We start from the raw sequence: 57671 nt of genomic DNA on the forward strand, positions 1-57671 counted from the left end.
GGGGCCGACTGCGGGTGCGGCGGCGCGGACTGCGGGGCCTGGAACGGCGGCGACGGCTGGCCGTACTGGCCGGGGAACTGCGCCGGCGGGTAACCGCCCGGCTGGCCGGCCTGCGGGTAACCGCCCGGCTGGCCGGGAGCGGGCCATCCGCCCTGCTGCTGACCGCCGGGCTGACCGGGAGCCGGCCAACCGCCCTGCTGCTGCGGCCAACCCGGCTGCGGCTGGCCGTAGACGCCCGGCTGCGGCTTCGGCTTGGGGACGTAGTAGAACGCCCGCCAGATGGTGAACACCACCCAGGCGGCCACCGCGAAGATCACCAGCCAGGCGAACCGGGCGAGAAGGCCGAGCAACGCGTCGAGGATCTCGGTCTCGGCGAGGCGGCCCACCGTCCAGATCAGCATGGTGAGCGTGCCGAGCAGCGCGCTGACCGCGTACTCACCAAGCGCCACCTGCGTGATCAGCTTCGCCTTCGGCAGGACCGGCGCGACGTGGGTGGCCAGCAGGACGGCCAGCAGCGGCAGCACCACCGCCTCCACCCCGATGAACGAGGAGAACTGGTCGCCCGCCCGGTCGGTGAAGTCGCGGTAGTCGTTCGGGGTGAGCAGCCGGAGCAGCCCCACGAAGAGGAACACGGCGTTGGCGCCGAGCAGGGCGAGCGCACCCAGTTCGCGCAGTGGCTTGGTCAGCTGGCGGGCCTGCGTCGCGTCGGCGGACGCGGGCTCGGCGGGGCTGGTCACGAGCTCCCCCTCGGGGCAATAACGGACAGGGCGCACGTGAGCCTAGTCTCCCACGCCACCGGCGGACCGGAGGCGTCTCGTACGCGAGGATGGTCGACATGCGCATCGTGGTTCTGGCCGGCGGCATTGGCGGCGCCCGGTTCCTGCTCGGCGTCCGGGCGTACGCCCGCGAGGTCGGCGCCGAGGTGACCGCCGTTGTCAACGTCGGCGACGACCTGTGGCTGCACGGGTTGAAGATCTGTCCCGACCTGGACAGCGTCATGTACACGCTCGGCGGCGGCGCCGACCCCGAACGGGGCTGGGGCCGGGTCGGCGAGAGCTGGACGGTCAAGGAGGAGTTGGCCGCGTACGGGGCGGAGCCGACCTGGTTCGGCCTCGGCGACAAGGACATCGCCACCCACCTGGTACGCAGCACCATGCTCAACGGCGGCTACCCGCTGAGCGCGGTCACCGAGGCGCTGTCGACGCGGTGGCAGCCCGGCGTACGCCTGCTGCCCGCGACCGACGACCGGCTGGAGACCCACGCGGTCGTCGGCGACGGTGACGAGGGTCAGCGGGCGATCCACTTCCAGGAGTGGTGGGTGCGGTACCGGGCCGACATCCCCACCCACCGGTTCGTCTTCGTCGGTGCGGAGACGGCGCAGCCGGCGCCGGGGGTGCGGGAGGCGATCGGCGCGGCCGACCTGGTGTTGATCGCGCCGAGCAACCCGGTGGTGAGCATCGCGCCGGTGCTTGCCGTACCGGGGATGCGCGAGGCGGTGACCGACGGCCCGGCGCCGGTGGTGGGTGTCTCGCCGATCATCGGCGGCGCTCCGGTCCGGGGAATGGCTGACCGCTGTCTCGCCGTGCTCGGTGTTGAGTGCAGCGCGGCCGGTGTGGGCCGGCTCTACGGCCCTCGGGCTGCGGGTGGGCTGCTGGACGGCTGGCTGGTGGCCGAGGAGGACGCCGACGCGGTGGTACCGGAGGTGACGGTCCGCGCGATGCCGCTGCGGATGACCGACGAGGCGGCGACGGCGGCGATGGTCCGCGCCGCGGTGGAGTTGACGTGAGGCTGGAGATCCTGCCGGTGCTGGGCATCGGCCACGTGACCGAGGGTGACGACCTGGCGGCGGTGATCGCCACCGCCGCGCCGTGGCTGCGCGACGGCGACGTGCTGGTGGTGACCAGCAAGATCGTCTCCAAGGCGGAGGGACGGCTGGTGGACGTCCCGGCGGACGGGCCGGAGCGGCTCGCCGCGCGCGAGGAGGTGCTGGCCGGCGAGACCGCCCGGGTGGTGGCCAGCCGCGGGCCGACCCGGATCGTGCAGACCCACCACGGCTTCGTGATGGCCTCCGCCGGGATCGACGCGTCGAACGTCGACAAGACCCGGCTGGTGCTGTTGCCGGTGGATCCGGACGCGTCGGCGCGGGAGCTGCGCGCCGCGCTGCGGGAGCGGTACGACCTGGACGTCGCCGTGATCATCAGCGACACGATGGGCCGGCCCTGGCGCAACGGGCTTACCGACGTGGCGCTCGGGGTGGCCGGGATGCCGGCGATCCGCGACCATCGGGGCGAGGTGGACCCGTACGGCAACGAGCTGCAGCTGACCCAGATGGCGGTGGTGGACGAGCTGGCGGGCGCCGGCGAGTTGATCAAGGGCAAGTGTGACCAGGTCCCCGTGGCCGTGGTACGCGGCTACCTCGCGGCGACCCGCGCGGACGACTCCGACGGCGCGCGGACGCTCATCCGTGATGCCGCGCAGGACCTGTTCTCGCTGGGCACCGCCGAGGCGCGGGCGGCCGGGCTGGCCGAGGCCGCGACCCTCGCCGAGGCGATCGACCCCGAGCCGGTCGACCCGGCCGCGGTGCGACGGGCGCTCGACGCGGTCGCCGAGGTGGTGACCCCCGGCACGGTCTTCACCCTCATCGACGAGGCGGAGGTACGCGCCGGCCTGGTCGCCGAGGTGCCGGGCTGGCCGGCCGACGCCAGCGCGCTGGTGCTCGGCACCGCGCCGGCGCCCGTCGACCCGATGGACCTGGTCCGCTTCGGCGCCGACCTGCACCGGCTGCGCGTCGCACTGGCCGCCGAGGGTGTCCGGTCGACGCTGCTGCCTCCGCCGGCCGGCAGCCCGGCCAGCGCCGCGCTCGCCCTGTGACCGCGCGGCCGGGCCGGACTCACGCGTCCAGGACGGCCCGGCCCAGCGGGGTCAGCGTGTGCAGCACTGTGTTGCGGTCGCGGTGACTGACGAGCAGGCCGGCGTTGCGCAGCACTGTGGCGTGCTGGCTGGCCGCCGCCGGTGAGATGTTGAGCCGGCGGGCCACCTCGCCCGTGGTGCAGCCGTCGTGGCTGGCCTCCAGCACCGCCGCCCTGGTCCGGCCGAGCAGTGCGGCCAGCGAGTCGCGGCCGGCGCTCGACGTGGCCAATGCGTCCCCGTCGGTCGCGGCGAGCCCGCCCAGCCGGTCCACCGGATAGACCAGCACCGGCGGCAGCGCCGGGTCGAGCAGGGCGACCGGGGTGCCCGCGCAGAAGAACGACGGCACCAACAGCAGCCCTCGACCGTCCAGGTGCAGCTCCCGGCTGTGCGGGTAGTCGCGCACCTCGAGCACCCCGCTGTCCCAGCGCATGCGCGGGCGGAGGCTGGCCAACAGCCCTTCGACGCCGCCGTCGAGCAGGGCCCGTGCGCGGCGGGTGCGGTCCGCCGCCACCGCCGACTGGATCCGACTCCAGTACGGGTCGATCGCCAGTGACCGGTACTGCTCCATGGAATCCGCGAGGTGGCGCAGCGTCGCCACGTCGCCGCGGGCCAGCGCGGCGGCCGAGGACGGCAGCTGGTTCTCGGCGGCCAGCAGGGTCACATCCCGCTGGAGCAGCGGGGTCGGCGTGCTGCGCACCGCTTCCAGCCCTGCCGCGAAACCCTCCACGCTGGCGTACGGGGTCAGGAAGTCGGGGAAGTAGCCGCGCGGCGGGTTCAGGGCGAAGAGCAGTCGGAGCTGATCGGAGGCGACGTCCTGGCGCAGCCCGCGGGTCACGGTGCGCCGCCAGGTCGACGTCAACGGATCGCGGTTGCGGCCCTGCAACACGTGCAGGCTGAGGACCAGCTCCCAGACCGGGTCAGCCGCCGGCGCCACCCGGGTCCGGAGAATGTCCTCGCCGGAAAAGTGGATCTTCAGCATGGAGCGCTCCCGTGTCGCCGGCAGAGGGATGCCGAGCGACCGTTCGACTCTACCCGGCCGGCAGTTATCTCCATCTTTAAGCCTGAACTGAAAAACCTCGACGCCTCCCCGGCCAGTTAGGCATGCTTCCAGTGCCCGAGCACGGCACCGACACGTCACGGACGTGACCGGCGCCGGGGCACCGGGGACCGGGGAGGGACCGGTGATCGGGCGGCACCACGAGGGTCTGCGGCCCTTGCTCCGCAGAGGTGCCGTCCGGTCATCCCGTCGACGCGGTGCGTCGGCCCCGCTCAGCCGACCCAGAGCGCGACCCGATGGTCCTCGTCCGTGACGTAGAACGGCCGCCCGTCCAGCTCGGCCAGGCCCTCGACGTGGTGAAACGGCCCCAGGTCGGCCACCTCTTCGCCGACGAGCCGGCACGCGTCGCCCGTGCGCCCCGCCGGGAACCGGAACCGCACGTGCCGGGACGTGACCGCGCCCCCGCCCGGATGGTCGTCGAGCAGCACCGACCCCTTGCCCAGCGCGTCGATCGAACCGATCACGGCCGCGTACCCGCCGTCCGGCGTCGGCGCGATCGCCCGGAAGCCGGTCAGCTCGCCCGGCGGAGTCACCCCGGTCACCGCGTACGCCCCCAGCGCTTGGGGCCACACCGGGTCCGCGGCGAACATGCCCGGCACGCCGGACACCTCCACCAGGACCGGCTCGCCGGCCTCGGTGACCGGAAAACGCAACCCGAGCAGCACCGTGCCGGCCGGCGTGAAGGCCGCGGCCTCCACGTTCAACGGGAGGTCGTCCGGCGTCAGGCGCGTCACCCAACTCTTCGCCCGACTGGTCCCCCGCGCCAGGGTCTCCACGATGAACCGGTCGCGCACCCGCTTGCCCGGCGGCAGCAGGGTCAGCGGCGACGCGGCGAGGGCGTCGTTCACCGCGCGGTGCAGCCGGAACCGGTTGCGCACCACGTGCACCGGCAGCGTGCCGGCCGCCGCGTCGTCCTCGCGGAACCGGGCCACGAACGCCCGACGGGGGCGCAGCGGGCCCGCCTTCGAGCCGAAGTGGGAGCCGAAGACGTACACCCAGCCGTCGTGGTGGGCGAGCGCCTCACCGTCCTCGGTCCGGCCGTTCTCGACCCCGGCGTCCGCCGTGACGTGCCGGGCCGTCCACTCACCGTCGTCCAACTCCAGCAGCAGGGCCAGGCAGCGCTCCACCGGGCCCTCGTCCAGCACCGTCCAGAAACCGCGCCGAGCACCGTACGACCGCAGCAGCGCGGACGAGCGCACCGGCAGCAGATCGCTGGCCTCGTTGCCGGCCACCACGAATTCGACGAGTCGCAGGGTCACCGCGCCAGCGTACGGAGAGCGCGCTCGTACAGTGACGGGGTGCCTGACACCGCGCTCACCGGACCCGCCGTCGATCCCACCGATCCCGCGTCGTACGCGACGCTGCACGCCGACGCCGTCGCCCTGCTGGAGGGCTGGCAGCCGACCAGCCCGGCGGCGGCCGACGCGCGGGACCGGACCCTCGCGCTGCTCGCCGCCGGGCCGGTGGCGATGAGCCGGCAGCACCGCCCCGGCCACGTCACCGCGAGCGCGCTGGTGCTCGACCCGACCGGCGCACGGGTGCTGCTCTGCCTGCACGCCAAGTTCGGCCGCTGGGTGCAGCTCGGCGGGCACTGCGAGCCGGTGGACCGGACGCTTGTCGGGGCCGCGCTGCGCGAGGCCACCGAGGAGTCCGGCATCGACGGCCTGCGCATCGATCCGGTGCCGATCGACATCGACGTGCACGAGGTGCTCTGCCAGGGTGGGTCGCGCCACTACGACGTCCGGTTCGCGGTGGTCGCCCCGCCCGGCGCCGTCGAGCAGGTCAGCGACGAGGCCGAGGAACTGGGGTGGTTCCCGCCCGATCGGCTGCCCGAGCCGCTGGCCGGCGGGACGGCGCAACTCATCGAGCCGGCCCTCGCGGCGCTGGGCAGGTGGTGACACCCCATCGTGCCCGCGCACGAGTACGCCGGCGACAGCGGCTTGCACCGCAATCGCCGGCGCTACGAGGTCACCCGCCGGGGTCGAGGGTCAGACGTAGCCCTCTTCGCCCCGCTCCTTCAGCTCGTCGACGAGGAGCTTGACGTCCTGGGCCCGGTCACGCGGGCAGACCAGCACCGCGTCCGGTGTGTCCACCACGATCAGATCGCGTACGCCGAGCACCGCCACCAACCGGCCCGACTGCGGCACCACCACCAGGTTGGCGGTGTCCCGCAGGAGCACGCCCGGCTTGGCGTCGGTGCCGAGCACCACGTTGCCCGCGTCGTCGGCGGGCAGCACCTCACCCAGCGTGTGGAAGTCACCCACGTCGTTCCAGCCGAAATCGCCAGGCACGGTGGCGACCCGACCCGCGGTGGCCGCGCCCTCCATCACCGCGTAGTCGACGGAGATCTTCGGCAGCGTCGGCCACACCGTCCCGAGCACGTCGTCCTGCTCCGGGGTGCCCCAGGCGGTGGCGATCGCGGTGACCCCCGCGTGCAGCGCCGGCTGCTGGCGGGCCAACTCGGCGAGGAACACGTCCACCCGCCAGACGAACATGCTCGCGTTCCACAGGTGCCGGCCCGAGCGGACGTACGCCTCGGCGACCTCGGCGGCCGGCTTCTCCTTGAACTCGGCCACCTGACGCCACGGCGTGCCCTCGGCCTCGTCGCCGGTCTCCAGGTAGCCGTAGCCGGTCTCCGGCCGGGTCGGGGTGATCCCGACCGTCATCAGCATGCCCTGCTCGGCCCCCCGGACCGCCTCCTGGACCGTGCGCACCCAGCTGTCCGGGTCGCGGATCAGGTGGTCGGCCGCGAAGCTCCCCATGACCGCGTCCGGGTCACGCTGCGCGATCACCGCCGCGGCCAGCGCGATCGCCGCGCAGGAATCCCGGGGGGACGGCTCGACCAGGATGTTCTCCTCCGGCAGCCCGGTCAGTTGCCGGGCGACCGCCGCGACGTGCGCGGCGCCGGTGACCACGAGGGTCCGATCCGGTGTGGTCAGCGGCGCGAGCCGCTCCACGGTCGCCTGGAGCAGCGAGGCGCTGGTACCGGTCAGCGGGTGGAGGAACTTGGGGTGGCCGGCGCGGGACAACGGCCACAACCTTGTGCCGCTGCCACCTGCCGGGATGACCGCATAAAGCATCCGCACATCATGCCCGACGTATGCGCCCGCAGTGGCACGGGTCACCACGAGAGGCCCGAACGGTCACGACCGGGCGCGACTCCAGGCGGCGATGTGCACCTCGGCGCTGGATTCCCAGGTGAACTCCTTGGCCCGGTCGAAGCCGGCCTTCGCCAGCGACAGCCGGCGCTGCTCGTCGTCGAGCAGGGCGGCCAGGTCGGTGGCGATCTGGCCCGGGTCCTCCGAGGTGTACGCGACGGCGTCGCCACCCACCTCCGGCAGCGACAGCCGGGGGGTGGTCAGCACCGGGGCGGCGCACGCCATCGCCTCCAGGATCGGCAGGCCGAACCCCTCGCCGTACGACGGGTAGGCGGCCACCAGCGCGCCACCGAGGAAGCCGGGCAGGTCGGCGTAGCGCAGGTAGCCGGGGCGCAGCAGCCGCAGGTGCGACGGGACCTCGGCCACCGCCCGGTCGATGTCGTCGTCGTGCCCCTGCCCACCGGCGATCACCAGGGCCGGCGGGTCGACCCGGTCGGCCACCGCACGGGCCCAGCCACGGATCAGGTTGGGCACGTTCTTGCGCGGCTCCTTGGCGCCGAGGAAGGCCACGTACGTGCTGTTGCCCAGCCCCAGCCGGGCACGCACGCGGGCCTTCTCCTCCTCGCCGGGCGCGTGGAAGGCGTCGTGGTCGACGCCGTGGTAGGCCACGTCGATGCGGGTCGGGTCGGCGTCAAGCAGCCGGATCAGCTCGTCGCGGGTCGCCTTGCTGGGCACGATCACCCGGTTGGCGCGACGCATCGAGGTCTTGATGGCGCTGCGGAAGAACGTGCGGCGGGACTTGTCGTAGTGCTCCGGCTCGGTGAAGAACGTCGCGTCGTGCACGGTGACCGTGACGGGACACCCGGCCCGCAGCGGGCAGGTGTAGAAGGGCGAGTGCAGCACGTGCGCGCCGACCTGCTGGGCGAGCAGCGGCAGGCCGGTCTGCTCCCAGGCGAGCCGGGCCGGGCGGTGCGCCACGGCGGCCGGAGCGGGGATGATCTCCGCGCCGGGCAGCATCCGGGTGTAACGCTCCAGGTCGGTGCGGAGGCTCACCACAGCCAACTCCACCCCCGACCCGCACACCTTGCCGAGGGCACCGAGCAAACCGTCGACGTATCGACCGACACCACCACGGTCGGCGGGGACACTCGTGGCGTCGATGAGCACGCGGGGCGGGCGACCGGCGGTCACGGGGCGACTCCTTGAAGGTGGGTCTGTGGGGAACAACACTCCGGGGGTAAAGCCTACGCCGGAGTACGGGGCCGACGCTGACTGCGACCCGACGGTACGCCGAGTTGTCATCGTCATCGAGTACGGGCCGCAGAGGCGTATCGTTCGCGCCGATGGCCGACAACATTGCCCGGGTGTTCGCCGACGCGATCGCGACCGACCCGACCCGACCGCTGCTGACCTGGTACGACGACTCCACCGGCGACCGCACCGAACTCTCCGGCGCGACCCTGGCGAACTGGGTGTCGAAGACCGCCAACCTCCTCGTCGACGAGGTCGGCCTCGCGCCGGGCACACCGGCCGGCGTGCTGCTCCCCCCGCACTGGCAGACCGCCGCCGTCCTGCTGGGCTGCTGGTCGGCGAAGGTGACAGTCGCCGACACACCGGGCCCGGTGGACGTGCTCTTCGCCGCCGCCGACCGGCTCGACGAAGCACAGTCCTGGCCCGCCGACGAGCGGTACGCCCTGGGCCTCGCCCCGCTCGCCGCCCCGCTGCGGCAGGTGCCGCCCGGCTTCGCCGACTACGTGGTCGAAGTACGCGGGCACGGCGACCACTTCACCCCGCGGTCCGGTCCCGGCCCCGCGGACGCGCAACTGCTGGCCCGCGCCGAGGCCCGCGCCACCGACCTGGGCATCGAGCCCGGGGCCCGGGTCCTGATCGACGCCGGCCGCTACCCCGACCCGGTGGACTGGCTCCTCGCGCCGCTGACCCGGGCGGCGACGGTGGTCCTGTGCGCCAACCCCGACCCGGCCCGCCTACCCACCCGCCTGACCAGCGAAAAAGTAACCCACCCCCTCCCCTAACCGCGCGCCCCGCGCCCCGCGCCCCGCGCCCCCGCGATCTTGCAGTTCCTGTCGCCGAGACGCGTGGAATGCCCCGTATGCCGCGACAGTAAGTGCAAGATCGCGGAAGCCCAGCGCCAGCCCGGGTCGATCATGGAGTCGTGGTGGGCGGATGGCGGCGGGATGCACCTATTGCGGGGCACCACCACTCCATGATCGACGCCAGGGGGGTGGGGCGCGGGGGGGGCGGGGGGTGGGGGTTAGGGGTGGGGGCGGGATTTTGCGAAGGTTGCGAAGGCGGTAAGGGAATCCGGGTTCACCAGCGCGCCCTTGGCCGCGGCCTGGTCGACCGGGGTGCCGGTGAGGATCTTCTTGACCGGCACCTCCAGCTTCTTCGCCGAGAGGGTGCGGGGCACGGCGCGTACCTGGTGGATCTCGTCGGGCACGTGCCGGGGTGAGAGGGCGGTCCGCAGTTCGCGGCAGATCATCTTGCGCAGCGAGTCGTCCAGAGTCAGCCCGTCGGCCAGCACCACGAAGAGCAGCAGTTCACCCGCGCCACCCTCGTCGTCCTCCAGGTGCACCACCACCGAGTCGACGACCTCGTCGAGGCCCTCGACCACGGAGTAGAACTCGGCGGTGCCGAGCCGGACTCCGCCACGGTTGAGGGTGGCGTCGGAGCGGCCGGTGATCACGCAGCCGCCCCGGGAGTTGATGGTGATCCAGTCACCGTGCCGCCAGACGCCGGGGTAGACGGAGAAGTACGCCTCGGCGTAACGGACGCCGTCCGGGTCGTTCCAGAAGCCCACCGGCATGCTCGGCATCGGCTCGGTGATCACCAGCTCGCCCAGCTCGCCGATCACCGGAGTGCCGTCGGCCGAGCGGGCCTCCACCTTGGCGCCCAGCGCGCGGCAGGCGATCTCGCCGGCGTACACCGGCAGCAGCGGCACCCCGCCGACGAAGCCCGTGCACACGTCGGTGCCGCCCGAGAGCGACTGGAGTTGCACCTGGTCGCCGACGGTCTCGTACACCCAGTGAAAGCCCTCGGCGGGCAGCGGCGCACCTGTGGAACCGACGCCGCGCAGCGCGGACAGGTCGGCGACCTCGCGGGGCACCAGGCCGGCCTTGCGGCAGGCCAGCAGGAACGGCGCCGAGGTGCCGAAGTACGTGGTGCCGGTCTCGGCGGCCAGCCGCCACAGCGCGCCCAGGTCGGGCTCGGCCGGCCGGCCGGGCTCCGCCCGGACCCCCGGGTTGCCGTCGAAGAGGACGATGGCCGCGCCCACCGCAGGCCCGGAGACCAGGAAGTTCCACATCATCCAGCCGGTGGTGGTGAACCAGAAGAACCGGTCGGCCGGGCCGAGGTCGTGGTGCAGGGCGAGCATCTTCAGGTGTTCCAGCAGGATGCCGCCGTGGCCGTGCACGATCGGCTTCGGCAACCCGGTGGTGCCCGAGGAGTAGAGCACGTACAGCGGGTGGTCGAACGGCACCGGCGTGAACGTCGACGGCTCGTCGGTGGGCGCGGCCAGCTCGGCCCAGCCCAGCGCGCCCTCGGGGGCGGGGCCCGCCGGGTCGAGGTAGCCGATGCTCACGGTGTGGCGCAGCGACGGCAGGGCGGCACGGATCGCGGCGACCTCGGCGCGGCGGTCGACCGGCTTGTCGCCGTAGCGGTAGCCGTCCACGGCGACCAGCACGGTTGGCTCGATCTGCTGCCACCGGTCGGTGACGCTGCGCGTGCCGAACTCCGGCGCGCAGGACGAGAAGATGGCCCCGAGGCTGGCGGTGGCCAGCAGCAGGACGTACGTCTCGGGAATGTTGGGGGCGTACGCCGCCACCCGGTCCCCGGCGGTGACGCCGAGCCGGCGCAGACCGGCCGACACCCGGCGGACCTGCTCGCGCAGCTCCCCGGCGGTGAGGGTGACCGGCTCGCGGGTCTGGCCGTGCGCGATGACCACGGGGTCGTCGTCGGCGCGGCCCGGCATCCGCAGCACGTTCTCGGCGTAGTTGAGGGTGGCGCCCGGGAACCAGCGCGCCCCGGGCATCCCCCGCTCGGCCAGGGTTGCGGTCGGCGGGGTGTGCGCGATCACCTCGAAGTGGTCCCAGATCGAGCGCCAGAACGCGTCCAGGTCGGTGACCGACCACCGCCACAGGGCGTCGTAGTCGGCGAAGTCCAGCCCGCGGTGCTCGGCCAGCCAGCGCAGGTAGTCGCCGATCCGGGACCGCTCCAGCACGTCCGCCGGCGGCGTCCACAGCACGTCACCCACTGCTCCACCCTCCCCTGGCCCCGCACGACACTGTGAATGGGCCGTGGCGCCATCTTGCCCTACCTCGAAGCGCCATTCTGCGCACCGGGTACGCCTATCGACGCGTGCCCGGCCCACACTCCAGCCCACCCACCCATGTGGTTCAGCCCGCCCGGTGCGCCTGGATGGCCCGGCGGCGGGCCAGGCGGTGCGCACGGCGGATCTCCGCCTCCTTGAACCGGCGCTCGTCCTCCGGCGTCTCCGGCAGCACCGGACGGACCGTGCGCGGCGCACCGCCGACGTCCACGCCGACGAAGACCAGGTACGCCGTGGCCACCCGCACCGGGGCGTCCTCGGCCGAGTCCCACCGCTCGGCGACCACCCGCACGCCCACCTCCATCGACGTCTGTCCGGTCCAGTTCACCTGGGCGTGCGCGTGCACCAGGTCACCGACCCGGACGGCCTCGGAGAAGACGATCTCGTCGATCGCCGCGGTGACCGCCGTCCCGCCGCTGTGCCGGGCGGCGGCGGCGCCCGCCACGTCGTCGACGAACTTCATCAGGACCCCGCCGTGGACGGTTCCGTAGAGGTTCACGTCCACCGCAGTCATGATCTTGCTGAGGGTGACGCGGGAGTACGACGTCGGCTTGCCGGTCGGAGCGGCGGAGAGGTGCTCGGTCATGCCGGAAACGGTACGGTGCGCGGATGCGACATCTCTGGAGCTTCCTCGCCGGGTTGGTGGTGGCACCCATCACGTGGGCGCTTGTCACACTCGGGCAGGACGGGTCGACCCGGACGGTCGACCGCTGGGTGGAGATCGGCACCTTCAACACCGCCAACCTGATCGAACCGGCCGTGTACCTCGGCGTCGGCGGTGTCCTGCTCGGGCTGCTCGGCACACTGCGCTTCTCACCGGCGGGCCCGGTGGTGGCCGGGCTGCTGCTGGTCACCCCGTACGTCGGGATGTTCGTGGCGCCGTTCGAGGTGCGCGACGCGATCCCGCAGGGGTGGAAGGTGTTCGGTGACCCGCTGCCGCTGCGGCTGCCGGTGGAGAACGGCACGCTCTTCCTGATCGGCCTGCTGCTGCTCATGGCGACGTTCAGCGGCCAACGCTGGCGGCAGTGGCCGCAGGCCGCGACCGCGCCGGCCCTGACGCCGGCGCCGGCGGACGGCCCGCGCGGCGACGACTTCACCCTCACCGACTGGCCGTCGCCCGAGCCGGCCGAGCGCGACACCGCCCCGCTGACCCTGGGTTACCCGGCCGACCCGACGCCGACCGAACCGCTGCCCCGCCGGGTGGGTGGCGAATCACCGTGGTCCGCCCCGCCGCGCGGCCAGTCCCGCCCCGAGGACACCACCGAGATCCGTTGACCGTCGGGCGGGCCGGGAGGCCCGGCCCGCCCGACCAGACCCGCTGCGCGGGCTGCGCTAGTGCACGGCGACGGCCAGGTCCGGGTCGACCGCGCCGAGGGCGGCGCGGGGCACGACCAGGAGCATGACCGCCAGCGCCGCGGCCATGCCGCCCGCGATGACGACCGCCATCGGTACGCTCCCCGTGCCGAACAGGCCGGCCAGGGGCGCCGACACCGCGCCGACGCCGAACTGCACGGCCCCGAGCAGCGCCGCGGCCGTGCCGGCGGCCTCGCTGTGCCGGCTCATCGCCAGCGCCGGGGCGTTCGGCAGGGCCAGGCCCGCCGCGGCCAGCACGAGCCACAGCGACGCGAGCAGGGTGCCGAGGCCACCGAAGCCGGTGGCCGCGAACGCGATCAGCAGCAGCCCGGCGGCCGTTCCGGCGATCAGCGCGCTGACGAGGATCTGCTGCGGGGTGTAGCGCCGCAGCAGCCGGACGTTGAACTGGGTGGCGCCGATCAGGCCCACGGCGCCGGCGCCGAAGGCCAGGCCGAACTGCTGCTCGTCGAGGCCGTACTCCCGCTGGAGCACGAACGACGACCCCGAGACGTACGCGAACAGCGACGCCATGGCCAGTCCGGCGACCAGCACCAGACCGACGAAGGCCCGGTCGTTGAGCAGCGCCCGGTAGTCGCGCAGGGTCGCCGCCACCCCGCCGTGTCGGCGGCGGGCCACCGCGAGGGTCTCCGGAAGCTGCAACGCCGCGACGACGATCAGCAGCGCGCCCAGCACCGCCAGCGCCGCGAAGACGCCCCGCCACTCGGTCCACCGCAGCAGCCCGCTGCCGAGCGTCGGCGCGAGGATCGGCGCCAGCCCCATCACCAGCATCAGGCGCGAGAAGATCCGCGCGAACGAGGCGCCGCTGAACAGGTCGCGCACGACGGCCGTGGCGACCACGGTGGCGGCCGCCACGCCGAGGCCCTGCAGGACGCGCAGCGCGCCGAGCACGGCGATGTTGGGCGCGAAGACGCACAGCACGGAGGCCACGATGTGCGCGGCGAGCCCGGCGAGCAGCGGCAGACGCCGCCCGACCACGTCGGAGAGCGGCCCGATCAGCAACTGGCCCAGCGCGAGGCCGATCAGCGTGCCGGTCAGGGTCAACTGCACGGCGGTCTCGGTGGTCTGCAGGCCGGCCGTGATGGCGGGCAGCGCCGGCAGGTACATGTCGATGGTCAACGGCCCGATCGCGATCAACGCGCCGAGCACCAGCACGAGCCGGGCCCGCTGGCGGTTGGTCATCAGGTCGCCGGGCAGCACATCCTGCTCGGGGGCGGTCTTGTCCACCAGCTGCTTCATCATCTCGATCTCTCTGCGGAAGCCGGCGCGTCGTCACGAGCGGCGGCGCGGGGCGTCACCGGGACCGCGTGGACGCGGCGGGGATGCCCGGCGGTGGGCGGCGTGGACGTGACGACTCAGGGGCCGTGGTGGGGTTGGCCGGGTGGGCGATGACCCGGGATGATTCTCCCGGGTCGACAACACCTCGGCCGTGTACGACGTTCCCTGTGTGTGGGGAGTCACGCGGTTCCGTCCGGCCGCCCCAGCTGTGAGCTGCGGTCACAGCTGGGAAAGATCGGCGGCCACCGCCCTATGCCGGGTCCACGGCCCGCAGCCGCGGCCAGCGCTGCTCGGTCCAGGCCCGCAACAGCCACTCCAGCGGCCCGTACCGGAACCGGGCCATCCACGCCGCGCTGCCGGCGAGCTGCAGGCAGTAGATCGCGACCGCGATGAGGACGACGACCGGGGGCGCGACGGCACCGGCGAGGCCCAGCCCGACGCCGGTGAAGACCAGCACGCAGAGCAGCGACTGGCCCAGGTAGTTCGACAGGGACATCCGCCCGGCCGGCGCGAGCACGGCGGCGACCCGCCGACCCCGCCCGGTCTGGAAGAACTGGAGCAGGGTGGCGGCGTACGCGGCCGCGAGCAGCGGCGCGGTGAGCACGCCCGCCGTCAGCCCGGTCAGGTTCGCGGTGCCCCCGCCCGCCGCGAAGATCACCGCACCGGCCAGGCCGATCGGATAGCCCAGCTGCTGCACCCGGCGCAGGAGCTGCCGGTTCCCGGCGATGTCGGTGAGCAGCCGGCGCCGACCGGCCGCGTAACCGAAGAGGAAGGCCGAGAGTGCGAGCGGCCCCTGCACGAGGAGCGTGCCGAGCATCGCCGGCAGCTGGCGTACGTGCTCGCTGATCACCGAGCCGAACCCACCCTGTAGCGCCTCGGTGGACCGCTGCCCCGCCGCCAGCGCCGTCGACGGATCGGTGACCAGCTGGGTCCCGCCCGTGGCGGCGAGCGCGAGGAGGAAGCCGATCCCGCCGGTCAGCAGTACGGCGACGCGCAGCGCGGTCCTGACGCGGACTCCCCGCATGGCGAGCAGGACCAGACCGAGCAACGCGTACGCGGTCAGGATGTCGCCCTGGAACAGCAGCACCGCGTGCAGGATGCCGAGCACGAAGAGCCCGACCAGCCGTCGCCGGAACCGTGGGACGACGTCGACGCCCCGTCGCGCGGCGGAATCGAGCTGGAGCGTGAAGCTGTAGCCGAACAGGAAGGAGAAGAGCAGGTACGCCTTCATCGTGAACAGCAGCTCGACCAGCCACAGCACCGCCTGGTCGCCCCACGAGTCGTACGCGGGATCCGGGACCAGCTGGAAGGGATAGCCGGAGGCGAAGAAGGCGATGTTGACGATCAGGATGAGGAGCAGCGCCACGGCGCGCAACGCGTCGACGTCGACGATCCGGGAGAGCGTCCCGGACGACGCGCGACTCCCGACGGGTGGGTCCTTGATGGAGTGGCTCACGTGACAACCTCCGGAACGGACAGCAATCGTGTTCGGTGACTGTCCTGTGACCCTATGAAGCGGCCTTTCCGGATGACAGCCGGTGAGCGGGAAGACGCTGGTGGGGTGGGCCCTACCCGCGACACACCCGGAACCCCGACCTGACACAGCAGGAATCCCCCAGAACGCCGAGGAGAAGCGTTCTGGGGGACCAGAGGTGTCCCGCCAGGCAGAGCTGCCAGAAAAGCTCGGAATCAGCCCTTGAGCAGCTGCCGCGCCATGACGATCCGCTGCACCTGGTTGGTGCCCTCGTAGATCTGGGTGATCTTGGCGTCGCGCATCATCCGCTCGACCGGGTAGTCGCGGGTGTAGCCGTAGCCGCCGAGCAGCTGCACCGCGTCGGTGGTGATCTCCATGGCGGCGTCGGAGGCGAAGCACTTCGCCGCCGCGCCGAAGTAGGTCAGGTCGGCGTCGCCCCGCTCGGACTTGCCGGCGGCGGCGTACGTGAGCTGCCGGGCAGCCTCCAGCTTCATGCCCATGTCGGCGAGCATGAACTGGATGCCCTGGAACTCGGCGACCGCCTTGCCGAACTGGCGGCGCTCGGCGACGTACCCCTTGGCGTAGTCGAGCGCGCCCTGCGCGATCCCGACGGCCTGCGCGGCGATGGTCACCCGGGTGTGGTCGAGGGTCTTCATGGCCGTGGCGAAGCCGGTGCCCTCCGCGCCGATCATCCGATCGGCGGGGATCCGCACGTTGTCCAGGTAGACCTCACGGGTCGGCGAGCCCTTGATCCCCAGCTTCTTCTCCGGAGCGCCGAAGCTCACCCCGGCATCGGACTTCTCGACCACGAAGGCCGAGATGCCCCGGGACCGGGAGGCGGGGTCGGTGACGGCGAAGACGGTGTGGAACTCGGAGACGCCGGCGTTGGTGATCCAGCGCTTCACGCCGTTGAGCACCCAGTGATCCCCGTCACGCACCGCCCGGGTCGTCATCGACGCCGCGTCGCTGCCCGCCTCGGGCTCCGAGAGGCAGTACGAGAACATGGCGTCGCCCGCCGCGACCGGGGTCAGGTAGCGGCGCTTGATCTCCTCGGAACCGGACAACAGCAGCGGCATCGTGCCGAGTTTGTTGACCGCCGGGATCAGGGAGGAGGACGCGCAGGCGCGCGCCACCTCCTCGATCACGATGGCGGTGGCCAGCGCGTCCGCGCCCGCGCCCCCGTACTCCTCGGGAATGTGCGGCGCGTGGAAGTCGGCTGCCCGCAGCGCGTCGTAGGACGCCTTCGGAAACTCCCCGGTCTCGTCGGCCTCGGCGGCGTGCGGAGCCACCTTGGCGGTACAGACCTCACGGACCGCCTCCCGGATCGCCTCGTGCTCCTCGGGCAACCGGTAGACGTCGAACGACTCCCCTGCGGCCATGTCGGCCCCTCCCCTTCACCGCTATCATGCGCAGTCTGTGGCCTCCCCTGACCGCCGACCGCGCAGACTGAAGGATAGCGACTGCAGTTCAGGTGATGTTACCGGCGCGTAGGTATGGGCATGACGGAGCACCCGCGCCGCTGGGCGATGATGAGAGACAGACAGTGAGCCACCCTCCGGTGCCCCGTCAGGCGCCGCAGCAGAATGCGACGCGACGACGCGCCGCCAGTGCGAGCGGAGAAGACAGGCGTGACGATCCCCTACCCCACCATCCAGCCGACCCCCGCCATCGCCGCGGTGACGCCGCCTTCAGGTGCACCTCGGCCGCGGGTGACGTTTCTGGGAACCGGCTACCTCGGTGCGACGTACGCCATCTGCTACGCGGAACTCGGGTACGAGGTGCTCGGGTTCGACGTCGACGCGGACAAGATCGCGAAGCTGAACGCCGGCGAGGTGCCGATCCACGAGCCCGGCCTGGACGAGCTGCTCAAGCGCAACCTGGCCGCCGGCCGGCTGCGGTTCTCGACCGACATCGCCGAGACCGCCGAGTTCGGCGACGTGCACTTCATCTGCGTCGGCACCCCCCAGCGGGCCGACGGGATGGGCGCCGACCTGTCGTACGTCGAGGCGTCGGTGACCAGCCTCGCGCAGCACCTGACCCGCAAGGCGCTGATCGTCGGCAAGTCCACCGTGCCGGTGGGCACCGCCGACTGGGTCGAGCAGCTGGTCGGCAAGCACACCCCCGGCGACCTGGAGGTCGAGGTGGCGTGGAGCCCCGAGTTCCTCCAGGAGGGCTTCGCCGTCGACGACGTGCTGCGCCCCAACCGGATCGTGGTCGGCGTGAAGAGCGAGTGGGCCAACGGCATGCTCTACGCCGCGCACAAGGGCGTCTTCGACCTGGCCGCCACCGAGGACCGCGAGGTGCCGCTGGTGGTCACCGACTTCGCGACGGCCGAGCTGGTCAAGGTCGCGGCGAACGCGTTCCTGGCCACGAAGATCTCCTTCATCAACGCCATGGCCGAGGTCTGCGAGGCCAGCGGCGGCGACGTCACCCAGCTGGCCCGCGCGATCGGGTACGACCCCCGGATCGGCAACCGGTTCCTCCAGGCCGGGCTCGGCTTCGGTGGCGCCTGCCTGCCCAAGGACATCCGCGCCTTCCAGGCCCGCGCGCAGGAGCTGGGCGCGGGCGAGGCACTGCGCTTCCTGCACGAGGTCGACCTGATCAACCTGCGCCGGCGGACCCGTGTCCTCCAGCTCGCGGCGGATCTGCTCGGCCGGCGCTCCGGGCCGGCCGGCCCGGACTTCTCCGGCACCCGCATCGCCGTGCTGGGCGCCACCTTCAAGCCCAACACCGACGACGTCCGCGACGCCCCGGCGCTCGCCGTCGCCGCGCTGTTGCAGAAGGCCGGCGCCGACGTGCACGTGTACGACCCGCAGGGCGCCGAGAACGCCCGCCGCGCGGTGCCCGAACTGACCTACGAGGCCGGCATCAACGAGGCCGTCGCCGACGCCGACCTGGTCTGCGTCCTCACCGAGTGGGCGGACTTCCGCAACGCCGACCCGGTCGCCCTGGGTGAGCTGGTCGCCGGCCGCAAGGTCGTCGACGGGCGCAACTGCCTCGACTCGGCACTGTGGACCCAGGCCGGCTGGGAGTACCGGGGCATGGGCCGCCCCTGACGTTTCGCCACTCACCGGCCGGTCGCGACGCACCCCTGCGCGGCCGGCCGGTGATGTTGTTTGCCCCGGACCCGCCGACAAGTGTCGAAATCCGCGCCAGCTTTGGGCATGCTGCGACAGTGGGAGTCCACAGTGCGGGTGGAGGGGTGTCGTGGCGACCTTTCAATGCTCCTCGTGCGGTCGGGAGATCAAGCCGGCCGTGCAGTGTCCGCACTGTGGGGCCGACCAGCCCCAGTGGGTCGAGCATCTGGCGGACATCGAGCGCTCGATCGCGGAGATGAAGGCGCGCGACGCCGCCATCGCCCGCGAACAGCGGCAGATCGCCGCCAAGATGCAGGCCGCGCTCTTCCAACGGGACATCCTCGCCCACGCCGGTGAGGAGCGGATCAAGCAGGCCACCCGGCCCCGCCGGGTGCTGCGCCGCCGACCGGGTCGCCGCCCGCCCACGGCCACCACCGGCGCCCCGCCCCGGGTCCCGCGCCAGGGCACCCCGCCCAGCCCGGAAGATCCGCCGCCGCCCCCGCCAAGGGCGTCCTGGCTGGACGCCGACGACCCCGAGCACCCGCCGGAGGCGTCCTCGCGGGAGGTGCAGAACATCCCTCTCGGGTTGGGCGCGCTGCTGCTCGCCGTGGCCGCGGTGGTCTTCGCCGCGGTGGCGACGAGTTCGATGGACGCGCTGGCCCGCCTCGGCGTCCTGCTGGTCGCCACGGTGCTGATGCTGCTCGCGCCGCCGGCGCTGGCCCGGCGCGGGCTCACCTCCACCGCGGAGACGATCTCCGCGGTGGGTCTGCTGCTCGTGCCGCTGGCCGGGTACGCGCTGTGGGCGGTGGACCGGATCGACGACGGCGCCACCTCCGGCGCCGTCTTCGCCGGTCTGATCTTCGCGGCCACCGCCGCCGTGTCCGTCGGGTACGCCGCCTGGACCGGGCTGCGCGCGCCCCGCTTCGCGACAGTGGTCGCCGCGCAGCCGGTGCTGCCGCTGCTCGCGTACGACCGGATCACCGGGCCGGGCGGCTGGGCGCTGGTGCTGACCCTGGTGGCCCTTCTCGACCTCTGGCTGGCCCGCTCGCCGATCGTGGTGGAGCGCCCCGTCCGGCAGGACCTGCCGAGCCCCGCCAGCGGATCGGCGGCGCCCCGGCAACGTGACGCCGAGGCCCGACCGGAGGCCGACCCGGAGGAGGCCGGCGAACTGATCGATGCTGGCGTGGGCACCGTCGACGCCCGACCCGCCCGCCCGGTGCCCGGGCTGCGCGAGCTGACCTGGTCGCTGCACGCGGTGGCCGTCGCGGTCGCCCTGGCGTACGCGGTCACCGCCCTGCTGCGGGCGGAGGCCGTGCCGACGGCGACCGGCGCCGGGCTGGTGCTCCTGCTGGCGGCCGCCGTCGGGCTGGCCGGCGCGCTGGTGCTGCGCCGCCCACCGCTGCCCGACGTGGCGGCCGGCATCGTCACCCTGGCCGTGATCGGCGCGTTCGGCCGGATCGTCTCGGTGGCCCTGCCCGGTCAGTCGTTGCTGTTGATCGCGGCGGTGATCACGGTGACCGGGCTGGCGGTCCGCGCGGTCCCCGAGACGGCCCGACGCGGCCCGCAGATCGCCTCGGCTGTCGCCCTCACCGTCAGCGGACTCGTGGTCGCCGGGGGAGCACTGCGCGCCGGGGTCGCCCCCGTCCGGGCGGCACTGCCCGCCTGGGACGCCGACCTCGACAGGTACGCCACCGAACTGGCCGCCTCCGTCGGCCCGACCACGTGGCAGCTCGCCGCCGCAGCGTTCCTGCTCACCATCGCCGCGGTGGTGGCCCTGCCACCGGAGATCCGCCGCGAGTTCGCGGTCGCCGGTGCGGCGCTGACGGCGCTGGCCGTACCGGCGTCGTTCGGCCTCGGCTGGGCCTCGGCGCCCTGGCCGATGGTGGTCACCGCGATCGGCATCGGGGTCATCGGCCTCTCCGCGCGTACCACCCGGGCCGCCCTGGCCCACGCCGTCGGCGCGGCCGTGGTGGGCCTGTTCGCCGCGGGCGCCGGGCTGTCCCGACCCGCGCTCACCGCCGCCGTCCTGCTCACCCTCTTCGCGGCCGGCGCGCTGGTCGCGCTGGCGCCCCGGGTCCGGATCGCGTCGGCCGCCGCCGACACGGTCACGGACTGGGCCTCCGGAGGGGCGGCCTTCGCGCTGCCCGGGGCGGTGGCCGCGTTCGTGGCCGCCACCATGCCCGTCGACGAGACCCCCACCCCGGCCAGCCTCCGCGAGGCGACCGTCCCGGTGCTGGCGGCGAGTTTCCTGGCCGTCTGTGTGACCCTCGGGTACGCCGCCATGGTGCAGGTCTCGCAGCGGCGCATCCCGGCGCCCCTGTCGGTCGGCACCGGGCTTGGCGCGCTCGTCGTCACCGCCGCCGCCTTCGGCGCACCCGGTGCCACGGTCGCCGACGCCTGGGTCGGGGCGCTGCTGCTGGTCGCCGCGGTGCTGCTCTTCCTGGCCCCGTCGATCGACGCCGGCCGCCGCTCGGATCTCACCCTGGACGGTTCGGACCTGGCCGCCGCGGCGGTGACCACCGCCCTGATCGCCACGATGGTGCGGATCGCCGCGGTCCTCGCGCCGGGTGGGCAACTGGCGGTGGCCGCCGGCCTGGTCCTGGTGGTGGCCGTCGGCGCCCGCGCCATGCCCGAGGAGTGGCGACGCGGCCCCGTCCTCGGCATCGCCGTCGGCGGCCTGCTCATCGGGGTGCTGGCCGGCTGGACGGCGCTGCGCGGTGGGGTCGGTGTGCTGGCCACCCCCGGGCCGATCTGGGACGGCGACCTGAGCGGCTGGCCGGCCGCGCCGACCGGCGGTGCGACCTGGCAGGCGCCGATCGCACTGGTGCTGTTGGCCGTCGCCGCCGGAGTTCTGCTCCCGCCGCCCTGGCGGTGGGACGCGTCCGGGGTGGCCGTGGTGCTCGCCACGATCGGCGCACCTGCCGCGTTCGACCTGCCCTGGTGGTCGCCGGTGCTCGTCGGGGCCATGGTCGCCACCATCTACGGCATGGCGGCGGTGGCCAGCGAGGAGGCCCGGGCCGGGCTGTCCCGGGCCACCGTGGCCGGGGTGGTCGCGCTGCACGGGGCCGGCGCCGGCCTGGTCCGCCCGTGGACCACCGCGCTGGCGTTGGGCAGCATCGCGCTGATCGGCATCGTGGTGGCCGCGCTGGCGCGCGTCCTGGCCGGCCCGCAGGTGACCGACCTGGAGACCGAGGGCATGCCGCCGCACCTGGTGCAGATCGGTGGCGCGGCGGCCGGTGCGGCGCTGCTCGCGCTGCCCGGCGCGGTGGCGGCGCTGGCCGTCGAGTTCCAGCACTCGGCACAGGTGGTGCTGACCGCCGCGCTTGCCGCGTCCAGCCTCGGTCTGGCCGGCGTCGCCGCGGTACGCCGACACGTTCCGCAGTACCTGCCCTGGGTCAGCGTGGCAGTGGTCGGCGGTGCCAGCATCAGCGCACTCGCCGCCATCCCCACCGGGCTCCCGGCCGGGGTCTACGCGGCCGCCGCCGCACTGCTCGGTGTCCTCGCCGAGCTGATCCGCGCGGCGACCGTGCCGCCCACCGGTTCCGCCCAGCCGGTCCGCCGCTGGGCGGTGCTCCTCGACGGCGCGCTGCGGCGACTGCCGGACGACCCGGACCGGCGGCGGTGGCGGGTCAGCCCATCGGCCGGCGCGCTCGCGGCCGCCGCGCTGCCGACCGCCCTGGCGCTCGCGTCGATCGCGCCGGCCCTGGTCGTCGCCCTCGTCGAGCCGCACCGCACGTTGAGCCGGATCTGGCAGGGTCCGCCGCCGGAGCTGCTCACGCCGCCGTCGGACGTGGTCAACCCGACCCACGTGCTGACCGCGCTGCTGCTCACCGCGACGGCCGCCCTCGCCGCCACCGGATTCAGCGGCGGACGACGGTCCCGTGCCGTACCAGTGGTGCTGCCCGGCGCCGCCGTCACGCTGCTGATCGCGCCCATCGCGCTGGGCAGCGGGTGGCCGGCGAGCACCCTCGCGGCGCTCTCCGTCTTCACCATCTCGATGCTCGGCCTCGCCCTGACCCCGCCACCGCCCCTCGTCGAGCCGGCCCGGTCGCTGCGGCTGGCCCGGGTGCTGGTCTTCGCCATCGGCCTGGCCGCCGGTGGCGCCGGCCTGGCCGGCAGCCTGGCCGACCGGCAACTGACCCTGTTCACCCTCGGTGGCGCGGTAGGCGTGGGCGTGGTGGCGGCCCTGTTCGGCACCACCCAGCGGGCGCGCATCCTCGGCTGGCTCTTCGCCTCGCTGTTGGCCCAGCTCTTCGTGCTCACCGCCGGCCTGATCGTCGGGCTGGCGGCGGTGTGGTCCGCGTTCGGGGTGCTCGCCGTCGGAGCGGTCCTCCAGGTGTTCGCCGCGACCCTGCCCCGACTGCGTCGCCCCGAGGCGCAGCGCGAGGCCGCCACCGTGCAGTGGAGCGGGTACGCGGCGGCCCTGATCGCGCTGGCGCTCGCCTTCGACTCCCCCCGGCACATCGCCGCTTTGCTGGCCGCCTGGGGAGCGGTGCTCGGCGTGGCGGCGACCCGTCCCGGCCGGCGGCCGGTGGAACGCCGGATCCTCTTCTGGGCTGTGGTGTTCTGCGAGATCACCGCCTGGTGGATCCTGATGCGCGTCGCCGACGTGGCGCTGCCCGAGGCGTACACGCTGCCGTTCGCCGCGCTGGCCCTGCTGGTCGGTGTGCTCGAACTACGGCACCGACCCGATCTGAGCAGCTGGGTGGCGTACGGGCCGGCGTTGGTCGCCGCGTTCCTGCCGACGCTGGCGATCGTGCTGGCCACCGATTCCAGCACGTTGCGGCAGATGCTGCTGCTGCTCGGCGCGGTCGCGGTGCTGATCTTCGGCTCGTCCAGCCGGCAGCAGGCCCCGGTGATCGTCGGCGCGTCGGTCACCGCGATCGCCGCGATCCACGCGTTGTTCAGCCTCGGCCCGTGGCTGGCGCTGATCCCCGTGGGGCTCCTGCTGCTCGTCCTCGGGGCGAGCAACGAACGCCGCCGCCGCGCCCAGGAACGCCTCCAGACCGCGCTCCGCGGCATGAGATGAATCGGAGGGTCACGGCAGGGTTCGCGCGCCTGCCCCCGCGATCTTGCACTTTCTGTCGCCGCATAGAGGGACAAATGCCGCGTTACCACGACCGAAAGTGCAAGATCGCGGAGGAGGGAGGCGTGGGAGGGGTTACGGGAGGGTGGCTTGGAGGGCTGCGTCCTTGGTCTTGATGAGCTGCTCCAGGTCCTGCTGGTATTTCGCCATCCGGGAGCGCAGCGCCTCGTCGGACGCGCCGAGGATCCGGACGGCCAGCAGGCCGGCGTTGCGGGCGTTGCCGATCGACACGGTGGCCACCGGAATCCCCGCCGGCATCTGCACGATGGACAGCAGCGAGTCCATCCCGTCGAGGTGCTTCAACGGCACCGGCACGCCGATCACCGGCAGCGGCGTCACCGAGGCGACCATGCCCGGCAGGGCTGCGGCGCCACCGGCACCGGCGATGATCACCTTGAGCCCCCGGTCGACGGCGTCGCGACCATAGTCGATCATCGCGACCGGGGTCCGGTGTGCCGAGATGACCCGCACCTCGTACGACACCTCGAAGTCGTCCAGCACCTCGGCGGCGGCCCGCATCGTGGGCCAGTCCGAGTCGCTGCCCATGATCAGTCCGACTGTGGTCACCGGGGTCCTCCTTGGTTCGCGGCCGCCCGGGTCACTCGTGCCCCTCGCGGATCCAGCGCGCGGCCCGCGCCGCCCGCGCCCGTACGTCGTCCAGGTCGTCGCCGAGCACCGTGACGTGCCCGATCTTGCGGCCGGGGCGTACCTGCTTGCCGTAGAGGTGCACCTTGGCGCCCGGCTCGGCGGCGAAGAGGTGGTGCAGCCGCTCGTCGATCGAGATCCCGCCCGGCTCGCCGCCCAGGACGTTCGCCATCACGACCACTGGCGCGGTCAGCGCCGTGTCACCCATCGGGTAGTCCAGCACCGCCCGCAGGTGCTGCTCGAACTGGGAGGTCCGGGCGCCCTCGATGGTCCAGTGCCCTGAGTTGTGCGGCCGCATGGCCAGCTCGTTGACCACGATCGCCGGCCGGCCCGCGTCGTCGCGCACCTCGAACAGCTCCACGGCCAGCAGGCCGACCACGCCGAGCGCGGTGGCCAGGTCGATGGCGAGCTGCTGAGCGGCGACTGCCAACTCCTCGTCCAGGCCGGGCGCCGGGGCCAGCACCTCGACGTTGATGCCGTCACGCTGGACCGTCTCGACGACCGGGTACGCGGCCACCTGCCCGAACGGCGAGCGGGCCACCTGCACGGCGAGCTCGCGACGCAGCGGCACCCGCTCCTCGACGATCAGCCGGGTGCCTCCGGCGAGCAGCGTGGTCGCCAGCTCGGTGGCCTGGGTGGCGTCGTCCACCATCCAGACACCCCGGCCGTCGTAGCCGCCCCGGGCTGCCTTGAGCACCACCGGCCAGCCGACCTGCGCACCGAAGCCGACCAGGTCGGCGGGCTCACCGACCGGCCGCCAGGCGGGGTTGGGAGCGCCCAGCTCGGTAAGGCGTTCCCGCATCACCTGCTTGTCCTGGGCGTGCAGCAACGCGTCCGCCGGCGGGTACAGGGTCACCCCTTCGGCCGTCAGGGTGCGGATGTGCTCGTTGGGCACGTGCTCGTGGTCGAAGGTGACCACGTCACAGCCCTTGGCGAAGGTGCGCAGGGCGGCCAGATCGGTGTGGTCGCCGTACTGGACGTCGGCGGCGACAAGCGCCGCGCCGTCGTCGGGGGCGCTCGCGAGCACACGCAGTGACTGGCCGAGGGCGATCGCGGCCTGGTGGGTCATCCGGGCCAGCTGGCCGCCACCCACCATGCCGACAACAGGCAGACCGGTACGGGAATCCATAGCGCGGCCAGCCTATCCGGGCGGCCGACGTGCCGATGCGCAGGGCCGGTGACCCACCCCGACAAGGCCGCACCGGCCGTCCCGCACCCAGCGCCGGCAACTACCGGGCGCTACGGCTCACCCCAGCTCGGCGACCAGGTCCTCGACCGAGGTGACCGGCCGCTGGCAGACGAAACCCCGGCAGACGTACGCGGCGGACCGCCCGTCGACCAGCGGCCGGTCGGCGAGCAGCGGCACCCCGGGCTGGTCCGGGCGACCGGCGACCACCACCGCTCCGGGCGGGGCGTGCCGCCGGGCCGCGGCCACCAACGGGTCGCCGGCCGGGTCCTCGGTCGCCACAGCGATCTCGTACGGCCCGGAGAGCAGCGCCTCGCCGACCATTGTCGCGTACCCGGCGAACCGGGCGTGCCGCCCGACGATCGGCGCCACGGTGGCGAGCGCGGCTCCGGCCGCCTCGGAGTAGCGCGTCTCCCCGGTCAGCGCGGCGTACGACACGAGGCCGGCGATCAGCGCCGAGCGACCGGACGGGGTGGCGTTGTCGGTCGGATCGGCGGGCCGGGCGACCAGCTGCTCCGCGTCGTCGGCCGTGTCGTAGTAGGCGCCCCCGGGCGCGGCGAAGTGCTCCAGCGCGGTGTCCAGCAGTTGACCGGCCAGGCTGAGCCAGCGACCCTCGCCGGTGAGCTGGTGCAGCGCGCAGAACGCCTCGGCCACGCAGCCGTAGTCCTCCAGCACCCCGGCCGGCTCGCCGACCCTGCCGTCGCGCGAGACCCGGCGCAGCCGGCCGTCGACCAGGTGCACGGCGGCCAGGTGCTCGGCGGCGTTGCGCATCGCGCCGTCGGCGACGATGGTGACGCCCTCCATCAGGTTGGCGTCCTCGTCCTGCGGCGACGCGTACAGCGCGGCGACCTGCTGGAACTCGCAGATCGCGGTGATCGCCAGACCGTTCCAGGCGGCCACCACCTTGTCGTCGCGGGCCGGCTGGGGCCGGGTGTCGCGGGCCGCGAGCAGTTGGCCGACGACGCGCTGCCAACGGGTACGGACCTCGGGCGCGGCGTCGTCGACGTCCCGGGCGAGCCGGAGCACGCTCGTGCCGTGCTCGAAGGTGCCCTCGTCGGTGACGGTGAACAGGTCGGCGGCCCACCGGCCGTCCTCGTCGCCGAGCGCCTCGACGAGCTGGGCCGGCGTCCAGGCGTAGGTGAGCCCTTCGACGCCCTCGGTATCGGCGTCCAGCGCGGACGCGAACCCCTCCCCCGGCCGGTGCAGCTCGTCGGCGAGGAACCGGGCCGTGTCCCGGGCGACCCGACGGGCCAGCGGGTCGCCGGTCAGCCGCCAGAGCTGCGTGTAGACGCGCAGCAGCAGCGCGTTGTCGTAGAGCATCTTCTCGAAGTGCGGCACGGTCCAGTGCGCGTCCACCGAGTAGCGGGCGAAGCCGCCGGCGAGCTGGTCGTAGATGCCGCCACGGGCCATCGCCTCGGCGGTGTGCCGGACGATCTCCAGGCTGCGCGGGTCACCGGTGCGCTGGTGGTGGCGCAGCAGGAAGAGCAGGTTCATGTGCGGCGGAAACTTCGGGGCGCCCCCGAACCCGCCGTTCGTGTCGTCGTACTCCCCGGCGAGGTTGGCCGCCGCGGCATCCAGCAGCGGGGCGTCCAGCGGGGCGGTGGGGCCGCCCACGGCCTGTGCGCCGCCGATCGCCTTGACCACTGCGGCGCCCTGGCGCAGCACCTCGTCCCGCTGGTCCTTCCACGCGGTGGTGACCGACTGGAGCAGCCGAATGAAGTTGGGGCGCGGGAAGTAGGTGCCGCAGAAGAACGGGGTGCCGTCCGGGGTGGCGAAGACAGTCATCGGCCAGCCGCCCTGCCCGGTCATCGCCTGGGTGGCGGTCATGTAGACGGCGTCGACGTCGGGGCGCTCCTCACGGTCCACCTTGATCGACACGAAGTTGTCGTTCATCAGGGCGCCGACCTGCTCGTTCTCGAACGACTCGTGGGCCATGACGTGGCACCAGTGGCAGGCCGCGTAGCCCACCGAGATGAGCACCGGGACGTCACGCCGTTTCGCCTCGGCGAACGCCTCGTCGCACCACGGCCACCAGTCGACCGGGTTGTCGGCGTGCTGGAGCAGGTACGGGCTGGTGGCGTCCGCGAGTCGGTTCACCCGACGACCATAACCACCTCGGTCGGGACGCGCCGGGCGGTCAGGAGGCGCCGTCGGCGCGCAGGCGGAAGACGTTCGACTCGGCCGAGTCGCGCAGCGACCCGAGCACCGCGCCGATCTTGTCCGCCGGCATCGGCTTGAAGAAGTGGTAGCCCTGCGCGGACGTGCAGCCCAGCTCGGCCAGGGCCAGCCGCTGCTCGGCCGTCTCCACCCCCTCGGCGACGACCCGCAGCCCCAGCTCGTGGGCGAGCCCGACAGTGGTCCGGACGATCGCCGCGGCCTCCGGCGAGTCGGCCATCCGGATCACGAACGAGCGGTCCACCTTCAACTCGTCCACGGCGATCCGGGTCAGGAAGGTCAACGAGGAGAAGCCGGTGCCGAAGTCGTCCACCGCGAGCTGCACACCCATCGACCGGAGGGTGGCGAGCACCTCGTCGATGATCTCCAGCTCGCTCATCACCACCGTCTCGGTGATCTCCAGGACCAGCCGGTGCGGCGGCACCTGATGTCGGCGCAGCGCGTCGGCGATCTCCGCCGGCAGGCGCGGGTCCAGCAGACTGCGCGCGGAGAGGTTGACCGAGATCGGGACGTCCAGCCCCTCGCGGGCCCAGCCCGCGGCCACGCCGAGGGCCTTGTCCAGCACGTAGCGCGTGAATGTGCCGAGCTGCTCGCTGTTCTCCACCGGGCGGATGAAGTCGGCCGGGTTCAGCCAGCCGCGCCGGGGGTGCTGCCAGCGGATCAGCGCCTCCACGCCGGTGGGAGCGCCGGTGGCCAGGTCGACAGCCGGCTGCAACGCCAGCACCAACTGGTCGTCGACCTTCAGCGCCTCGCGCAACTCGGCCAGCAGGGCCAACTGGTCCGTGCTGGCCGCGTCCCGGGTGCTGTCGTACGCGGCGACGCTGCCGCCGCCCTCCTTGGCCTGGTACATCGCGATGTCCGCGCGGCGCAGCAGCTCGGTCAGGTCGGCGGTGCCGGCGTCGGCGACCACCACCCCGACGGAGACCTCGATGGACATCCGCACCCCGGCCACCTCGGTCGGCGCGGCCAGCCGCTCGGCGATCTCGCGAGCCTGGCGCAGGGCGTGCGCCATCGGCGCGGCCCGGTCACCGAGCACGGGGACCGAGGTGAGCAGCAGCGCGAACTCGTCGCCGCCGAGCCGGCCGAGCAGGTCACCGGGGCGGGCCAGCGCGCTGAGCCGATTGGCGGTCAGCCGCAGCAACTGGTCGCCGGCCGCGTGCCCGAGGGTGTCGTTGACTTCCTTGAACTGGTTGATGTCCAGCAGCAGCAACGCCACCGGGTGGTCGTGGGCGAGCTGCCGCAGCGACTGGTCGCCCTTGCCGAGCATCGCCGTACGGTTCGCCAGCCCTGTGAGCGGGTCGTGCACCGCCTCGTACGACGAACGGGCGGTGACCAGCCGCAGCTCACGATGGGTCGCAGCGTCGTGCAGGGCTGCGGCGAGCGCGTCGCCGAAGGCCGCCACCGCGTCCCGTTCCCGGGTCGCGGGTGGAGCGGAGCGCGGGAACCGGACCCGGAGCTGGCCTACCGGCGCGGCGCCCACCGACAGGGGACGGACCAACTCGTACTCGTCGGGCTCCGACCGGTCCGGAGGGCCCACCTCACGGTCGAGCAGCTGGCCGCCGGCGTCTCCGCGGTAGCGGCGCCACCTGCCGTCGGCCCGGGCCACGTCGACATCGACCAGCTCGGCGTTGAACAGCGCCAGCGCGCCGGTCACCGCCGCGCTGGCCACGCCCCGCTCGTCGAGCTGGTTGAGGGCCGCCGTGGCCTCGGCGAAGGCACGCCACGTGCGGCGTTCCTGGTCCGCGCGCAGCCGGTAGCGGTAGGTCTGCTGCAGCAGCCAGAGCAACGGCGGGAGCAGCAGCAACCAGCGCGGGTCCAGCTCCAGCAGCGCGATCACGACCAGGCCGACCGCCACGTTGCCCACGAACATCAGCAGCTTGCCGCGCAGCGCGGCGAGCAGCGGCGGCCCGATGGGCAGCCCGTGCCGCAGGCCCAGCGTCACCCCACCGAGCCACGCGGTCACCAGGAGGTAGGTCACCGAGCCGGCGATCACGGCCAGCGCCAGCATCGGTGTCGGCGAGGCGAGCAGCGGATGCCCCAGGGCGGTGGTCACGGACACGGCCAGCGCCGACGCGGCGGTCAGCGACGCGGCGATCCGGACGATCTCCAGCGGCGGACGGCGGTCGCTGTGCAGCGACAGCGCCGTCCAGGCCAGCCCGGTGCCGAGCAGGGTGGCCGACGGCAGCCAGCCGGCCGGCGCGAGGTAGAGGCAGACGATCAGGGCGGCCTCGCCCCAGGTGATGCTGACCATGCCGGCGGAGCTGCGGAAGCGAAGCCGGGCGAGCTGGGCCACGGCGAGGACGGCGACGGCGATGCCGAAGCGGGCCGGTCCACCGAGCGGATCGTCGGACGGCAGCCCGGCCGGAAGGGTCAGACCGACCACGGCGGCTGCCAGAGCCGTCACCGTCACCGCGGTCGTCAGCACGAGCAGCCGGGCCGGCATGCCGTGCACCCCGAGCCGGTCGAACGGGTCGGCGCCCGCGCCGGAGGTCATCGACCTCCCCCGTCAGCCGACCGACCGACGGTACGGCGGGCGGCCGGTGCTGTGACGGACATCGGCGCCCCCTCCCGCGCACGGCTCGGGGACTTTTGGTCCCCCCGGCGGAAGGCTAAGCCAAACCGGGTGGTCGCAACAGGGGTCCACCACCCGGTTCGGCGTGAATCATGCGCGGACTACCCGTTCCGCTGCTGCTGGTGCCCATTGGGAGCGTGCGCGGATGAATCATGCGCGCTGGTCCCGTCTGTCGGATCGACGACTGAAGCGTCGGCCCTGGTCGCATCGGTCGACCGCCCCTGCTGGGGAAACCGGTCGGGCAGACGCCGCAGTCGAGCGTTCATGTTGCGGATCAGCAGGATGGTCGCGGCGGCCAGCAGCAGGATGAGGAAGAGACCCATCGGCCCGGCCAGGCCACCCGTGCGGGTGTCCCCGAAGTTGTTCTCCGCGAGCACCTGGGCAGCGGTCAGCATGACGTTCCTCCGATGTGCGATTGCCTACCAGGGTAGACCCGGCCGGAATCAGCCCGCGTGCGCCGTCTCCCGCACACCGGCGAAGAGGTCGGACTCGGGCAGCGGGCTGTCCACCACCGTGCGCGCCAGCTCGAAATCCTCCGTCGGCCAGGCACGTTGCTGCAGCTCCATGGGCACCTGGAACCAGAAGCCGTCCGGGTCGACCTGGGTGGCGTGGGCGCGCAGCGCGTCGTCCCGGACGTGGAAGTATTCGGCGCAGTCCACCCGGGTGGTGATACGAGGGCCCTTGTCCGGGCGCTCGTCCCAGCGCTTGATCCAGTCCACGTACGGCGACTCGGCGCCGGTGCTGAGCACTGCCTCGTGCAGGGCCATGATCTTGGCCTTGGAGAAGCCGATGTCGTAGTAGAGCTTCAACGGCTGCCAGGGCGCGTCCAGCTCCGGGTAGCGCTCCGGGTCGCCGGCGGCCTCGAACGCGGCCACGCTCACCTTGTGGCACATGATGTGGTCGGGGTGCGGGTAGCCACCCTCCTCGTCGTACGTGGTCACGACGTGCGGACGGAACTCACGCATCAGGCGCACCAGCGGGCCGGCCGCCACCTCGACGTCCTGGAGGGCGAAGCAACCCTCGGGCAGCGGCGGCAGCGGGTCGCCCTCGGGCAGGCCGGAGTCGACGAACCCGAGCCAGGCCTGGTCGACACCGAGGATCGCCCGCGCGGCGTCCATCTCGGCACGCCGGATCTCCGCGATGTTGGCCCAGACGTCGGGCCGGTCGAGCTTGGGGTTGAGCACGCTGCCGCGCTCGCCGCCGGTGCACGTCACCACCAGCACGTCCACCCCCTGGGCGACGTACTTCGCCATCGTCGCCGCACCCTTGCTCGACTCGTCGTCCGGGTGCGCGTGGACGGCCATGAGACGCAGCTGCTCTGCCAACTTCGGCGCTCCTCGTCTGTGCCGGCCGGTGGACCCGACCGGGCTCGACCGGCTGACCTGCCGGGACCCTCCTCGCCCCGCTGCGAGTCGGCGCCGCGGGGCCCGACCTGCCATTCCTGCCGTTTGGCCGGGCTGGGAGGATGGGCTTCTGCCATTCTTGCCGATGCCGCCGACAACAACGCCAGGAGATACCCGCCGGTGACCGAGACGCACGCCACAATTTCGCCGGGCACGCCGGTCTTCCCCGCCGGGCGCTACGGGCGCCGCCGGGCGCCCGGCAACGGCCGCCGTCGTACGCTGCTGGCGGCGCTGGTGCTCCTGGTGCTGGTGGCGGTGCTGAGCCTGATCTCGCTGCGGCTCTACCGGCAGTACGGCGACCCCGTCTACGACGCCCAGGTGATCACGTACACCGACATCACGGACAGCCAGGTGTTCGTCGACTTCCGGGTGACCGTGCCGCCGGGCGGATCGGCGGTCTGCGTGCTGCGCGCCCGGGACCGCGCCGGCGTGGAGGTGGCCCGCGAGGACGTCACGGTGAGCGCCGCACCCGGCGACCGGCACGTCACCACCCGGCACCGTCTGAGCACCTCCGCCCGACCGTTCATCGGCGAGGTGCTGCGCTGTCGGGCCCCTGCCTGAGCTGCGGAAACGTCATCCCGCAACGCCCCCGGGCAACCCGTCGCGGCGGGTCGACCGCGAGTGCCGGATGCGGACACCGACGGTGATCGCCGACACGCTGTGTCGTACCGCACTGGTAACTTGGTAGTTCACCTGTCAGCCAGCCACGCACAACTGAGGAGAACGCCTGTGTCCACTGGCAACGAGGCGCCCGCCACCTGGCTGTCCCAGGACGCGTACGACCGCCTCCAGGCCGAGCTCGACGAGCACATCGCCAACCGTCCGGCGATCGCAGCCGAGATCAACGCTCGGCGCGAGGAGGGCGACCTGCGCGAGAACGGCGGCTACCACGCCGCCCGCGAGGAGCAGGGCAAGGCCGAGGGTCGCATCCGCTACCTGCAGGAACTGCTGCGTACCGCAAAGGTCGGCGAGGCCCCGTCGGCGGACGCGGTGTCGCCCGGCATGGTCGTGACGATCTACTTCGACGACGACGCCGACGACACCGAGACCTTCCTGCTCGGCTCCCGGGAGATCGCCGCCACCACCGACCTCACCGTCTACAGCCCCGAGTCGGCGCTCGGCAAGGCGATCCTGGGTGGCCGTTCCGGGCAGACCTGCACCTACACGGCCCCGAGCGGCGCCGACATCAAGGTGACAGTGGTCAGCTTCGAGCCGTTCTCCGGCTGAGCGTTCACCGGCTCCGTGCCGCGGTCACCGAGCCGCCTTTCCGGGCACCTGAGCGCCGTTCGACGTGTGCCGCCGCCGAGGCGTGACACCCACCCGTGTCACGCCTCGGCGGCGAAGACCACCTGATAGCCACTGGCTCGCAACGCGCTGATCAGCGTGTCGGAGTGCTCCACACCACGGGTCTCCACCGACAGCGCCACCTCGACCTCGCCGAGGCCCAGGTGCGGATTGGCCCGCTGGTGTTCCACGTCCACCACGTTGGCCCGGTGCTCGGCGATCTGGCTGAGCAGCGAGGCGAGCTGCCCCGGCCGGTCCGAGCAGCGCACCGTCACCCGCAGGTAGCGGCCGGCGGCCGCCAGACCGTGCTCGATCACCCGCATCATCAGCAGGGGGTCGATGTTGCCGCCGGAGAGCACGGCGACCACTGGCGTCTCCACCTCCACCACGCCGGCCAGGAGCGCGGCCACGCCGACCGCCCCGGCCGGCTCGACGACCTGCTTGCCGCGCTCCAACAGCATCAGCAGGGCCCGGGAGATGTCCTCCTCCGTGACCGTGACGATCTCGTCGACGAGCTTGCGGACATGGTTGAACGTGATCTCCCCCGGCCGCCCGACCGCGATGCCGTCCGCGATCGTGGCGAAGGCGGGCAGCCGGACCGGTTCCCCGGCCAGCAGGGAGGGCGGGAAGGCCGCCGCGCCGGCCGCCTGGACGCCGATGATGCGGACGTCCGGCCGCAGTGCCTTGGCTGCCACCGCCATGCCGGAGATCAGGCCGCCGCCGCCCACCCCGGTGATGATCGTGCGCACCTCGGGGCACTGTTCGAGGATCTCCAACGCCACCGTGCCCTGCCCGGCGATCACGTCCCGGTGGTCGAACGGGTGGATGAGCACCGCGCCGGTGCGCTCGGCGTACGTCTGCGCCGCCACCAGCGACTCGTCGACCGTGTTGCCGGCCAGTTCGACCTGCGCGCCGTACCCCTTGGTGGCGGCGACCTTCGGCAGCGGCGCGTTGACCGGCATGAAGACCGTCGCGTGCGTGCCGACCAGCCCGGCGGCGAGAGCGACGCCCTGCGCGTGGTTACCGGCGCTCGCCGCGACCACGCCCCGTTCGCGCTCGGCCGCCGACAGCCGGGAGATCCGCACGTACGCGCCGCGGACCTTGTACGAGCCGGCGCGCTGCACGTTCTCGCACTTGAGCCAGGTCGGGCCGCCCAGTGCCGCGCTCAGTGGCCGGGAGGGCTCCAGCGGGGTGGTCCGGACGACGTCGGCGAGCAGTTTCCGCGCAGCCTGTACGTCGTCGAGGCCGACCAGTTCCGTCATGCCCCAGATCGTGCCACCCGGCTCCGGCCTCCCCTGCGGCGACACCGGGTTGATCCACTCGACGTCCCCGAGGTGGCGGTGTCAACCGCGCCCCGACACCGCCACCTCGGCGATCCCGAGTGGATCACGGCGTCGCCGGCCACACCGGGGCCGCTGGCCACACCGGGGCGGTCGGCCACACCGGGGCGGCGCGGGCGATCCGGGCCTCCTGCGCGGCGGAGATCCGGTGGATCAGCACGATCAGCGTCACCGCGGCGATCGCGCAGCCCAGCGCGGGCAGGCTGTTGCGGAGCAGGGAGTCGCCGTAGTAGTCGACGTACGCCTGGTAGCCGGCGTCGGTGGACGGGGTCTCCGGCAGCTGCTCGTACGCCCGATCGTCCAGGCGGCTGCTCACCCGGTCGCCGACGCTGAACAGCAGCCAGGCACACCACCAGACGACCACGAGCGTCGGCGTGAACCGCCGCCAGAGGCTGTCCCGCGCCACGTTGGCCACGACCCGGGCCGGCACCACGAAGTTCGCGAAGGGCACCAGCCAGCCGGCGATCGCCCAACCGGCCCCGAGCGTCGGCAGCGCACCGGGGAAGGCGTCGGTGTTCTTCCGCGTCCGCCACGTCCAGATGATCACCAGTACGGCGGCGGTGAGCTGCGCCACCAGCATGAGCAGCGACAGCAGCCCTCCGATGAGCAGCGGGCCGAGCAGCAGGTCCGCATCGTCGTTGGCCCTGGCCTGCCGGGCCATCGCCATCCCGATCAGCGGGGACAGCGCCACCACCAGGTAGAGCACGGCGGTCGCGCCGACGGCGATGTTCGCGGCCAGGCCGATCCCGCGTACGCGGTAGGTCGGCAGGCCCGGCGTGACGGCGGGCTGGCCCAGCGGCGTGTGGCAGCGCTGGCAGTCGTTGTGCTCGGGGGACGTGGGGTCCCCGCAGGTCTGGCAGCGCATTGGTGTCCCCCGGGTCCGCGCGACGTTGCGCGGACACCGTAGACGATCATGCGGTGGCCGGCGACCCCGTTCCGACGACGGGGTAGCCGGGGGCGTGCCGCGGCCACGGGGCGGCCATCTCGAACTGACCGGCCACGCCGAGCAGCAGCAGCTCCGAGCCGGGCGGGCCGACGATCTGGACGGCTACCGGCAGGCCGTCCGGCCGGCGGCCCACCGGCACCACGATCGCCGGCAGGCCGGCGATGTTCCACGGCGCGGCGTACGGGGCGTACCGGATGTTGGCCGACATGTTCGCCCGCCAGGACCGCTCGGACCAGCGCCCGGCCTCCGGCGGCGCGCTGGCCAGCGCGGGGGTGAGCAGCAGGTCGACCGAGTGGTCGGTGAAGAAGTCGACCGACCGCTGCCGCCAGGCGGCCCGGTCGGCCTCCCGGACGTAACCGCGACGCTGCGCCCACTCGCCCAGCGCGACGTGCCGCCGGGTACGGCGCTGGAGGCCGCGTCGGTCCAGCCCGGCGGCCCGGACGTCGGTGGCGGCCGCGGCGAACCAGGTGGCGATGCCCTGCAGGCCCAGGGCCGTGGGATAGACCGGATCGGCCGGCACGGTGTCGTGCCCGGCGGCGGCGAGCAGCCGGCCTGCGGTGGCCACCGCGTCCCGGTTGGGCGCGTCCGGGGAGACGCCCCGCACCGGGGAGCGCAGTGAGACACCGACCCGCAGCCGCTGCGGCGGGACCAGCTTCTCCGCTCGCCGGCCGGCGAGCACCGAGAAGCCGACCGCGGCATCCGCGACGGTGCTGGTCAACATGCCGTGCTCGGTGAGGCCGAACCAGTCGTCCGCGCCGAGCTGGCAGGGCACCACGCCCCGGCCGGGCTTGAGGCCGACCAGGCCGCAGCAGGCCGCCGGGATCCGGATCGAGCCGAGCCCGTCGTTGCCGTGCGCGATCGGCACCAGGCCGGCGGCGACCGCGGCGGCGGCGCCGCCCGAAGAGCCACCGGGGGTACGCGTGTTGTCCCACGGGTTGCGGGTCACCGCGCTGTCGTCGTCGGTGAGTGCCCACAGCCCCAGCTCCGGCATCCGGGTGACGCCGAGGATCACCGCGCCGGCGCCGCGCAGCCGACGCACCACCTCGTGGTCGGCCTCGGCGACGTCGGTCCGTACGGCTGCCGACCCGTTCCAGGTGGGCAGGCCGGCGACCGGGGTGTTCTCCTTGACCGCCACCGGCACCCCGGCCAGGGGGAGGTTGGCCAGGTCCTCCTGCTCGTCGACCTTCTCGGCCTCGGTGATCGCCTCGCCGCCGCGAACGGCGCGGAAGGCGGCCAGCTCGCGGTCGGCCGAGGCGATGTACTCCAGGTGGTCGGCGACGACCTGGGTGGCCGAGACGTCGCCCCGGCGTACGCCCCGGGCGATCTGCTTGGCGGTCGCCCCGACCCAGGTCGCCATGATGTCCTGCACGGCCATCCTCCCCAGCGGTCAGCCCAGCGCCTGCTCCAGATCGGCGAGCAGGTCGTCGACCGTCTCGATGCCGACAGACAGTCGCACGAGATCGCCGGGAACTTCAAGCGGCGAGCCGGCAGCACTTGCGTGTGTCATCCGGCCCGGGTGTTCGATCAGGGATTCCACGCCGCCGAGCGACTCGGCGAGCACGAAGAGCTTCGTGCGGTTGCAGATCTCGACGGCGTGGTCCTCACCGCCGGAGGCGCGGAACGAGATCATGCCGCCGAACCGACGCATCTGCTTGGCGGCGACCTCGTGACCGGGGTGCGAGGGCAGCCCGGGGTAGATCACCTGGGCCACCTTGGCGTGCCCGTCGAGGTACGCGGCGAGCCGCTCGGCGTTGTCGCAGTGCCGGTCCATGCGTACCCCGAGGGTCTTGATGCCGCGCAGGGTGAGCCAGGCGTCGAACGGGCCGTTGATCGCGCCCATCGCGTTCTGGTGGTAGCGCAGCTCCTCGCCGAGCCCGGCGTCGGCGACGACGAGCGCGCCACCGACCACGTCGGAGTGCCCGCCGACGTACTTGGTGGTGGAGTGCACCACCACGTCCGCGCCGAAGGCGATCGGCTGCTGCAGGTACGGCGAGGCGAAGGTGTTGTCCACAACCAGCAGCGCGCCCGCGTCGTGTGCCACGGCGGCCAGGGCGGCGATGTCGGCGATGCCGAGCAGCGGGTTCGTCGGCGTCTCCACCCAGACGATCTTCGTCCGGCCGGGCTGCACGGCGGCCCGGACCGCTGCCGCGTCGGAGACCTTGGCCGGGGTGAACTCCAGGCCCCAGCGCTGGGCGACCCGGGCGAAGAGCCGGTAGGTGCCGCCGTACGCGTCGTCCGGGATGATCACGTGGTCGCCCGGCTGGCAGACCGCCCGCAGCAGGGTGTCCTCCGCGGCCAGGCCACTGGCGAAGGCGAGGCCCACGGGCCCGCCCTCCAGCGCGGCCAGGCACTCCTGGAGGGCGTCACGGGTCGGGTTGCCCGAGCGGCTGTACTCGTAGCCGAGCCGGGGCGCACCGACGGCGTCCTGGGCGTACGTGCTGGTCTGGTAGATCGGCGGGATCACCGCGCCGGTGCGGGCCTCAGGGTCCTGACCGGCGTGAATGGCGAGCGTCTCGAAGCCGTGACTCATTCTGGTGAGGCTAGTGCCCCCGTCCGGCGGGCTGGAACGGAACCCGTGCTCCGGGTGGGGGCCGGACCTTTCGGCCCGGCCCCCGCGTGCCGGCCGGAAGGCCGGCGGGCCGGTCAGCCGGCCGGAACGGGCAGGACGTGCAGGGTGACCGGGTGGGCGCCGGTCCAGTCGTAGGAGACCGCGTAGAGCCGGGCCCCGTTGGGCGCCCAGGCCAGCGCGCCGGAGCTGAGTTCGTCGCCCAGCTCGAAGCGGGCCAGCTCGGTGCCGTCCGGGCGGAAGACGAACACGTCCGGGTCGTAGGAGGCGTCCGCTCCGCCGGCGATCCGGGTGCCGTCACGCGACACCTCGACAGCATTGGGGTACGCGCCGGTGGGGTAGGTCGCGGAGGGGGTGCTGATGGCGGCGACCGGGAACGCCTGCACCTCGTACGGGGCGCCGGACGCGGTGAAGAGGGTGGTGCCGGTGGGGTCGAGCGCGATGTCGCGCAGGTTGCTGCCGATCGCCATGAAGTCGTTGGTGCTCGGCGGGCCCAGCACGCCCCCGGTGCCGATCGCGTACGCGTACACCGAGGCGGGGCTGAGGCCCGGCTGCCCGGCCAGCAGCACCGAACGGTTCTGGCTGGCGGCGGTCAGCAGCGGAGCGCCGTAGAAGCCGCTACCGGTGTCCAGGCCCGTGGTGACGCGGGCCGGTTGGCGGCCCAGGTCGATCCGGCCGATGTTGCCGTCCCAACCGCCACAGCCGTACCCGAACCACAGGTACCGCCCGGTCAGCGCGAGCGACGACGGGCACGCGCCCGCACCGGTGTCGTACCGGGCCGACTCGACAAGTGAGCCGGTGTCGAAGGCGGCGATGGCGTTGGCGGTGGGCAGCGCCACGTAGAGGGTCTGCCGATCGGCGCTGAGCAGCAGGTCGGAGGGGCCGGGCAGGCCGGACAGGGTGCCGACCACCGCGCCCGTCGCGCTGGCCACCACGACGTCGGTCGAGGAGGGGCCACCGCTGACGAAGACCCGGTCACCGGCGGACACCACGTCGGACACCGCCGGCAACGACAGTGGGGTGGCCGTCGGCGCAGCGGCTGCCTGGGCGGCGCCCGGTGTCGCGGCGGTGAGCAGCGCGGCGGTCAGTGCCGCCAGCGCCAGGGTCGTGCCTCTTCTGATGTGCAAGGTGCGTCCTTCCCCCGTGTGTTGATCCAGGCCGGTAAATGTCTACCACGGCCGATGGATGCGCGGGGGGCACGCGTCCCCGCGTGGCCGGCGACATAGCCTGGGGCGATGAGCGGGTGCGTGTTCTGCGGGATCGTGTCGGGTGACGTGCCGGCGTTCCGGGTCGCGGACGAACCGGACGGGGTGGCGTTCCTCGACACCCGTCCGGTGTTCAAGGGGCACGTGCTGGTGGTGCCCCGGGTGCACCTGGTGACCCTGGCCGAGCTTCCGGCCGAGCTGCTGCCCGGCTACTTCGCGCTGGTCCAGCGCCTGGCGGTGGCCGTGGAGTCCGCTCTGGGGGCCGGTGGGACGTTCGTGGCGATGAACAACAAGGTGTCCCAGTCCGTCCCGCACCTGCACACTCACGTGGTGCCGCGCACCAAGGGCGACGGGCTGCGCGGGTTCTTCTGGCCGCGCACCCGCTACGCGGACGACGCCGAGGCCGAGACCTACGCCCACCGGGTCGCCGCCGCACTCTCGGGCGCTGCCTGACTCACACCCGTGCGGGTAAGGAAGGTGGACCCACCGGTGTTGCACGCTGCGAGAGGTACGAGAGGAGATCCCCACGTGTTTTTGCGCCGTATGAACGCCGAGATGGTTTCGCCCGACCAGGCCCTGCCGGGCCGTCAGATCGCCATGCCGGTCGCCGACCGCCACGAGGTGCTGGGCACCCCGTTGAAGGGCCCGTTCCCGCAGGGGCTGCAGGTAGCGGTCTTCGGCATGGGCTGCTTCTGGGGCGCTGAGCGGCTGTTCTGGACGCTGCCCGGCGTTTACACCACCTCCGCCGGCTACGCGGGTGGCATCACCAGGAACCCGACGTACGAGGAGACGTGTTCCGGCCGAACCGGGCACGCCGAGGTCGTCCAGGTGGTGTACGACCCCAGCAAGATCACGTATGAGGACCTGCTGAAGGTCTTCTGGGAGAACCACGACCCGACCCAGGGCATGCGCCAGGGCAACGACGTGGGCACCCAGTACCGGTCGGCGATCTACACGACCACCGACGAGCAGCGGGCCATCGCGGAGTCGTCCCGGGACGCGTTCCAGCCGATCGTGACGCGGGCCGGCAAGGGCGAGATCACCACCGAGATCGCCCCGCTCGGCAGCTACTACTTCGCCGAGGACTACCACCAGCAGTACCTCGCCCCGACCAAGAACCCGAACGGGTACTGCAACCACGGCCCGAACGGCCTGAGCTGCCCGGTCGGCGTTGCCCGTACCGCTGGCTGACCCACCTGCGTGAACGCGATGCCCGGCTGCCGACTAGGTGGCCGGGCATTCCCGTTCGGCCCTGTGATCGAAATCCGTTGCCGAGCCCGCCGGGGACTCGATAGCGTGCAGGTACACGTGAAAGGAGGTGGTCCAGACTTGTATAGCAATCGGACTCGTGAGGTGGCTGTCAGCTAGCCGCTGTCCTCGACAGTGATTCGTCCGCCGCGAGGCGGGCAACCAGTACGACCGTCGAGACCGTGTGGCAGCGGTGCGGCGAATTCCAGACAGCCACCCGACCCCCGGGGTGCCGGCCAAGTCCAGCCGGCCCGCGCGACAGCGTGGAGCGCCCCGGGGGTCGCTCCATATCCGCGGGAGATCAGTGTGTCGATGCGCGAGCTGGTGATTCTCGGGACGGCCAGCCAGGCGCCCACCCGGCAGCGCAACCACAACGGGTACGTGCTGCGCTGGGACGACGAGGTGATCCTCTTCGACCCGGGTGAGGGCAGCCAGCGGCAGCTCCTGCACACCACTGTCACCGCGACCGACCTGACCCGGATCTGCGTCACGCACTTCCACGGCGACCACTGCCTCGGCCTGCCGGGCACCATCCAGCGACTCTCGCTGGACCGGGTGGCGCATCCGGTCGCCGTGCACTTCCCTGCGGGCGGCGCCGAGTACTTCGCCCGACTGCGGCACGCCACCTCCTTCTACGAGACAGCCGAGCTGGCGGTCACCCCGATCGAGACCGACGGTCAACGGATCGCCCTGAGCTGCGGCACGCTGGAGGCCCGCCGGCTGCGGCACCCCATCGAGACGTACGGCTATCGGCTGGTCGAGCCGGACGGCTGCCGGATGCTGCCGGACAAGCTGGCCGCGTACGGCATCGCCGGTCCGGCCGTCGGCGAGCTGATCCGCGTCGGGCACCTGGACCTCGACGGTCGTCGCGTCACCCGCGACGAGGTGAGCGTGCCCCGGCCGGGGCAGCGGTTCGCCTTCGTGATGGACACCGGCCTCTGCGACGGCGTGTACGCCCTGGCCGAGCACGCCGACCTGCTGGTCATCGAGTCGACGTTCCTGGAGTCGGAGGCCGCGCTCGCCGCCGAGGTCGGGCACCTGACCGCGGCGCAGGCCGCGCGGGTGGCGACCGAATCGGGGGTACGCACCCTGGTGCTCACGCACTTCTCGCAGCGCTACCCCGACCCGCGCCGGTTCTACGACGAGGCCCGAGCGCACTTCGACGGCGACCTGGTCATCGCCGAGGATCTGACCACCGTGCAGGTCCCGCCGCGCCGGGTAGCCTCGGCCGGATGACCGTCACGCTCCGGCCCGCGACCGAAGGCGACCTGATGGCGGTGGGCGCCCTGCACCAGCGCTCCCGGGTCGCCGCGTACTCCGCCTTCCTGCCGGTCGAAGCCCTGGCCGACCCGACACCGGAGGCGATGGGCGCGTACTGGACCGAGCGGTGGCGCTGGGAGCGGGACAGCCACCGACTGACGGTCGCGGAGCGGGCCGGGGCGCTCGTCGGGTTCAGTTACCTGGGCCCGGACGACGAGGACGACCCGGCGACGGGGCTGCTCAACGCCATCCACCTGGAACCAACCGAGCAGGGCCGGGGCACCGGCCGCCTGGTGATGGTGGACGCGTTGGACGCCATGCGCGCCCGGGGTTGGCGCCACGCGGTGCTCTGGGTGCTCCGGGAGAACGCGCACGCCCGCTCCTTCTATGAGCGCGGCGGCTGGACGTCGACGGGCGTGGAGCGCGAGGAGCACATCGGCGCGGCCCGCACCCCGCAGGTCCGCTACACCCGCCCCCTCTGAGCACCGGTCGGCAACAGCCCGACCACCCTCAACGCCGGCCCGGCAACGGCCCAGCCGGCCACCCCCACCCACCTCACGCAGAGCCTTTGCTCTGCTTCAGCGGAGGCAACAGTGACCGGGCATTTCTGTTGCCTGGGTTGAAGCAGAGCAAAGGACGCGCGGGGTGTCCTGTGCCCCCGCAGGGGCAGCCTGCGGGGGCACGTCGCGGGGGCGGTAGCAGCTCGGGGGCAGCTAGTGGGCGCCGAGGTGGGCCAGGAGGTCCTGGCGGGTCAGGACGCCCTTGGGCTTGCCGTCGACCAGGACCAGCGCGGCGTCGGACTTCTCCAGCAGGCCGACGGCCTCGCTCACCGGCTGACCACCGCCGATCATCGGCAGCGGGTCGCCCATGTGCCGCTCGATGGTGTCGTGCAGGTGAGCCTGACCGGTGAACAGCGCGTCGAGCAGGTCCCGCTCGGCGATCGAGCCGGCCACCTCACCGGTCACCACGGGCGGCTCGGCCTTGAGCACCGGCAGCTGGGAGACGCCGTACTCGCGCATGTAGTCGATCGCGTCGCGGACCGTCTCGGTCGGGTGCACGTGCACCAGCTCGGGCAGGCCGCCCGGCTTGCTGGCCAGCGCGTCGGCGACCGTCGGCTCGTGGCCGGAGTTGTCCAGGAAGCCGTACCGGGCCATCCACGAGTCGTTGAAGATCTTCGACAGGTAGCCCCGGCCGCCGTCGGGCAGCAGCACCACGATCACGTCGTCCGGGCCGGCCTTGCGGGCCACCTCCAACGCGGCGACCACCGCCATCCCGCAGGAGCCCCCGACCAGCAGGCCCTCCTCGCGGGCCAGCCGCCGGGTCATCTCGAAGGACGCCTTGTCGGAGACCTCGACGATCTCGTCGGCCACACCCCGGTCGTACGTCTCCGGCCAGAAGTCCTCGCCGACGCCCTCGACCAGGTACGGGCGGCCGGTGCCGCCGGAGTAGACCGAGCCCTCCGGGTCGGCCCCGATGACCTGCACCCGACCGTCGGACGCCTCCTTGAGATACCTACCGATGCCGGAGATCGTCCCGCCGGTGCCGACTCCCGTCACGAAGTGCGTGAGCCCGCCCTCGGTCTGCTTCCACAGCTCGGGGCCGGTCGTCTCGTAGTGCGAGCGCGGGTTCGCAGGGTTGCTGTACTGGTCGGGCTTCCACGCGCCGGGGATCTCCCGGGTCAGCCGGTCGGAGACGTTGTAGTACGAGCGCGGGTCCTCCGGGGCGACGGCGGTCGGGCAGACCACCACCTCGGCGCCGTACGCCCGCAGCACATCCTGCTTGTCCTGACTGACCTTGTCGGGGCAGACGAAGACGCACTTGTAGCCCTTGAGCTGGGCCACCAGGGCGAGCCCGACACCGGTGTTGCCGCTGGTCGGCTCGACGATGGTGCCACCGGGCCGCAGCAGGCCCGCCGCCTCGGCGTCCTCGACCATGCGCAGCGCGATCCGGTCCTTCACCGAGCCACCCGGGTTCAGGTACTCCACCTTGGCGAGCACGGTTGCCCGGATGCCCTCGGTGACGTTGCGCAGGCGGACCAGCGGGGTGTTGCCGATCATGTCGACGACGTTGTCGTAGTACTGCACGGTGTGCCCTTCGTTGCGGCGCCGGCGACGGCGGCCGGGCAGACGTATCCTCGCCGACCAGCGTACGTGCCGTCAGGGCACCAGCCCCCCGGGGATGACCGAGCTGCGTCGGGCCTCCCACTCGAGGAATCGGTCGGTCTCGGCGAGCACGCTGCCGGCCAGCCAGGTGATCATCACCGCGTCGTCGGCCAGCCCGAAGATCGCCAGTGGGATCTCCGGCAGCAGGTCGATGGGCGAGACGATGTACGCCGTGGCCGCCGTCATCAGGGCCAGCCGGAGGCCGCCGTCGTACTGCCCCCGGGTCGTCGCCCGGATCATCCGGGGCAGCGCCGCCAGTCGGGTGCCCAACGAGGGCCCGCCGCGCGCCCCCGCCGCCAGTGCCCGCGCCAGGGCCGTGAACGCCGCGCTGCGCTTCAGTGTCTTCCCCATCGTCGCGCTCCTCTCCGCCGGATCAGCGTGGCGGGTCGGCGCAAGTCGGCCGGCCTCCACCAGACAGGTACCCCGTCGCGTCGGTTTCCAGGCACTCCCGAGCCGGGACGACGACAGCGGCGTGTCGGGCCGGCGCGATAATGTCGGCATATGGGGGTGGCTGGTTCTGTCGTACCCGTTGGTCCGCGCTGGCGGCAGGCCTGGCGGATCGCCCGGCTGGCGGCCATCGGGACGGGCGCCACCGCGGCGGCCGCGATGGCCACCGGCGGGGTGCTGCTCGGCCAGGCCCGCCAGGCCCGGCGCACCATCCCCATGGCCGAGGCCCCGCCGCCGCGCTGCGACGGGATGTACGGCGCGAAGTTCCCCGGCCCCCCGCTCACCATGGTCGTGCTCGGTGACTCGTCGGCAGCCGGCTACGGAGTGCACCGCCGCCGGGAGACACCGGGAGCGCTGCTCGCCACCGGGCTGTCCCGACGGCTGCACCGGCCGGTACTGGTGCGCCGTTTCGCGGTGGTCGGCGCCATCTCCGCGGCGCTCCGGCACCAGGTGGAGGCGGCGTTGGAGTGCGCGCCGGACATCGCCGTGATCCTGATCGGCGGCAACGACATCACCAACCGCACGCCGCGCGGCCTGGCGGTGCGCTATCTGGTCGAGGCGGTCCACGAGCTGCGCGACGCCGGCTGCGAGGTGGTCGTCGGCACCTGCCCCGACCTCGGCGCGATCCGGCCGATCCAGCCACCGCTGCGCTGGCTGGCGCACCGGTGGAGTCGCCAGCTCGCCGCCGCCCAGACGGTGGCGGTGGTCGAGGCGGGTGGCTCGACGGTGTCCCTCGGCGACCTGCTCGGCCCACGGTTCGCCGCCGAGCCGCACCGGATGTTCGCCTGGGACCGGTTCCACCCCTCCGCCGAGGGGTACGCGATGGCCGCCGCCGCCCTGCTGCCGACGATGCTCTCGGCGCTCGGCTCCGGGCCGGAGCGACGGGCCACACCGGCGCGGGGCGAGGGCGTACGGTCGCTGCCAAAGGCCGCGCAGGAGGCGGCCCGGCACGCCGGCACCGAGGTCAGCGGCACCCAGGTCCGGGGCCGCGATCGAGGGCCGGCCGGCCGGTGGGCGCAGCTGCGTCGCCGGGCGTTCTTCGGTGTCAACACGGTGCCGCAGTCCGGCTCCGCGACGGACACCTCGACAGTGGAGGGACTGGCATGAACGAGCGCAGCGAGCGGAGCGTGACCGCCGGTCTTCCCGGCCGCCTGGGTCGGGCGGCGGCGATGTCGCTGCTCGCCGGCACGGTGGGCGGCGCCGCTGTCCTGGCCGGTGAGGCGTTCGTCGCCCGGCACCGGCGCTATGCCGAGCCGGAGCTGGGGCTGGCGTTGCGGGCCACTATCGGTCGGGCCGACGCCGCGCCGCTGCGGCTGGTGCTGCTCGGTGACTCGTCGGCGTTGGGCGTGGGCGTCGACCGCCTCGACGACACCATCGGCGGACAGTTGGCCAACCTGCTCGCCGAGGGGCCGACCGGTCGCCGGGTGCACCTGTCCAGCGTCGGTGTCTCCGGGTCCCGCTCGACGGACCTGGCGACCCAGGTCGCCCGGGCCCTGCTCGGCGAGCGGCCCGACGTGGCACTCATCCTGATCGGCGCGAACGACGCGACCGGGCTGCGCCGACCCGCCGACGCGTCCGCCTATCTCGGGGCGGCGGTGCACCGGCTGCGGGAGGCGCGCGTCGAGGTGGTGGTGGGCACCTGCCCCGACCTCGGGGCCGTACGCGCCATCGCGCCGCCGCTGCGTCAGCTGGTCGGCTGGTCCGGGCGGCGGATGGCGCGCGCGCAGACCACTGCGGTGTTGGAGGCGGGCGGCGCGGTGGTCGACCTCGCCACCGAGACCGGTCCGGTCTTCCGGGCCGACGCGGGGACGCTCTGCCACGACGGCTTCCACCCCTCCGCCGACGGCTACCGGGTGTGGGCGCACGCCCTGCTGCCGGCCGTCGCTGCCGCGGCGGCGGTCGCCTCCCGGCGCTAGAGCGGCGTCCGGGCGGGGTGACATTTCCCGCCGCGCCTGCTTCTTCCGTGCCATGTTACCGGCGGGTTAACGTTGGCTCATGCCGATTGAGTCGTCCCGCGACGCCGTCATCGTCGCTACCGCCCGCTCCCCCATCGGTCGGGCGCACAAGGGGTCCCTGCGCGGTGTCCGCTCCGACGACCTCGCCGCGACCATCGTCCAGGCCGCGCTGGACAAGGTCCCCCAACTCGACCCGACCACCATCGACGACATCTACCTCGGGTGCGGCCTGCCCGGCGGTGAGCAGGGCTTCAACATGGCCCGCGTGGTGGCCACCCTGCTCGGGCTGGACACCGTCCCCGGCGCCACGCTGACCCGCTACTGCGCCTCCTCGTTGCAGACCACCCGGATGGCGTTGCACGCGATCCGCGCCGGCGAGGGCGACGTGTTCGTCTCCGCAGGTGTCGAGATGGTCTCCCGCTACGCCCGCGGCAGCTCCGACGGGCTGCCTCCCGAGGCGCAGGCCCTCGTCGGCGGCGGCTGGGAGAACCCGCGCTTCGCGGCGGCCGGCGAGCGCTCCAAGCGTCGCGCGCAGGGTGGCGCCGAGGTGTGGACCGACCCGCGCGAGGCCGGTGAGCTGCCGGACATCTATCTGACCATGGGGCAGACCGCGGAGAACCTGGCCCAGGTGCACGACGTCACCCGCGCCGACATGGACGAGTTCGGTGTCCGCAGCCAGAACCTCGCCGAGAAGGCCATCGCCGACGGCTTCTGGGCCCGGGAGATCACCCCGGTCACCACGCCGGACGGCACAGTGGTGAGCACCGACGACGGCCCCCGCGCGGGCGTCACCCTGGACGCGGTCGCCGGCCTGAAGCCGGTGTTCCGCCCGGACGGCCGGATCACCGCGGGCAACTGCTGCCCGCTCAACGACGGCGCCGCCGCCGTCGTCGTGATGAGCGCCCAGCGGGCGCAGGAGCTGGGTCTGACCCCGCTGGCCCGGATCGTCTCCACCGGCGTGACCGCGCTGTCGCCGGAGATCATGGGCCTCGGACCGGTCGAGGCGTCCCGACAGGCCCTGAAGCGGGCCGGCATGACCATCGACGACGTCGACCTGGTCGAGATCAACGAGGCGTTCGCCGCCCAGGTGATCCCCTCCTACCGGCAGTTGGGCATCCCGGAGGAGAAGCTGAACGTCATGGGCGGCGCGATCGCGGTCGGCCACCCGTTCGGCATGACCGGCGCCCGGATCACCGGCACCCTGCTCAACGCGCTGGAGTGGCACGACAAGACCATCGGTCTGGAGACGATGTGCGTCGGCGGCGGCCAGGGCATGGCCATGGTTCTCGAACGCCTGAGCTGACCCGACGTCAGAGCGCGCCGCGGGTCGCCGTCACCTCGGCGGCGGCCCGCGCCAGCGCCTCGGCGTCGGCCCCGGCGGCCAGCAGGTCGGCAGTGACCACGCGCAGCTGGTCGGGCAGGGCCAGGTCGTTGTCCAGCCGGGGCACGGTCCGGCGGGGCTGCCCCTCGGCGTCGGCCGCCAGGTTGGCGATTTCCTGCACCAACCGGTGCATCAGGTCGGCGCGGGGCACGTTGCCGGTGGTCGCCGCCGCCGCCCAGCGCGGCTGCTCCCAGTGCCCGACCTGGCGGACCAGCAACCGCACGGTCCGCTCCAACTCCTCTGCGCTCATCGCCGCCGAGTCTACGGCCGACGCCGGCCCCGACATCGCGGACCGCTCAGCGGCGCAGGTAGCTGAGCAGCCGTAGCAGCTGCCAGTAGAGGAAGACCAGGCCGGTGAGCAGGCCGAACGCGCTCAGCCACGCGTACCGGCGGGGTCGGCCGTCGCGCACCGAACGCTCGACGAGGTCGAAGTCGAGGATGAAGCTGAACGCACCGGCGATGATCGCCACGACCGAGAAGGCGTACGGCAGCCAGCCGACCTCCCCGCTGACGCTGTAGACCGCCAGCCCCGGCCGGCCGGAGATCAGGTACGACACGAGGTTGACCACGCTCAGCACGGCGATGCCGAGCAGCGTGCCGATGACCAGGCGGGCCAGCCGGGGCGTCGCGCGGATCACCCGTGCCCGGTACAGCGCGGCCATGCCGAGAAAGACGCCGAACGTGCCGGCCACCGCCTGCACCACGATCCCCGGATAGACCTGCTCGAAGGTCCGGCTGGCGACCCCCAGCAGCAACCCCTGGAGCAACGCGTAGCCGACGATCGGCACCGGGTTGGTGATCCCCCGCAACGAGATGACCAGGACCAGCGCGATCGAGGCCAGGGCGGTGCCGGCCAGGGCCGCCCCCGACCACACCGCGTCGGGCACCAGCGCCCAGGACACCGCGGCGGCCACACCGGTGAGCAGGAGCAGTCCGACGGTACGCACCACCACGTCGTCGACGGTCATCGGCTCGACGTCGCGGGAGCTGACCACCCGGGACTCCAACCGGCCGGTCTCGTCCAGCCGGTTGAGCACCGGGTTGTTGCTGCGCACCGTCGCCTCCTTCGCCCGCGTACCCCTGGCAGTCACTCTGCCCCGGACGGCCGCACGGCGGCGGCGAAACGGCGCGGACGACGGCGCCCGCCCCCACGGTGAGCGGGAGCGGGCGCCGGTCGGACGGGACGGACGAGATCAGTCGTCGCCCTGGAAGTAGCTCAGCAGGCGCAGGATCTCGATGTAGAGCCAGACCAGGCTGACCAGGATGCCGAACGCGGCCACCCAGGAGTAGCGCTGGGGCAGGCCCATCCGGACGCCGTCCTCGATCTCCTTGAAGCTGAGCACGAAGCTCAGCGACGCGACCACGATGCAGACGAGGCTGAAGCCGATGGCCAGCGGGCTGCCGTCACGCAGACCCGTGTTGATGCCGAACAGCGCCAGCACCAGGTTGATCAGCAAGACCGCGGCGAGGCCGATGATCACCGAAGTCATGACCTTGACGAAGACCGGGGTGGCCCGGATGATCTTCGCCTTGTAGATCATCGTCATCACGAAGAAGATGCCGAAGCTCGCCACGGCGGCCTGGAGCACGATGCCGTCGTAGGCGGACTCGAACGCCTTGCTGACCATGCCGACGAAGACACCTTCGACGACCGCGTACGCGATGACGAGCGCCGGGTTGGCCATCCGGGAGAACGAGATGATCAGGCCGAGCACCAGGCCGACGACCGCCGCGCCGATCCAGGCGGTGCTGACCAGCGCGTCGGGCACGAGCACCCAGGCTGCCGCGGCGGTGATGCCGAGGATGCCGAACAGAGCAACCGTCTTGACGACGACGTCGTCGACGGTCATCGGCGCCACGGCGGGCGGCGCGGCCGGGTAGCCGGCCTGGGACGGGTACTGCTGGGGAATGCCGGGCTGTCCGTACGGCCCGGCCGGTGCGTACCCGGCGGAGCGCTCCCGCTCGGCCGCCTGGCCGAGCCGGGCGAGCACCGGGTTCGAGGTCTTCACTTTCTGGCCTCCCTCAGGGGGTCGTTTGCACGTGAACGTGCACCCCAAGAGTAAACTGCCCGACCCACTCCTGGTGATCACGATGAGAACGCGGCGGCCGTGGCGGCTGGGTGCCCGGGGCGGGGGTCGAACCCGCATGCCTTTCGGCAGCCGCTTTTAAGGCGGCCGTGTCTGCCGTTCCACCACCCGGGCGGGTGGCACCCGCGCGCCGACACGCACGGTGCAGTGTCACCGTAGCCGGTCGACGGCGACCCGGCGTACCCCGCCGGGCTGGCCACATTAGGGTCGATGCCGTGAGCAGCGCAGCCCCAACGGCCCCCGACGCCGCCCCTGACCAGGTCTTCCGTCTCGACGATCAGGTCATCCGCCGACCCCGGGCCGTCCGGCTGCGCTCCGCCGTCCGCCGCCACCGGACGGACCTGCTGATCGCGTTGGTCTGGGTGGCGCTGGCCGGTTGGCTGACCCACGGCCTGTGGCCCGACCCAAATGGGCGGACGTTGGCGCTCAACCCCGAGGACCAGACGCTCTACGAGTGGTTCCTGGCTGTCGACGCGCGGGCGCTGCTCGGTGACTTCCACCTGCTCACCGACCGGCTCAACGCCCCGGACGGCGTCAACCTGATGGCCAACACCACTGTCATCGCGCTCGGCGTCGTCTGCGCGCCGATCACCCTCCTGCTCGGCGCACCCACCACCTTCGCACTGCTCGCCGCCGCCAACCTGGCCGGCACCGCCCTCGCCTGGTACCTGCTGTTCCACCGGACGCTGCGGGCCCACCGCCTCGCCGCCGCGCTCGGCGGCGGGTTGTGCGGCTTCGGTCCGGGCATGATCTCGCAGTCCAACAGCCATCTGCACATGACGGCGCAGTGGCTGGTGCCGGTGATCGTCTGGCTGGTGCTCCGGCTGCTCCGCGCGTCCGACCCCGGCCCCACGACGACCGACGGGACGGGCCGCGCCCGATCCGTCGGCCCGGACCGACGGCGGATGATCAGCTCCGCGGCAGGGCTGGCCGCGGCCGTCACCGCGCAGGTCTTCATCGGCGAGGAGGTCCTCTTCCTCTGCGCCGTCGCGCTGCTGGTGATGGCGATCAGCTACGCCGTGGCGGACCGGGACCTCGCCCGCCGCGCCCTGCCCGGATTCGCCGGCGGGCTGGCGATCGCCGCCGGCCTGGCGCTGCTGGTGCTCGGCTACCCGCTCTGGTTCCAGTTCGCCGGACCGCAGGGCGTCGCCGACGGGATGTTCAGCCCGGCCTACTTCTCGGCCGACCTCAGCAGCTGGTGGGCGGTCTCCCCGCTGTCCGTCGCCGGCAGTGACGAGGCGTCCCGGCTGACCACCGGCCCCGCCGAATACAACACCTTCCTCGGCTGGCCGCTGCTGCTGGTCACCGCCTTCTGCGCGGTCTGGGCCGGCCGGCGCCGGGTGGTGCTCGCCTGCGTGGTGGCGGCGCTGGTGATGGGCGCGCTCTCCCTCGGCCCGGAGGTGGTGCTCGGCGGCACCCGCACCGCGCTGCCCGGCCCGTACGCCCTGCTGGCCGGGTTGCCGGTGGTGGACGGCGCGCTGCCGATGCGGTTCGGCCTGGCGCTGCTCCCGATCGTGGCGACGGTGCTCGTCGTGGCCGTCGACCGGGCGCTGCGCGGCACCGGCCGGGCGCGGCGGCTGGTGCCGCTGGCCGTCATCGCAGCCCTGCTGCCGATCTTTCCGACTCCACTGCCGACCACCGAGCGGCCCGCCGTGCCGGAGTTCATCACCGGCGGGCACTGGCGGCAGTGCGTCCGCCCGGGCGGGGTGCTGGTCCCGGTGCCGCTGCCCACCCCCAAGGAACCGTGGCCGATGCGCTGGGCAGCCGCCGCCGACGCCGGGTTCGGCCTGCCCGAGGGGTTCTTCATCGGCCCGTACGGACGCCATGGCACCGCCGCCATGGGCACCTTCAAGCAGCCCACCTCCGCCCTGCTGGCCGACGTCGCCCGCCGCGGCGACCAGCCGGCCATCGGCGACGAACAGCGCCGGCAGGCCGCCCGGGACGTCGACTTCTGGGGAGCGTCCTGCGTGGCACTGGCCGACGACGCGCCGCACGCCGACAGCCTGCGGGCGACCCTGGAGCAGTTGTACGGCCCGGCCACCCGCGTCGCCGACGCCTGGATCTGGCGGGTCTGACGCCGAACATCGCGAAAGGGCCCCTCCCGGTCGGGGGGGCCCTTTCGTCCAGTTCGCTCAGACGCGGGGTGCGCCGACCGGCTGGGACGCCTCGACGAACTCCTCGCGCGGGTCGTGCAGCTGACCCAGGGCGACGACCTCACGCTTGAGGAAGAACGCCAGCGACCAGTCCACGACCACCCGGACCTTACGGTTGAACGAGGGGATCCGGCTCATGTGGTACGTCCGGTGCATGAACCAGGCCGGCCAGCCGGTCATCTTGATGCCGTACACCTGGGCGACGCCCTTGTGCAGGCCGAGGCTGGCGACGCTGCCGACGTGCTTGTGCTTGTAGTTGACCGGCTCGCGGCCCCGGATCACGTTCGCGATGTTGTCGGCCATCCGCGCCGCCTGGCGCACCGCGTGCTGGGCGCTCGGCGAGCAGAAGTTGCCCGGCTCCTTGGTCAGGTCCGGTACGGCGGCGCAGTCACCGGCGCTCCACGCGCCCTCGATGACCCGGTCACCGTCGACCACCTGCAGGGTGGGGATGCAGGTGACCCGCCGGCGGTCGTCACGCGGGAAGTCCGTCGCGTCCAGCATCGGCGACGGCTTCACGCCTGCCGTCCAGACGATCGTGTCGGACCGGAAGCTGTCCCCGTCGGAGAGCTTGACCACCCCGTCGACGCAGGACTCCAGGCGGGTGTCCAACCGGATGTCCATGTTGCGCTTCATGAGCTGCTGCACCGTGTAGGCGCCCATGTCCCGGTCGACCTCGGGCAGGACGCGGTTGGTGGCCTCGACGAGCACCCAGCGCATGTCCTCCGGCTTCAGCTCCGGGTAGTAGCGCAGGGCGTCCCGGGCCATGTCCTCCATCTCGGCGAGCGCCTCGATGCCCGCGTAACCGCCACCGACGAACGTGAAGGTCAGCGCCGAGCGGCGCACCTCCGCATCCGGGGTCACGGCCGCGACGTCCAGCCGGTCCAGCACGTGGTTACGGAGGTAGATCGCCTCACCGATGGTCTTGAACCCGATGCCCTGCTCGTGCAGCCCGGGAATCGGCAGCGTCCGGGACACCGAACCCGGCGCGACGATCACGTGGTCGTACGCGATCTCGCGGGCCGGGCCGACGATCGGCTGCACGGTGGCCACCTTGCGGTCGTGCTCGACACGCGTGACCGTTCCCGCCACCACCTTGCACCGGCGCAGTTCCCGCCGCAGCGGCACCACGGAGTGCCGGGGGGAGATGTTCCCCGCCGCGGCCTCGGGCAGGAACGGCTGGTAGGTCATGTGGGGCTGGGGGTCCACGACGATGACCTCAGCCTCACGGGAGCTGAGCTTCTTTGACAGGCGCAGGGCCGCGTAGAGACCGACGTGCCCGGCACCCACCACAAGGATCCGCTTCGGATTCACGTCATCTATCTTTCCCCGCCCGGCTCAGGTAATCCCGCTCGCGCCCCCCATCTGTGACGGAACACAACCCCTGTGACCTGCGTAACCCTGTCGCCACAGGGGTTCACCTACGCCGCAGCAGCCAACCCAGCAACGCGACGAGACCCACCGCCACCACCAGCCCCAGCACGGTGACCCACTGATGACCGGCCTCCCCGCCCAGGCCCGCCGCCTGCAACAGCAGCACCCCCAGCACGGCAGTGCCCAACAGCACCGCCGCCACCCGCAGCAACCACCGGGTGACCAGCTCCGGGTCCACCATCGCGTCGTACGGCAGCAGCGCCGCCAGCGCGCACAGGGAATGCCCCAGATACAACAGCGCGGCGACGGCGAGCAGCCGCCACAATTCCACCGGCCGGCCGTATCCGTCGGTGGCGAGCAGCCAGCCCCCGGCCATGACCAGCGCCACGAAGGTCGGCCACAGCCGCCGCGGACCCATCGCGGGCAGCAGCGCGGCCACCGCCAGCAACAGCAGCGGCCGACCGGTCAACACCTCGGCGGGAAACGCCAGCGCCAGCCCGGCCAGAGCGGTGACGAAGATCGCGGCCCGGACCATCAGCGGAACGGCGCTGATCCGTGAAACAGCATTCTGAGCAGCCCGAACCCGCCCGGTGATCGCGTCGATCATCTGCACACACCCCTAGCGCTCACCGGGCTGCCTGTCGCTCGCGACTGCGGGGCTCGCAAACCCGGCTCACTCCTCGCGCTCACCGGGAACCGACCCTTGGGGCCGTCGCCAGCCGCGCCACGTCCCGCAGCACCTGGTCCAGGCTGCCCGCGCCGGCCCAGCGCACGACTGGCACGCCGTGCTCCCGGAGCTGCCCGATCATGGTTTCCCGGTCCAGCCGCCACAGGCGGTACGCCACCTCGGCCCAACCCCGATCCTTCGGCGGCGTGAGGTTGGCCGGCAGCGTGTCGACCGCCACCACGAACCGGCCGGAGCGGGCCAGCCGCGCCAGCATCTGCGCCGACCGCTCGTCCAGCAGCGGGGTGAGGACGACCACCAACGCGTCCGAGGAGAGCTGCTGCGGGCCGAAGACCTGGTCGTACGGCTCGTGCTGGGAGGCCTCGGCGCGTACGTCGAGCAGCCACTCCAGGACGGTCAGGTACTGCCGGCGGCCGGCGGCGGCGCGCAACCGGCGGGCACCCGGCCCGTACTCCACAAGCGACACCCGGTCGCCCCGGTGCAGGTAGTGCTCGGCGATCGCCGCGGTGGCCCGCACTGTGGTGTCCAGCACCGACGCGGAGCCGTCCACACCGCCGGAGCGCCCGGCCTCGGCGAGCACGTCGAGCAGCACCACCACCTCGGCGTCCCGGTCGGAGAGGGTGGCTGCCACGTGCAACTGCCGGGCGCGCAGCGACACCCGCCAGTCGACGCGGCGCAGCCGGTCACCGGGGGCGAAGATCCGTACGCCGGCCAGCTCGCCGCCCTCACCGGGCCGGCGGGAGTGGTGCGCGCCGACCAGGCCGGCGGCGCGGGGCATCGCCTCCACCGCCTCGAACGGTTCGGTACGCGGGTAGACCCGCACACCGACCGGCTCGGTGAACACCGCTCGGGAGACCAGCAGGCCGCCCGCCGCGGCGACCCGCGCGCCGGCCGGACCGACCGGATGCCGGCCCCAGCGCAGAGCCCGGCCGGCCAACTCCAGGTCCACCGCCTCGGCGGCCGGCAGCGAGGTCACGAACGGCCGATCGGCGACGGAACGGCCGGTGCCGGGCGACGTGCCGGCAGCGGGCGGGGCGTCGGCGGGCGGGGCATCGTCGGCAGGGCCGGTGCCGGCGAACCCGGCACGGGCGATCCGCAACCACGGCGAGACCCGGGACCGCACCACCACGAGGTCGTAGTCGATCGCGTCCGGGTTGCCGACGCTGACGGCCGCCGACACCTCGCCGCCCTCGACGAGCGGTCCGTCGTCCCCGGCGGTGATCCAGACCTGCGGCAGCGTCGTGGGCCGGCGGCGCAGCGCGTACGCGGTGCCCAGCGCGAACGGGGCCGCCAGTACGACGAGATCGACCCGCCCCAGCAGGACCCCCGCCACCAGCAACAGGCCGGCGAGCAGCACCGCGCGGCCGAGCGCCGGGGTGGGCGCCCAGCCGGCGGCCGACTCCGGCTCGGTGGATCGCGGCGCGGGCGCGGTCGGGCCGGTCATCAGCGCCGGAGCCCGCCGGCGGCGTAGCTGGGCAGCGCGCCGCTGGCCGGGGCGGGCGTGGCCTCCAACACCTCACCCACCACGAAGGCCGGGTCGACGCGGCGCAGCCACATCTCCGGGCGCAGGGTGATCCGGTGGGCCAGGGCGGGCGCCGCCACCTCCTTGACGTCCTCCGGCACCACGTAGTCCCGGCCGCCGAACACCGCGCGTACCCGGGACAGCAGCAGCAGCGCCAGCGAGCCACGCGGCGAGGCGCCGACCAGCACCGACGGATGTTCCCGGGTGGCCGCGGTCAGCGACACGATGTACCGGCCGATGGAGTCCTCCACCACGACGTCCTCCAGGGCGGCCTGCATCGCCCGCAGGGTGGCGGCGTCGACTACCGGTTTGATGTCCGCCTCCTCACGGCGGCGGCCCATCCGACGGCGCAGCACCTCCCACTCCTCCTCGTGCTCCGGATAGCCGAAGGAGACCCGCAGCAGGAACCGGTCCAGCTGCGCCTCGGGCAGCGGGTAGGTCCCCTCGTACTCGATGGGGTTGGCGGTGGCCAGCACGTGGAACGGCTCGTCCAGCTTGTACGTCACGCCCTCCACCGAGACCTGCTTCTCCTGCATGGCCTCCAGCAGCGCGGACTGGGTCTTCGGCGGCGTCCGGTTGATCTCGTCGGCGAGGAGCAGGTTGGTGAACACCGGCCCGGCCCGGAAGGCGAAGTCGCCGTTGCGCTGGTCGTACAGGAAGGAGCCGGTGACGTCGGCGGGGAGCAGGTCCGGGGTGAACTGGAGCCGGCGGAAGTCCAGCCCGAGCGCCTGGGCGAAGGAGCGCGCGGTGAGCGTCTTTCCCAGGCCGGGCAGGTCCTCCAGGAGCACGTGCCCACCGGCCAGGATCCCGGCGAGGACCAGCTCCAACGCGTCCCGCTTGCCGACCACGACGGTGCCGACCGCGTCCAGGACGGCTTGGGCCAGGCGACCGACCTCGGCGGCGGGCATGCTCCGGTCCACGTCGTTCATCAGATCTTCTCCAGTTCGGCGACGATCACCGCGAGATCGCGCGGCGACGGGGGGCGGCGGGGCGGGGATTCCAGGAACGTCCACAGCCGGTCACCCAGCAGGGCACGGGCGCGGACCGGGTCCGACTCGCGGGTCACGGCGTGCTTCAGGCGCAGCCGTTCGTCGGCCAGTTCCGCGAGCCGGGGCAGGATGACCCCGGTGAAGCGTTCGGGTCGCGTCGTGGACCAGTCCAGCGGGAGTTCCCAGCCGTTGATGGCGGCGCGCAGCGCGTCCCGGGCGCTCCAGTTCCAGGTGCCGTCGTCGTACTGGGACACCGGAGGACGGGACCTCGCCGCCGGTGGCGGCGCGAGCGCGGCGGCGATCCGGCGCACCCCCGACACCGCGAACACCCCGGCCACCAGGATCACCAACGACACCTGCAGACCTACCGCCCGCAGGCCCACGACCAGCACGGCGACCACTGCGGCGTTGCCGGCCAGGGCGCGGAAGACGCGCCCGGCCCGGCCACCCTGCTCCCGGTCGTCCTGCCTCGGCCGCTCCTCCTCGAAGGCGAGCAGGTCGTCGATGCTGGCGCTGCCGCTCACCGGCCCACCGTCCCCGGCCCGTTCACGACGACACCCCGCGGGCGCCCGTCGTCACGATGGTGAGTTCACCGCGGAGCCGCCGCAGCGCGGCGCGGGCCTGGTCGCGGGTGCTCTTGTCGACCTCGCGCGTGGCGTACCGGGCCTCGCGGTAGACGTGCGCGAACTCGGCCAGCACGTCGGCGCTGACGATCGCCGGGACCCCGGTCGACTCATCACCCCGCAGCAGCCGGGTGACCAGGTCGGTCGGGGTGTCGCCGGGAAGCCGGGGAACACCGGCCGCAGCGGCGGCCTCCTCGAGGCGTACCCAGCAGGCGATCACCGCGACGCGCGGATCGGTGGCCTGGTCGTCCAGCTCCACCAGGACGGCGTCCAGGGCGGCGACCACTTCGCGGGCGGTGCCCTCGGCCGTACGCCGGGCCCGCTGCGCCGGCAGCGCCCGCGAGGTGCGGCGCAGCGCGCCACGCAGCAGGATCCAGCTGAGATAACCCAGCACCGCGAGGATCGCCAGCCCGAGCAGAGCCATCGCCACGGTGGCGATCCACTGCGGGATGTGCGCCTGCGTGGCCTCGCCGGCGTCCCTCGGCTCGACCGGGATCGACGGAGGCGGCGACGGCGTGTCCGTCGGATATTCGGGCACCCAGGGGACGTTCTCCGCGGCCGGCGGGATCTGACTGGCGCCGATCGACGAGTGCGCCGACGCCAGCGCGGCGGCCGCGAGCAGCGCCGCCACCGCACCCACCGGCCACCATCGGCGCAGCAGGCCGAGCACCGGACGGACCACACCCGACCCGGCGACCGGGGACGGTGTGGGCGGGCGTGCTGCGCTCGTCATCGCCACCACCCCACGCGTTCTCAGTCCACTTCGGCCA

At 73.1% G+C, this 57671-nt stretch carries 49 protein-coding genes, 1 tRNA gene and 1 pseudogene (1 of these 51 running past the window's edge); 17 read left to right on the forward strand and 34 right to left on the reverse strand.

Translation table 11 applies throughout. The annotated features are described in order from the left end of the window. The coding region (locus B0E54_RS14525) for a hypothetical protein (protein ID WP_234584037.1) at nt 1-737 on the reverse strand (737 nt) is incomplete at its 3' end. A 98-nt stretch (nt 738-835) separates the two neighbouring features. On the opposite strand from B0E54_RS14525, the gene cofD reads away from it, so the two are divergent. Continuing rightward, nucleotides 836-1786, forward strand: coding sequence for a 2-phospho-L-lactate transferase (gene cofD / locus B0E54_RS14530; RefSeq protein ID WP_234584038.1), 951 nt, complete (start codon nt 836-838; stop codon nt 1784-1786). Next, nucleotides 1783-2871, forward strand: coding sequence for a coenzyme F420-0:L-glutamate ligase (locus B0E54_RS14535; RefSeq protein WP_234584039.1), 1089 nt, complete (start codon nt 1783-1785; stop codon nt 2869-2871). Before cofD ends, B0E54_RS14535 begins: the two co-directional genes overlap by 4 nt. Before the next feature lie 19 nt (nt 2872-2890). On the opposite strand, the gene B0E54_RS14540 is transcribed toward B0E54_RS14535, so the two are convergent. Next, nucleotides 2891-3889 (reverse strand): winged helix-turn-helix domain-containing protein, encoded by a 999-nt coding sequence (locus B0E54_RS14540; RefSeq protein ID WP_234584040.1) that lies wholly within the window; start codon nt 3887-3889, stop codon nt 2891-2893. Between the two features lie 290 nt (nt 3890-4179). Continuing rightward, complete coding sequence (locus tag B0E54_RS14545; protein ID WP_234584041.1) at nt 4180-5226, reverse strand: DUF4185 domain-containing protein; 1047 nt, start codon at nt 5224-5226, stop codon at nt 4180-4182. Between the two features lie 102 nt (nt 5227-5328). Here B0E54_RS14545 and B0E54_RS14550 point away from each other — a divergent pair, with 102 nt between their 5' ends. Further along, nucleotides 5329-5865, forward strand: a complete 537-nt coding sequence (locus tag B0E54_RS14550) for an NUDIX hydrolase (protein ID WP_234584126.1) — start codon at nt 5329-5331, stop codon at nt 5863-5865. A 90-nt stretch (nt 5866-5955) separates the two neighbouring features. On the opposite strand, the gene B0E54_RS14555 is transcribed toward B0E54_RS14550, so the two are convergent. Further along, the gene (locus tag B0E54_RS14555; protein ID WP_234584042.1) at nt 5956-7047 is read right to left on the reverse strand and encodes a mannose-1-phosphate guanylyltransferase; all 1092 of its coding nucleotides are present in this window, start codon (nt 7045-7047) and stop codon (nt 5956-5958) included. A gap of 63 nt (nt 7048-7110) precedes the next feature. Next, nucleotides 7111-8256 carry a glycosyltransferase family 1 protein gene (locus B0E54_RS14560; protein WP_234584044.1) on the reverse strand — a complete coding sequence of 382 codons (1146 nt, stop codon included), beginning with the start codon at nt 8254-8256 and terminating at the stop codon, nt 7111-7113. Between the two features lie 152 nt (nt 8257-8408). Here B0E54_RS14560 and B0E54_RS14565 point away from each other — a divergent pair, with 152 nt between their 5' ends. Beyond that, nucleotides 8409-9098 carry a TIGR03089 family protein gene (locus B0E54_RS14565; RefSeq protein WP_234584045.1) on the forward strand — a complete coding sequence of 230 codons (690 nt, stop codon included), beginning with the start codon at nt 8409-8411 and terminating at the stop codon, nt 9096-9098. A 239-nt stretch (nt 9099-9337) separates the two neighbouring features. Here B0E54_RS14565 and B0E54_RS14570 read toward each other — a convergent pair whose 3' ends face one another. After that, nucleotides 9338-11335 carry an acetoacetate--CoA ligase gene (locus B0E54_RS14570; RefSeq protein WP_234584047.1) on the reverse strand — a complete coding sequence of 666 codons (1998 nt, stop codon included), beginning with the start codon at nt 11333-11335 and terminating at the stop codon, nt 9338-9340. 142 nt (nt 11336-11477) lie between these two features. Next, a complete protein-coding gene (locus tag B0E54_RS14575; RefSeq protein WP_234584049.1) occupies nt 11478-11996 on the reverse strand; it encodes an acyl-CoA thioesterase in 519 nt (172 codons plus the stop codon). A 23-nt stretch (nt 11997-12019) separates the two neighbouring features. On the opposite strand from B0E54_RS14575, the gene B0E54_RS14580 reads away from it, so the two are divergent. Continuing rightward, nucleotides 12020-12685 carry a hypothetical protein gene (locus B0E54_RS14580; protein ID WP_234584050.1) on the forward strand — a complete coding sequence of 222 codons (666 nt, stop codon included), beginning with the start codon at nt 12020-12022 and terminating at the stop codon, nt 12683-12685. 57 nt (nt 12686-12742) lie between these two features. Here B0E54_RS14580 and B0E54_RS14585 read toward each other — a convergent pair whose 3' ends face one another. The 3 genes from B0E54_RS14585 to B0E54_RS14595 all read right to left on the reverse strand — a co-directional run bounded on the left by B0E54_RS14585 (nt 12743) and on the right by B0E54_RS14595 (nt 16912). Continuing rightward, the gene (locus B0E54_RS14585) at nt 12743-14023 is read right to left on the reverse strand and encodes a multidrug effflux MFS transporter (protein ID WP_234584052.1); all 1281 of its coding nucleotides are present in this window, start codon (nt 14021-14023) and stop codon (nt 12743-12745) included. 286 nt (nt 14024-14309) lie between these two features. Beyond that, entirely contained in the window at nt 14310-15515 is a 1206-nt protein-coding gene (locus B0E54_RS32795) for a DUF418 domain-containing protein (protein ID WP_234584053.1), read from the reverse strand. A 233-nt stretch (nt 15516-15748) separates the two neighbouring features. Then, complete coding sequence (locus B0E54_RS14595; protein WP_234584056.1) at nt 15749-16912, reverse strand: acyl-CoA dehydrogenase family protein; 1164 nt, start codon at nt 16910-16912, stop codon at nt 15749-15751. A 249-nt stretch (nt 16913-17161) separates the two neighbouring features. Between B0E54_RS14595 and B0E54_RS14600 the strand changes: the two genes are divergently transcribed. Next, nucleotides 17162-18589 carry a UDP-glucose/GDP-mannose dehydrogenase family protein gene (locus tag B0E54_RS14600; protein ID WP_234584057.1) on the forward strand — a complete coding sequence of 476 codons (1428 nt, stop codon included), beginning with the start codon at nt 17162-17164 and terminating at the stop codon, nt 18587-18589. Nucleotides 18590-18740: 151 nt separating this feature from the next. Continuing rightward, nucleotides 18741-23639 (forward strand): SCO7613 C-terminal domain-containing membrane protein, encoded by a 4899-nt coding sequence (locus tag B0E54_RS14605; protein ID WP_234584058.1) that lies wholly within the window; start codon nt 18741-18743, stop codon nt 23637-23639. Nucleotides 23640-23771: 132 nt separating this feature from the next. On the opposite strand, the gene purE is transcribed toward B0E54_RS14605, so the two are convergent. The 6 genes from purE to mca all read right to left on the reverse strand — a co-directional run bounded on the left by purE (nt 23772) and on the right by mca (nt 31599). Continuing rightward, nucleotides 23772-24263 carry a 5-(carboxyamino)imidazole ribonucleotide mutase gene (gene purE / locus B0E54_RS14610; RefSeq protein ID WP_234584062.1) on the reverse strand — a complete coding sequence of 164 codons (492 nt, stop codon included), beginning with the start codon at nt 24261-24263 and terminating at the stop codon, nt 23772-23774. A gap of 31 nt (nt 24264-24294) precedes the next feature. Further along, a complete protein-coding gene (locus tag B0E54_RS14615; RefSeq protein WP_234584063.1) occupies nt 24295-25470 on the reverse strand; it encodes a 5-(carboxyamino)imidazole ribonucleotide synthase in 1176 nt (391 codons plus the stop codon). Nucleotides 25471-25587: 117 nt separating this feature from the next. Continuing rightward, nucleotides 25588-27624: a thioredoxin domain-containing protein gene (locus B0E54_RS14620; protein WP_234584065.1), complete on the reverse strand. Its 2037-nt coding sequence runs from the start codon at nt 27622-27624 to the stop codon at nt 25588-25590. A 40-nt stretch (nt 27625-27664) separates the two neighbouring features. Further along, nucleotides 27665-30145, reverse strand: a complete 2481-nt coding sequence (locus tag B0E54_RS14625; RefSeq protein ID WP_234584127.1) for a bifunctional diguanylate cyclase/phosphodiesterase — start codon at nt 30143-30145, stop codon at nt 27665-27667. Nucleotides 30146-30375: 230 nt separating this feature from the next. After that, a complete protein-coding gene (locus tag B0E54_RS14630) occupies nt 30376-30669 on the reverse strand; it encodes a hypothetical protein (RefSeq protein ID WP_234584066.1) in 294 nt (97 codons plus the stop codon). A 48-nt stretch (nt 30670-30717) separates the two neighbouring features. Then, entirely contained in the window at nt 30718-31599 is an 882-nt protein-coding gene (mca, locus tag B0E54_RS14635; RefSeq protein WP_234584067.1) for a mycothiol conjugate amidase Mca, read from the reverse strand. 198 nt (nt 31600-31797) lie between these two features. Here mca and B0E54_RS14640 point away from each other — a divergent pair, with 198 nt between their 5' ends. Continuing rightward, nucleotides 31798-32238 (forward strand): DUF4307 domain-containing protein, encoded by a 441-nt coding sequence (locus B0E54_RS14640; protein WP_234584068.1) that lies wholly within the window; start codon nt 31798-31800, stop codon nt 32236-32238. Between the two features lie 168 nt (nt 32239-32406). Continuing rightward, nucleotides 32407-32904: a transcription elongation factor GreA gene (gene greA / locus B0E54_RS14645; protein WP_234584069.1), complete on the forward strand. Its 498-nt coding sequence runs from the start codon at nt 32407-32409 to the stop codon at nt 32902-32904. Nucleotides 32905-33002: 98 nt separating this feature from the next. Here greA and ilvA read toward each other — a convergent pair whose 3' ends face one another. The 5 genes from ilvA to B0E54_RS14670 all read right to left on the reverse strand — a co-directional run bounded on the left by ilvA (nt 33003) and on the right by B0E54_RS14670 (nt 38940). Continuing rightward, the gene (gene ilvA, locus B0E54_RS14650; RefSeq protein ID WP_234584071.1) at nt 33003-34223 is read right to left on the reverse strand and encodes a threonine ammonia-lyase; all 1221 of its coding nucleotides are present in this window, start codon (nt 34221-34223) and stop codon (nt 33003-33005) included. Nucleotides 34224-34347: 124 nt separating this feature from the next. Then, nucleotides 34348-35166 (reverse strand): DUF4328 domain-containing protein, encoded by an 819-nt coding sequence (locus B0E54_RS14655; protein ID WP_234584073.1) that lies wholly within the window; start codon nt 35164-35166, stop codon nt 34348-34350. A 46-nt stretch (nt 35167-35212) separates the two neighbouring features. Continuing rightward, nucleotides 35213-36622 (reverse strand): amidase, encoded by a 1410-nt coding sequence (locus tag B0E54_RS14660; RefSeq protein ID WP_234584075.1) that lies wholly within the window; start codon nt 36620-36622, stop codon nt 35213-35215. Nucleotides 36623-36634: 12 nt separating this feature from the next. After that, nucleotides 36635-37777, reverse strand: a complete 1143-nt coding sequence (locus tag B0E54_RS14665; RefSeq protein ID WP_234584077.1) for a cystathionine gamma-synthase — start codon at nt 37775-37777, stop codon at nt 36635-36637. 113 nt (nt 37778-37890) lie between these two features. Then, nucleotides 37891-38940, reverse strand: coding sequence for a YncE family protein (locus B0E54_RS14670; RefSeq protein ID WP_234584081.1), 1050 nt, complete (start codon nt 38938-38940; stop codon nt 37891-37893). A 108-nt stretch (nt 38941-39048) separates the two neighbouring features. Between B0E54_RS14670 and B0E54_RS14675 the strand changes: the two genes are divergently transcribed. The 4 genes from B0E54_RS14675 to B0E54_RS14690 all read left to right on the forward strand — a co-directional run bounded on the left by B0E54_RS14675 (nt 39049) and on the right by B0E54_RS14690 (nt 42008). Continuing rightward, entirely contained in the window at nt 39049-39471 is a 423-nt protein-coding gene (locus B0E54_RS14675; RefSeq protein WP_234584082.1) for an HIT family protein, read from the forward strand. Between the two features lie 75 nt (nt 39472-39546). Then, nucleotides 39547-40209, forward strand: a complete 663-nt coding sequence (gene msrA / locus B0E54_RS14680; protein WP_234584083.1) for a peptide-methionine (S)-S-oxide reductase MsrA — start codon at nt 39547-39549, stop codon at nt 40207-40209. A gap of 363 nt (nt 40210-40572) precedes the next feature. After that, nucleotides 40573-41502: a ribonuclease Z gene (locus tag B0E54_RS14685; protein ID WP_234584084.1), complete on the forward strand. Its 930-nt coding sequence runs from the start codon at nt 40573-40575 to the stop codon at nt 41500-41502. Continuing rightward, on the forward strand, nt 41499-42008 hold the full coding sequence (locus B0E54_RS14690) for a GNAT family N-acetyltransferase (protein ID WP_234584085.1): 510 nt from the start codon (nt 41499-41501) through the stop codon (nt 42006-42008). The genes B0E54_RS14685 and B0E54_RS14690 overlap by 4 nt, the downstream gene beginning before the upstream one ends. 231 nt (nt 42009-42239) lie before the next feature. Here B0E54_RS14690 and B0E54_RS14695 read toward each other — a convergent pair whose 3' ends face one another. Then, a complete protein-coding gene (locus tag B0E54_RS14695) occupies nt 42240-43610 on the reverse strand; it encodes a cystathionine beta-synthase (RefSeq protein ID WP_234584086.1) in 1371 nt (456 codons plus the stop codon). 72 nt (nt 43611-43682) lie between these two features. Beyond that, on the reverse strand, nt 43683-44039 hold the full coding sequence (locus B0E54_RS14700) for a YkvA family protein (protein ID WP_234584087.1): 357 nt from the start codon (nt 44037-44039) through the stop codon (nt 43683-43685). 150 nt (nt 44040-44189) lie between these two features. On the opposite strand from B0E54_RS14700, the pseudogene B0E54_RS14705 reads away from it, so the two are divergent. The 3 genes and pseudogenes from B0E54_RS14705 to B0E54_RS14715 form a co-directional block, all read left to right on the forward strand. Beyond that, nucleotides 44190-45271: pseudogene (locus B0E54_RS14705) on the forward strand (SGNH/GDSL hydrolase family protein); the annotation flags it as partial. 33 nt (nt 45272-45304) lie between these two features. Beyond that, nucleotides 45305-46051, forward strand: a complete 747-nt coding sequence (locus B0E54_RS14710; protein WP_374109273.1) for an SGNH/GDSL hydrolase family protein — start codon at nt 45305-45307, stop codon at nt 46049-46051. A 79-nt stretch (nt 46052-46130) separates the two neighbouring features. Then, the gene (locus B0E54_RS14715; RefSeq protein WP_234584090.1) at nt 46131-47393 is read left to right on the forward strand and encodes an acetyl-CoA C-acetyltransferase; all 1263 of its coding nucleotides are present in this window, start codon (nt 46131-46133) and stop codon (nt 47391-47393) included. Between the two features lie 7 nt (nt 47394-47400). Here the strand turns inward: B0E54_RS14715 and B0E54_RS14720 are convergent, their stop codons facing one another. The 4 genes from B0E54_RS14720 to B0E54_RS14735 form a co-directional block, all read right to left on the reverse strand. Further along, nucleotides 47401-47721 carry a hypothetical protein gene (locus tag B0E54_RS14720; RefSeq protein ID WP_234584091.1) on the reverse strand — a complete coding sequence of 107 codons (321 nt, stop codon included), beginning with the start codon at nt 47719-47721 and terminating at the stop codon, nt 47401-47403. 46 nt (nt 47722-47767) lie between these two features. Beyond that, a complete protein-coding gene (locus tag B0E54_RS14725; RefSeq protein WP_234584092.1) occupies nt 47768-48526 on the reverse strand; it encodes a Bax inhibitor-1/YccA family protein in 759 nt (252 codons plus the stop codon). 138 nt (nt 48527-48664) lie between these two features. Beyond that, nucleotides 48665-49480 carry a Bax inhibitor-1/YccA family protein gene (locus B0E54_RS14730; RefSeq protein ID WP_234584093.1) on the reverse strand — a complete coding sequence of 272 codons (816 nt, stop codon included), beginning with the start codon at nt 49478-49480 and terminating at the stop codon, nt 48665-48667. Between the two features lie 111 nt (nt 49481-49591). Continuing rightward, nucleotides 49592-49672, reverse strand: a tRNA-Leu gene (locus B0E54_RS14735). A gap of 101 nt (nt 49673-49773) precedes the next feature. Between B0E54_RS14735 and B0E54_RS14740 the strand changes: the two genes are divergently transcribed. Continuing rightward, on the forward strand, nt 49774-51633 hold the full coding sequence (locus tag B0E54_RS14740) for a hypothetical protein (RefSeq protein ID WP_234584094.1): 1860 nt from the start codon (nt 49774-49776) through the stop codon (nt 51631-51633). Between the two features lie 57 nt (nt 51634-51690). Here the strand turns inward: B0E54_RS14740 and B0E54_RS14745 are convergent, their stop codons facing one another. From B0E54_RS14745 to B0E54_RS14775, 7 genes are all read right to left on the reverse strand, one after another. Continuing rightward, entirely contained in the window at nt 51691-53022 is a 1332-nt protein-coding gene (locus tag B0E54_RS14745) for an NAD(P)/FAD-dependent oxidoreductase (protein WP_234584095.1), read from the reverse strand. A gap of 103 nt (nt 53023-53125) precedes the next feature. Then, entirely contained in the window at nt 53126-53689 is a 564-nt protein-coding gene (locus tag B0E54_RS14750) for a hypothetical protein (RefSeq protein WP_234584096.1), read from the reverse strand. Nucleotides 53690-53768: 79 nt separating this feature from the next. After that, entirely contained in the window at nt 53769-55211 is a 1443-nt protein-coding gene (locus B0E54_RS14755) for a DUF58 domain-containing protein (RefSeq protein ID WP_234584097.1), read from the reverse strand. Beyond that, the gene (locus B0E54_RS14760) at nt 55211-56218 is read right to left on the reverse strand and encodes a MoxR family ATPase (protein WP_234584098.1); all 1008 of its coding nucleotides are present in this window, start codon (nt 56216-56218) and stop codon (nt 55211-55213) included. The genes B0E54_RS14755 and B0E54_RS14760 overlap by 1 nt, the downstream gene beginning before the upstream one ends. Then, on the reverse strand, nt 56218-56802 hold the full coding sequence (locus tag B0E54_RS14765; protein ID WP_234584099.1) for a hypothetical protein: 585 nt from the start codon (nt 56800-56802) through the stop codon (nt 56218-56220). The genes B0E54_RS14760 and B0E54_RS14765 overlap by 1 nt, the downstream gene beginning before the upstream one ends. A 22-nt stretch (nt 56803-56824) precedes the next feature. Beyond that, nucleotides 56825-57634, reverse strand: a complete 810-nt coding sequence (locus tag B0E54_RS14770; protein ID WP_374109272.1) for a DUF4129 domain-containing protein — start codon at nt 57632-57634, stop codon at nt 56825-56827. Nucleotides 57635-57654: 20 nt separating this feature from the next. Beyond that, a protein-coding gene (locus tag B0E54_RS14775; RefSeq protein WP_305076133.1) for a uracil-DNA glycosylase crosses the window boundary here: on the reverse strand, nt 57655-57671 show its end. Its footprint extends 724 nt past the window's final position; 17 of the gene's 741 nt are visible here — the last part of the coding sequence; its start codon lies beyond the right edge, outside the window; it ends in the stop codon at nt 57655-57657.

It is taken from the genome of Micromonospora sp. MH99 (assembly GCF_021442385.1).
GTDB lineage: Bacteria > Actinomycetota > Actinomycetes > Mycobacteriales > Micromonosporaceae > Micromonospora.

What these genes read in the sequence shown, in the direction of transcription:
- B0E54_RS14575 (WP_234584049.1), bottom strand. Translation starts at nt 11,996, where the DNA reads ATGACCGAGCACCTCTCCGCCGCTCCGACCGGCAAGCCGACGTCGTAC.
- B0E54_RS14770 (WP_374109272.1), bottom strand. Translation starts at nt 57,634, where the DNA reads ATGACGAGCGCAGCACGCCCGCCCACACCGTCCCCGGTCGCCGGGTCG.
- B0E54_RS14755 (WP_234584097.1), bottom strand. Translation starts at nt 55,211, where the DNA reads ATGACCGGCCCGACCGCGCCCGCGCCGCGATCCACCGAGCCGGAGTCG.
- B0E54_RS14675 (WP_234584082.1), top strand. Translation starts at nt 39,049, where the DNA reads ATGAGCGGGTGCGTGTTCTGCGGGATCGTGTCGGGTGACGTGCCGGCG.
- B0E54_RS14625 (WP_234584127.1), bottom strand. Translation starts at nt 30,145, where the DNA reads ATGCCGGCCCGGCTGCTCGTGCTGACGACCGCGGTGACGGTGACGGCT.
- B0E54_RS14585 (WP_234584052.1), bottom strand. Translation starts at nt 14,023, where the DNA reads ATGATGAAGCAGCTGGTGGACAAGACCGCCCCCGAGCAGGATGTGCTG.
- B0E54_RS14660 (WP_234584075.1), bottom strand. Translation starts at nt 36,622, where the DNA reads ATGGCCGTGCAGGACATCATGGCGACCTGGGTCGGGGCGACCGCCAAG.
- B0E54_RS14615 (WP_234584063.1), bottom strand. Translation starts at nt 25,470, where the DNA reads ATGGATTCCCGTACCGGTCTGCCTGTTGTCGGCATGGTGGGTGGCGGC.
- B0E54_RS14630 (WP_234584066.1), bottom strand. Translation starts at nt 30,669, where the DNA reads ATGCTGACCGCTGCCCAGGTGCTCGCGGAGAACAACTTCGGGGACACC.
- cofD (WP_234584038.1), top strand. Translation starts at nt 836, where the DNA reads ATGCGCATCGTGGTTCTGGCCGGCGGCATTGGCGGCGCCCGGTTCCTG.
- B0E54_RS14665 (WP_234584077.1), bottom strand. Translation starts at nt 37,777, where the DNA reads ATGAGTCACGGCTTCGAGACGCTCGCCATTCACGCCGGTCAGGACCCT.
- B0E54_RS14700 (WP_234584087.1), bottom strand. Translation starts at nt 44,039, where the DNA reads ATGGGGAAGACACTGAAGCGCAGCGCGGCGTTCACGGCCCTGGCGCGG.
- B0E54_RS14710 (WP_374109273.1), top strand. Translation starts at nt 45,305, where the DNA reads ATGTCGCTGCTCGCCGGCACGGTGGGCGGCGCCGCTGTCCTGGCCGGT.
- B0E54_RS14555 (WP_234584042.1), bottom strand. Translation starts at nt 7,047, where the DNA reads ATGCTTTATGCGGTCATCCCGGCAGGTGGCAGCGGCACAAGGTTGTGG.
- B0E54_RS14720 (WP_234584091.1), bottom strand. Translation starts at nt 47,721, where the DNA reads ATGAGCGCAGAGGAGTTGGAGCGGACCGTGCGGTTGCTGGTCCGCCAG.
- B0E54_RS14540 (WP_234584040.1), bottom strand. Translation starts at nt 3,889, where the DNA reads ATGCTGAAGATCCACTTTTCCGGCGAGGACATTCTCCGGACCCGGGTG.
- B0E54_RS14595 (WP_234584056.1), bottom strand. Translation starts at nt 16,912, where the DNA reads ATGGCCGCAGGGGAGTCGTTCGACGTCTACCGGTTGCCCGAGGAGCAC.
- B0E54_RS14655 (WP_234584073.1), bottom strand. Translation starts at nt 35,166, where the DNA reads ATGCGCTGCCAGACCTGCGGGGACCCCACGTCCCCCGAGCACAACGAC.
- B0E54_RS14580 (WP_234584050.1), top strand. Translation starts at nt 12,020, where the DNA reads ATGCGACATCTCTGGAGCTTCCTCGCCGGGTTGGTGGTGGCACCCATC.
- B0E54_RS14760 (WP_234584098.1), bottom strand. Translation starts at nt 56,218, where the DNA reads ATGAACGACGTGGACCGGAGCATGCCCGCCGCCGAGGTCGGTCGCCTG.
- B0E54_RS14715 (WP_234584090.1), top strand. Translation starts at nt 46,131, where the DNA reads ATGCCGATTGAGTCGTCCCGCGACGCCGTCATCGTCGCTACCGCCCGC.
- B0E54_RS14690 (WP_234584085.1), top strand. Translation starts at nt 41,499, where the DNA reads ATGACCGTCACGCTCCGGCCCGCGACCGAAGGCGACCTGATGGCGGTG.
- ilvA (WP_234584071.1), bottom strand. Translation starts at nt 34,223, where the DNA reads ATGACGGAACTGGTCGGCCTCGACGACGTACAGGCTGCGCGGAAACTG.
- B0E54_RS14565 (WP_234584045.1), top strand. Translation starts at nt 8,409, where the DNA reads ATGGCCGACAACATTGCCCGGGTGTTCGCCGACGCGATCGCGACCGAC.
- B0E54_RS14750 (WP_234584096.1), bottom strand. Translation starts at nt 53,689, where the DNA reads ATGATCGACGCGATCACCGGGCGGGTTCGGGCTGCTCAGAATGCTGTT.